Below are 54,012 nucleotides of genomic sequence, written 5' to 3' on the forward strand. Positions count from 1 at the left end.
CACGGTGAAGTCGATCGCCGATTCCATCGCCGTCATGTACCGCGGCGAGGTGGTGCGCTATGGGCCGAAATCGGAAGTGCTGAAACCTCCCTTCGACGCCTACACCGACCTGCTGCTCTCGTCGGTGCCGAAAATGGAGATCGGCTGGCTGGAAAAGGCCATCGGCGGACGCAGGATGGCCAGCGCGGGGAATTGAGGGAACAAAATAGGTGCGTCCTTCGAAGCTAGCCTTTCAGGCGAGCACCTCAGGATGAGGACCGTTGCGTTCCTTCGCACCCCTCTCTGGCCTGCCGGCCATCTCCCCCGCAAGGAGGGGAGATCATGGCTTCATCGGCCCGGGCGGCCACCACAAAGATTGCAAGCCGGGCCCTGCTGGTTCGCAGGATGGGCGCAAACGGCGGCGTGACTAATCTCCTCCCTTGCGGGGGAGATGGCCGGCAGGCCGGAGGGGGGGTGCGAAGGCGCGCTAACCTCTAACTGTCACCAAACCCACTCGCCACGCCCCAGCACAGCCACAGCATCGACGATACGCGTGAAGCTTTCGCGGGCGCGGCCAACGCTGTGGCGGGCGCGGAGATAGCCGTGCACAAGCCCAGCCTCCTCGAACCAGAACGCCTTGCCGCCGGCGGCGACGATGCGCTCGCCATAGGCCTCGCCGTCCGACGACAGCGGGTCGCATTCGGCAGTAATGACGACAGTCGGTGGCAGGTTGGCGAAATCGCCATCGGCCAGCGGCGACAGCGTGATGTCACCGGTGCGGTCTTCCCCGCCGGTGCGGATATCCTGGTAGAAATCGAGGTCGCGCATGGTCAGCATCGGTGCCTCGGTGTGCCTGACATAGGAACCGCGGCTGCGGTCGCCGCCAAGGCCGGGATAGATCAACAACTGCCCGACCGGATGGCGCTTGTGGCCGCGCGTCGCATGGCTGATGGCAGCCGCGATGTTGCCGCCGGCGCTGTCGCCAGCGAGCACGATGGGCTGCACGTAGGTAGCGATCGCCCATTCGAAGGCGGCCATGGCGTCGTCGAATGCCGCCGGATGTCGGCGCTCGGGCGCCAGCCTGTAGTCGACCGACACGACCTCGTAGCCGGTTCGGCCGCAGAGCTCGGCGCAGACATCGTCATGGCTGTCGAGCCCGCCGAGGATGAAGCCGCCGCCGTGGAAATAAAGCACGACCGCTTCCGCCGCGTTGCCGACCAGGCGATAGATGCGGACGGGCACGTCGCACCCCGGAGCAGCGATAGCCGTCGTCTCGGCCGACACGCCCTCCGGGTAACCGGCGAAGAACTCCCGGCACATGCGGTCGTAGATCTCGCGCTGTTGGACGATCGTGTAGTCAACGGTATCGGGCGGATAGTACGATTTCGTCCGCTCGATGAACGCCCAGGTCTCGGCGTCGATGAGCTTTGTATAGTCGGTCATTGGAGCAGGCCTTGGGAATTGCCGCGCCCTACGTTGCCCCCCTCTGGCCTGCCGGCCATCTCCCCCAAGAGAGGGGAGATCACCTGTCGTCCCGACTTTCGCCAACCGCCAACGTTACAAGAGGTGGGCCGCCGGCGAAGCGCTTGATCTCTCCCCTCGTGGGGGAGATGGCCGGCAGGCCAGAGGGGGGCGAGACGGAACGTAATCACCTCCACGGAGCCTACTTCCCCTTCCACACCGGGTCCCGCTTCTCCGCGAACGCCTTGAAGCCCTCAAGATTGTCCTCCGAGGCGTAGAGCTCGTCCACCGTTGGGAATTGCCGCTTGGTGATGCGGTTCATCGTCTCCTGGAAACCCATCACCTCGGCCGCGCGCGCCACCTCCTTGATGGCGGCGAAGACCAGCGGCGGGCCGCCGGCGAGCAGCCGGGCGATCTCCCAGACGCGGCCTTCGAGCTTGTCGGCCGGCATTACCTCGTTGACCAGCCCCCAGCGATGCGCCTCGGCGACATCCATCCAGCGGCCGGTGAGCAGGAGGTCCATCGCCACGTGATAGGGAATGCGCTTGGGCAGCTTGATGGTCGCGGCGTCCGCCAGCGTGCCGGCCTTGATTTCGGGCAGCGCGAAGCTCGAATGCTCCGAGGCGTAGATCAGGTCGCAGGACAGCGCCAATTCGAAGCCGCCACCCACCGCCATGCCGTTGACGCAGGCAATGACCGGCTTGTTGAGGTCGCGTAGCTCCTGCAACCCGCCGAATCCGCCGACGCCATAGTCGCCATCGACCGCATCGCCGCTTGCCGCAGCCTTCAGGTCCCAGCCGGCCGAGAAGAATTTTTCCCCCGCCGTCTTCACTATGGCGATGCGCAGGCCGTCATCGTCGCGGAAGGCCTTGAACGTCTGCCCGAGCAGCCGGGACGTGGCGAGGTCGATGGCGTTGGCCTTGGGCCGGTCGAGCGTGACCTCGAGGATCACACCCTCCCTGCGGGTCTTGATGACGTCGGACATTGCGCTTTCTCCATTGCCCCTCACCCTTACCCTCTCCCCGTGGAAAACGGGGAGAGGGGGGCGTCGGCGTCGTGATTTTCCTCCTTCTCCCCGTCATTACGGGGAGAAGGTCCGGTAGGGGATGAGGGGCTGTTTAAGGCCAACACCAGCAGCGCATCGGCGATCCAGGCACCCTGCCCTTCGCCACAGACGATCAGCGGATTGATGTCGAGTTCCTCGATACGGTCGGCATGATCGGACACAAAACCGGCAATGGCCATTATTGCATCCACGGCCGCACCGACGTCCGCCCTGGCACGGCCACGATAGCCGTCGAGCAGCGGGTACATCTTCAACCCCTTCAGCGCAGCCTCGACCTCGCCGCGCGAGGCAGGGAGCAGCAGCGTGGCGCTGTCCTTGATGAGTTCGACCAGCACGCCGCCGGTGCCGATGGTCATGACAGGGCCGAACAGCGGATCGCGGGTGACGCCGACGATCAACTCGGCCACGCCGCCTGAGACCATCTTCTCGACATAGAGGCCGGTGCCGAGCGGCAAAAGGGCTGAAGCAGCCGCGCCGACCTCCTCGGCATTCTTCAAACTTAACCTGACGGCACCGAGTTCGCTCTTGTGGGCAACGCCCAGAGCCTTGAGCGCGACGGAATAGCCCAGCGCTTCCGCCGCCGCGATGGCCTCGGCGACGCTCGCCGCACGACGGCCGGCTGGCGCGGCAAGGCCAGCGTCGCGCAGCAAGGACTTGGCAGCGGCTTCGTCGAGCTGGGTATCCTCCCCCCTCGAGGGGGAGGTGCCCGCGAAGCGGGCGGAGGGGGTAACCTCAGAAGGCACCGCCGACGCATCGTGCACGACCCCATCCCGATCGGCTCCGCCGATCGACCCTCCCCTCAAGGGGGAGGGATCGCGCCGCCACGCCTCGCCAATCGTCGCTGCAGCCTCCGCCGCGTCCATCGCCTCGGCAATCCCCTGCAACGGCACGATGCCGCGCGAAAACAGGTCTGCGGCGTGGTCCTCGGTCAGGTTCTCCGACATCGACGCCACCACGGCACCTCGCGCGCCATTGGTCTTCAGCGCTACCTCGAAGGCCCGCACGGTCGGCCACCAGTCGGCGTCCGAGCAGCGGTCGTTGCGCGGGAAGTCGAGCACCAGCATGTTGAGGTCGAAACCGCCTGACGCCATCGCCGTGAAGGTGGCCGTCATCGCCGGTTCGTCGTTCCAAATGAAGGTGTGGTAGTCGAGCGGATTGGCGACCGCCACGAAGGCGCCGAGCGTCGATTTTATCCTCGTATAGTGCTCAGGCGTGAGCGCCGGGAAACGCAGCCGCCGGCCCTCGGCGCTGTCGGCCATGACCGACGCCTCGCCGCCCGAACAGCTCATCGAAGACAGCGTGAAGCCGGGCAGCGGGCCGACCGCGTGCAGCAGCTTCAGCGTTTCGAGCAACGACGGGATGGTGTCGACGCGAGCGATGCCCAGCCGCTTGAGGAAGGCATCCGAAGCGGCGTCCGACCCGGCGAGCGACGCCGTGTGCGAGATCGTCGCCTTGCGCGCCTGTTCGGAGCGGCCGACCTTCATGGCGACGATCGGCTTGCCCAGTTCGCGCGCCCGCGCCGCCAGCCGCTCGAAACCGTCTACGGTGTCGAAGCCTTCGATGTGCAGGCCAAGGCACGACACGCGCTCATCCTCGATCAGGCCCAGCGCCATTTGGGAAAGGCCGATCTGCGCCTGGTTGCCGGCGGTCATCAGGAAGGCGACCGGCAGGCCGCGCTTCTGCATGGTCAGGTTGCAGGCGATGTTGGAGGACTGCGTGATGATGGCAACGCCGCGAGTGCCCGGCGCCAGCCTCTGGCCGCCGTGCTGGTCGGGCCACAGAAGCGCTCCGTCGGCATAATTGATAAGGCCGTAGCAGTTGGGGCCGATGACCGGCATCTGGCCCGCAACTGTGACGAGTTCTCCCTGCAGCCGTTCGCCGTCGGCATCGTCGCTGCCAGCTTCGAGGAAGCCGGAGGCAAAGCAGATCGCCCCGCCGGCGCCGCGCTCGGCAAGTTGAGCAATCACCTCGATAGTCAGGAAGCGGTTGACGCCGACGAAGGCTGCGTCTGGGGCTGCGGGCAGCTCTGCGACCGAACGGAAAGTCCTGATGCCCTCGACCTTGTCCTTGGTCGGGTGCACCGGCCAGATGTCGCCGGCAAAGCCCATCTTCAGGCACTGCTTGACCACGGCCGCGGCCTGCGAGCCGCCGAACACCGCAATCGACCTAGGCCGCAGCAGGCGTTCGAGGCGCCCTTTACCCTCCCCCTTGTGGAGAGGGTCGACGCGCAGCGTCGAGGTGGGGGTGTCAGAAGTCGAGCAAGACATTGTTTCACCCCCACCCGGCCCTGCGGGCCACCCTCCCCACAAGGGGGAGGGTCGAACAAGAAACCAGATCGCTCATCCGCCCACCGCCCTGAGCAGCGCGCGCGAAATGATGTGGCGCTGGATTTCCGACGTGCCTTCCCAGATGCGTTCGACGCGCGCGTCGCGCCAGATGCGCTCCAGCGGCAGGTCGTCCATCAGGCCCATGCCGCCATGGATCTGGATCGCCTCGTCGGCGACGAAGGCGAGCATTTCCGTGGCCTTGAGTTTGGCCATCGCCATGTCCTGGTCGGTGACCGTGCCCTGGTCGTATTTCCAGCCGGCCTCCATCACCATCAGCTCGGCTGCCTTGAGCTCGGTCGCCATGTCGGCCAGCTTGAACGACACGCCCTGGAACTTGCCGATCTGCTGGCCGAATTGCTCGCGCTGGGCGGCGTATTCGACGGCATGGTTGAGCGCGCGCTCGGCGCGGCCGAGGCAGGTGGCACCCACCTGAAGGCGCGTCGCACCCAGCCAGCTGTTGGCGACTTCGAAACCCTTGTGCACCTCGCCGAGCACTTGAGCTGCCGGCAGGCGACAATCGTCGAACTCCAGCACCGAATTGGTGTAGCCGCGATGCGAGACGTTGCGGTAGCCGTCGCGTACGGTGAACCCAGGCGTGCCCTTGTCGACGAAAAACGCAGTGATCTTCTTGCGCTTGCCGCGCGGCGACTCCTCTTCGCCGGAGGCCATGAAGACGATGGCGAAGTCGGCGATGTCGGCATGGGAGATGAAGTGCTTGGTGCCGTTCAGCACCCAGTCGCTGCCGTCCTGGACAGCACTGGCCTTCATGCCGCGCAGGTCGGAACCGGCGCCAGGCTCGGTCATCGCCAAACAGTCCGATTTCTCGCCGCGAATGCAGGGGAAGAGATACTTCTCGCGCTGCTCCGCCGTGCCGGCGAGCAGGATGTTGGACGGGCGCGCCACGCAGGTCCAGTGCAGCGCGTAGTTGGCGCGGCCGAGCTCCTTTTCGTAGAGCAGCCAGGTCAGCGTATCGAGCCCGGCACCGCCGACATCAGCCGGCATGTTGGCGGCATAGAGCCCGGCGGCAATCGCCTTTGCCTTGATCTCCTCGACCAGCTCGCGCCGGAGATGGCCGGTGCGCTCGACCTCGCCCTCGTGCGGATAGAGCTCGTTCTCGACGAACGCGCGGGTGGTGTCGACGATGAGCTGCTGTTCCTCGGACAGACCGAAATGCATCGTCTCAGCCCTTCTTCTTGGCAGCTGCCTTCTTCACCGGCTTGCTCGCCTTGGCCTTTTCGGCAGCCTTGGAGACCTTGGGCTTGGCCTGGGCGGCGAGCTGCTTGGTGTAGTCCTTGTAGAGCGCGCCGGCGCCCCAGCCCTTGCCCTTGTTCTGCTTGGACAGCGCATCCATGATCGCGACGAGATTGTCGTCGCGGATCTTTTCCAGCTCGCGGATCGACCATTTGTCGGACTGCTCGTCGGACTGGGTGGCGATCAGGTCGACCAGCTCGTCGTTGAACTCCGGCACGTCCATCAGCTTGGTCCACGGCCATTTCAGGCACGGCCCGAACTGCGCCATGAAGTGGCGCATGCCGGCCTCGCCACCGGCGACCCGATAGACCTGGAACATACCCATCTGGGCCCAGCGCAGGCCGAAGCCATAGCGCATGATGTCGTCCAGTTCCTCCACCGAGCAGATGCCGTCCTTGATCAGCCACAGCGCCTCGCGCCAGGCCGCTTCCAGCAGGCGGTCGCCGACGAAGGCCTCGATCTCCTTGCGGATGACGACAGGCTTCATGCCGATGGAAGAATAGATCTCCTTGGCGACCTCGATCGCCTCGGGGAAGGTCTGTGCGCCGCCGACGATCTCGACGATGGGCAGGAGATAGACCGGGTTGAACGGATGGCCGACCACCAGCCGCTCCGGATGCTTCTTCATCGCCACCTGCATGTCCGATGGCTTGATGCCGGAGGTCGACGAACCGATGATCGCATTGGCCGGCGCATGCATGTCGATCTCGGCCAGCACCTTGTGCTTGAGGTCGAGCCGCTCCGGCACGCTTTCCTGGATGAAGTCGGCGTCCGCCACCGCTTCCGCAATGGTCTTGGCGTAGGTCAGCTTGCCTTCCTTGGGCAGGCCGCCTGGCAGCATCTGCTTGTAGGCACGGCGCGCGCCCTTCATCACCTCGCCGACCTTGCGTGAGGCCTCCGGGTCGGGGTCGAAGATCGACACGTCGATGCCATTGAGCAGCAGCCGCGCCACCCAGCCGGCGCCGATAACCCCGCCGCCAATGGCGGCTGCTTTCGAGATTGTGCTCATGAAAATGCCCCTCCCGGCAGATTTGTCAGCGATCAGGCCGCCAGCGGCGCGCGCTTGACGAGGTTCAGTTTCTTGCGCACCTCTTCCGGCCCGATAACTCGCGCGCCCAAGGTCTCGACGACGGTGACCGCCTTCTCGACCAGCTGCGCGTTGGTGGCGAGAACGCCCTTGTCGAGCCAGAGATTGTCCTCGAGGCCGACGCGCACATTGCCGCCGGCCAGCACAGCCGCCGCCGCATAGGCCATCTGGTTGCGGCCGAGCGAGAAGGCCGAGAAGGTCCAGCTCTTCGGCACGTTGTTGACCATCGCCATGAAGGTGTTGAGGTCGTCAGGCGCGCCCCACGGCACGCCCATGCACAGTTGCACCAGCGCGTCGGGCGCAAGCACGCCCTCCTCGACCAGTTGCTTGGCGAACCAGAGGTGGCCGGTGTCGAATGCCTCGATCTCGGGCTTCACGCCCATCGCCGTCATCATGCCGCCCATGGCGCGCAGCATGCCCGGCGTGTTGGTCATGACATAGTCGGCCTCGGCGAAGTTCATCGTGCCGCAGTCGAGCGTGCAGATCTCCGGCAGGCACTGGCGCACATGCTCGACGCGGTTGGTGGCGCCGCCCATGTCGGTGCCGGCTTCCTTCAGCGGCAACGGGCTTTCGACGCCGCCGAACACCATGTCGCCGCCCATGCCGGCGGTCAGGTTCAGCACCACGTCGACATTGGCCTCGCGAATGCGCTCGGTCACCTCGCGGTAGAGATGGATGTCGCGACGCGGCTTGCCGGTGTCGGGATCGCGGACGTGGCAGTGGACGATCGCCGCTCCCGCCTTGGCCGCCTCGATGGCCGAGTCGGCGATCTGCTTGGGCGAACGCGGCACCAGGTGGCTGCGATCCTGCGTGCCGCCGGACCCGGTCACGGCACAGGTAATGAAAACCTCGCGGTTCATCTCGAGCGGCATCGCATTCCTCCCTTACGAAACTTGACGGATCATCGCGCCGCTTGCGTGAACTTGTTTTGCGTTTTACGAAATTCAAATGGCCAAAAGCGAAAAGCCGACAATCTTTCGCGAGGAGCGCTCACCGCTCAAGGTGACGATGCTTGTCTTCTCCGGCGCGTCCATCATGTGCGTCGCCTCGGCCGTCGATCCGCTGCGCGCCGCCAACCGCGTCTCGGGCGAAACCCTGTTCGACTACCGGCTGGTCTCGAGCACCGGCGAGCCCGCGATCACCACCTGCGGCCTGCCGGTGGCGGTCTCGGGCGCCTTCGACCCGGACGAGGCCTGCGACGTGCTGATGGTCATCGCCGGCTTCGGCACACAGGGCTATGCGACGTCGAAGCTGCTCGGCGGGATCAGGCGCTGCGCCCGCCAGGCGCGCGCCGCAGGCGGGATCGAGGCCGGCACCTGGCTCGTCGCCCGCGCCGGGCTGCTGGAAGGCCGTGCCGCCACCACCCATTGGGAAGACATGGAGGATTTTGCCGCCGCCTTCCCCGATGTCGAGGTCCGCCCTGACCGCTACATCATCGACGGGCCGGTCTTCACCTCGGGCGGTGCGGCGCCCACCTTCGACCTGATGCTGCATCTGGTGCGCTCGCGGCTCGGCATGGCCACCGCGCTCGATGTCGCAAGCGTCTTCATCTACGACCAGTCGCGCGCCGCCACCGACGCCCAGCCGCTGGTTTCGCTCGGCCGGCTCGACGGCTACGACCCGCGCCTTGCCCAGGCGATCCGGCTGATGGAGGCGCATGTCGACCAACCGCTGACGATTGCCGCGATTGCAAAGCGTGCCGGCGTCACGGCGCGGACGCTCGAAAGCATCTTCCGCGCCTCGATCGGAGAGACGCCCGGCGCCTACTATCTCAGGCTGAGATTGAACGCCGCGAGACGGCTGGTTGTCGACACCCGCGTCAGCATGGCCGAGGTGGCGGAGCGGACCGGCTTTTCCTCGGCCGCTGCATTCTCGCGCAGTTTCTCGCATGCCTTCGGCACGCCGCCGGTGCGGATGCGCAAGGGCTGAGATTGCGCCTTGCGGGAGACCAGCTCAAGGCAGAATACCCCCACCCTCAATCCCTCCCCAAAGGGGGAGGGAAGCTTTGCGTCGCGCCATACGATCCGATCGCGGGAAAATCTCGCTTGGCATGGTAGTGCCGATCCCCCTCCCCCTTGTGGGGAGGGGTTAGGGGTGGGGGTGATGTCTCAGCCTCGCCTGCAAAGAATCCACTCAACCGCTGCAGCGAGGTCATCAACGACGGCGCTCGGGTGCGGCGCGTGGCGGCTCTCGTCACCGGCACGATACTTGCCGGTCCGCACCAGCAGGGCCGATCCGATGCCCGCCTTCAGGGCCCCGGCGACATCGCTTTCGGCGTCGTCGCCAACCATGACCGCCTGTCCCGGCAGGCAGTCCAACCCGGCAAGTGCGGCGTGGAAGAAGTCGCGCGCGGGCTTGCCCAGCACCGTCGCCTGCTTGCCGGCGGCGAATTCGAGTGCTGCGACGAAGGCACCGGCATCAAGGCTGAGGCCGCCGTCGGCGTCCTTGAAGGTGCGGTTGACCGCAAGCGCGAGAAATTCGGCACCGTCGATGAGTTGCCGGAAGGCGGCGTTCATCGCCGCATAGGTGAAGGCCTCGGCGGCATCGCCGACCACCACCGCCTTCCTCTCGCCGAACATGTGTCCGGCGAATTCGGGCACGAGGTCGGGATGCACGAGCAGCTGCGGCGCGCAGCCTTCGCGTGCAAGCCATTCGACGGCCGCGCGGGCAGGCGTCAGCAATTCATCGTCGCCGACTTCGATGCCGAGGGCGGCGAGTTGCCTGACGATGGCTGCACGTGGCGAACGCGTGGTGTTGCTGACGAAGCGGATAGCAAGGTCTTCGCCATGCAGCCGGCGAATGGCTTCGATTGCACCGGGTATCGCCGCGTCGCCGTCATAGACGACGCCCGAAAGGTCCAGAAGCACCGCGCGTATCATCGGCGAAGGATGGCGAAGCATCCTCCGTTCGTCAAACCGTCAGCAATCAGGCGGCACAGCTTTCGCTGCCGATGCGCGAGCGCATGTTTTCGGCGAGCACGGCTTCGAGGCGCAGCGCCACTGCCCGGCTCCATTCGTCCGACAGCTGCGTCTCCCCGACAGGAGGCAGCGCCATCAGCCGGTCGACGATGGAATTGGTGTGCGAGCGGTCGAGCAATGCCTCGATCTCCGGCTCGTTCGTATTTGCGATGAAAGTCTTTTGTTCCCGTCTCATGACGCCGTAACTCACTGATTCGACGGGCGTCTTGAGGGCGAGAAAGAGGCAATTCAGCGGCAAGGGGGAAAGCGACTCCCCCTCGCCTGATGGTTGTCCGGTTCAGACATAGCGGTTGACGACGTTCTCCAGATATTCCTGCCGGCCCGACTTCGGCTGCGGCTCGATGCCATCGGCGGCGACGCGCGCGGCGATCTGCTCGAGGCTGCGCTCGCCAGAAAGCATCGCCTTGGCTTCAGTCGAGTTCCAGCCGGCGTAACGCGCGTCGAGCGGGGCGGACAGTGCCTTGTCCTCGATCATCTTCGCAGCAGCCTTGAGGCCGCGGGCGCAGGCGTCCATGCCGCCGACATGGGCAACCAGCAGGTCTTCGGGGTCGAGCGACTGGCGGCGCAGCTTGGCGTCGAAATTGGTGCCGCCCGTCTTGAAACCGCCGCCCAGCAGCACCTGGTAGTAGGCCAGCGCCATCTCGGGCACGTTGTTGGGGAACTGGTCGGTATCCCAGCCCGACTGGTAGTCGTTGCGGTTCATGTCGATGGAGCCAAAGATGCCGAGCGCATTGGCGGTCGCCAGCTCATGCTCGAAGGAATGGCCGGCCAGGATTGCGTGGCCCTGCTCGATGTTGACCTTTACCTCCTTCTCCAGCCCGTACTTCCTGAGGAAGCCGTAGACGGTGGCGACATCGTAGTCGTACTGGTGCTTGGTCGGCTCCTGCGGCTTCGGCTCGATCAGAATGGTGCCGGTGAAACCTATCTTGTGCTTGTAGTCGACGACGAGGTTGAGGAAGCGGCCGAGCTGGTCGAGCTCGCGGCCCATGTCGGTGTTGAGCAGCGTCTCATAGCCTTCGCGGCCGCCCCACAGCACGTAGTTCTCACCCTTGAGCCGCTTGGTGACGTCGATGCAGTGCTTCACCGTCGCGGCTGCATAGGCAAAGACATCCGGGTCGGGGTTGGTGGCGGCACCCGACATGAAGCGGCGGTTGGAAAACAGGTTTGCCGTGCCCCAGAGCAGCTTGACGCCGGTCTTGGCCATCTTGCCTTCGAAATGGTCGGCGATCTCATCGAGACGCTTGGCACTCTCGGCAAAGGTCGCACCCTCGGGCCGCACGTCGGCATCGTGGAAGCAATAGTAGGGAACGCCGAGCAGCGAAAACAGCTCGAAGGCGACGTCGGCCTTCAGCTTGGCATGCTCCATGGTCTCGCCGAACCAGGGCCGCTCGAAGGTCTGGCCGCCGAACGGATCGCCGCCCGGCCAGGCGAATGTGTGCCAGTAGGCGACCGCGAAGCGCAGGTGGTCTTCCAGCCGCTTGCCCAGCACCACCTCGTCGGCATTGTAGTGCCGGTAGGCCAGCGGGTTGGTGCTGTCGGGGCCTTCGTAGCGGACGGGCTTGATGTCGCCGAAATAGCCGGTGCTCATGGGAGAACTCCTTTCAGTGAGTACGCATGACCGTCCCGGATCGGGCGGCCGCAAAGATTCCGAATTCGATTACCTCAGGCGTAATTGGTTCCAGTCGGCACTGCTGCGACAAGGGTCGCGTTATCAAAGACAAACCCGACGGAGAGCAGAGATGACCGACGACAACGCCATCGCCGAAGCCTACATCGCCGCCTGGAACGAGACCGACGCCGACGCCCGCAAGGCGAAGATCGAGGCCGCCTTCACTTCCGGCGTGACCTATCGCGACCCCATCATGCAGGGCGACGGCCATGGCGGCATCGACGCGCTGATCGCTGGCGTGCACGGCCAGTTCCCCGGCTTCCGCTTCAAGCTGAAAGGCAAGGCCGACGGCTTCGGCGACCATATCCGCTTTTCCTGGAGCCTTGGTCCCGATGGTGCGGAGGCCGTGATCGAAGGCTCCGACTTCGCCACCCTCGAGAACGGCCGCCTGAGCGGCATCACCGGCTTCCTCGACAAGGTGCCCGGCTGATCTGGCTCGGGCGCTCACATCGCCCCCCGGATCGCCGGATAGAGTTTGCGATAGCGCTGGTAGGCCTCGTCATAGGCGCCTGCCAGTGTGGCCACCGGCTCGATGGTTTCGGCTGTCGCAGGCGGCGTGCAGACCTGATGCGGGTCGGCGCCTTCGGCGGCGATGAGGCCGAGGCGCGCAGCACCAAAAGCAGCGCCGAAATCACCGTCGGCAGGAATGTCGACCGGCAGGCCGAGCGCGGTGGCGATCGACTTCAGCCAGTAGCGCGAGCGCGAGCCACCGCCGATGGCCGTCACGCGTGTCAGCGAGGTTCCGGCATTGGCCAGAGCTTCAAGGCTGTCGCGGAAGGCAAAGGCCACACCCTCGAGCACGGCCTGGGTCAGACCGGCGCGGTCGATCTCATGGGCAAGGCCCGTGAAGGAGCCGCGGATCGCCGCGTCGTTGTGCGGGGTCCGTTCGCCCGAGAGATAGGGCAGGAAGCTGACGCCGGTGGGCGCGCGCAGATCGTCGCCGAGTTCGCGGGTCAGTTCGGCCGCATCCTTGCCCGTGATGTTGCTCAGCCAGTTGAGCGAATCCGTCGCCGACAAGATGACGCCCATCTGGTGCCAGGCGTTGGGCAGCGCATGGCAGAACGTGTGCACCGCACTTTCCGGATTGGGCAGGTAGGCGCCGTTGGCGGCAAACAGCACGCCCGAGGTGCCGAGCGACACGAAGGCCGCGCCCGGCCTGACCGTGCCCATGCCGCAGGCGGAAGCCGCGTTGTCGCCCGCGCCGCCGGAAATCGTCACCGCCTGCCCCATGCCCCATTTCGAAGCCAGTTCTCCGCGCAGCATCCCGGCTAGATCAGTACCCTCGACCAACGACGGCATGTGTTCGGTGCCGAGGCCGGTGGCGGCCAAAAGCTCCGGCGACCACCGTCGCGACGCGACATCAAGCCAGGACGTGCCGGCCGAGTCGGACATTTCGGAGATGTATTCGCCGGCCAGCCAGAGCCGCAGATAGTCCTTGGGCAACAGCACCTTCGCCACCCGGGCGAAGACGTCAGGCTCGTTGGCCTTCACCCAGGCGAGCTTGGGTGCGGTGAAGCCGGGGAAAACGATGTTGCCGATAATCTTGCGAAAACGCGGGTCGGCGTCGAGCCTAGCTGCCTCGGCAAAGCTGCGCGTGTCGTTCCACAGGATGCAGGGACGAAGCACTTTGCCCGAGGCGTCGAGCAGCGTCGCACCATGCATCTGCCCGGACAGGCCGATGCCGCGCACGGCAGCGATTTCCCCTGGATGTGCCGCCTTGAGCTCGGCGATCGCCTCTTCGGTGGCGCGAATCCAGTCGGCCGGATCCTGTTCGGACCAGCCGTGGTGCGGCCGCGACACGTCGAGCGAACCGTGGCCGGAGCCGATGATCTTCTGGTCGGCGTCCATCAGCAGCGCCTTCACGCCTGACGTACCGAGATCGAGCCCGAGATACATGCCATTCCTCCCGAATGAGAGCCGCGGACGCCTTTGGCGCCCATCCTCTCACGTCATTGGCCAGCCTTCATCGCCAACAGGCAGAAACGGCCAGGCCATCGTCCCGTTCCTCCGACGGACGCTGCTTATTAGCAAACATTCCAGGGTCGGGTCGACATTTATTTCGGAACTCGCAAAAAATAATCGGACGTTCGACCCAGCGGCTCTGTAAGCAGCGTCGAAGGTCGACGGACTGATTGCCAACTCTGGGCTCAAAAGCTCGGGAAGGCGGACGAGGCACTGCCTCTGGTGCAGCCGATCGCAAGGTGGTCTTATCAGGCCGAGGAGACGTTGAATGGTTGTGAAAACACTCGTCATAGCCCCCGAATACGTCAGCTTTTACGTTGCCGGCAGGCGCGAGGTCACACCGCCGATTGACCTAGACTATGGGCGTATTGCGGCAACACGTGAATGCATCACCGTTCCATCTCTCTATTCGAACGACGGGGATACCACGGTAGTTGTCGGGCCACTCTCGGAATTGAACCAGACGTTAACGCCGGACCACGACGGTTTACTCGACACCCCTCACCGGCTGCTGATGCTGTCGGATGCCCTAATTGACATCGCAGACATCCCGGTTAGCAGCACAAGGACGCACATCCGTATCTGGGTCAACCATCCAACACAGCCTGACCACGTCGTGATCGGCTGGGCGGACGGCTAGATGTGGCATGCCTGATCGTCAGCCGTGCGCCAGAAGCGCCGCGCGCTGGACGAACAGGCCCGACAGCGGGCTCGTCGGGCGCGCGTGGTTGCGGGCGGCGGCGAGCTTCACCGCCAGCGCCTCGTCGCCATCGCGCAGGGCCGCTTCGATCAGCGTCAGTTCGATCACGTCGCGCTGGGCATGGCTGCCGCCGAAGCGGTGGGCGATGGCCCTGACCGGCCCAAGCAGCCGCACCGTCTCGCCATAGCGCCCTTCCCCGAAGGCCTTGATCGCCAGCGTGACGGGGTGGCCGACGTCGCGCGTGAAAGCGGCGTTGTCGTCGTCGCGGGCGATCGCCTCGCGCTGGGCGTCGAGCATCGCCTTGGCCGGCGCTTCGAGACCGGCGCCAACGAAGGCCATCATCGCATGTGCGTCGTTGAAGGCGTAGTTGCCGGCCGCAGCCTTGGGCGCCCAGTTAGCCGCAAGGCTCGCCCAGCGGTCGCCGACATCGACGCCGCCGAGATGAAGCCGCCACAATATCGCTGAGGCATCGACCATGTTGAGCGCCAGCTTCGACTGCGCGCTGTAGATCGGCCCGTCATAAAGCGCCAGCACCTCGTCGGTCTCGCCGAGGTCGTAGTGAAACAGCGCCAGGTGCCACCAGTTGTGAACCTGGAGAAAACTCTCCTTTATCCAGGCGTCCGAGTTGCCGCGCATCCAGGCGATGCCGTCGCGCTGGCGGCTCTGCATCTCCATCACATGCGCCACCGCGTGCTGCGCCCAGCCGTCGCGCGGTTCAATCTCGACAGCTTGGCGGCCCAGCGCCTCGGCGTTGGAATAGTCGCCCATCTCCTCGAAGCCGAAGGCCTGCATGCCGAGAATGGCGTGATAGCCCGGCATGCCCGTGCTCCACGCTGGCATCGCCAGCGCAATGCGGTCGCGCAGCATCGGCGCATTGCCGGTGAAGAAGTCGATCTGGTGTCCGGCCTGCAGCGCCAGCGCATCGGCGGGATGCTCCGCCGTCAGATCGGCGAGGATATGCCCGGCCTCGTGCCAATGGCCCGCTGCGAGACAGCCGAGGGCTGCGACATGCGCCTTCTCACGGGCCGTTGCAGCGAGCACGGCGGCGGCAACATGGCAGTCCCGCGCGACCGCCATCGCCTCGCGCTCGGTGGCGAGGCCGTAGAGCCAGCCCTTCAGCACATGCGCCATGACGAAATCGGGCGCAGCAGCGATCGCCTTGTCGGCCGAGCCGACCGGATCGCCAACGAAGCGCTGGAGTTCGCTCACCCCGCGCTCGTAATGCGCGGCGGAAGCCTCGTCCGCGCCTGAAAGCGCAAGCCCGAGCCGGTCCTTCACCACGGCCGAAGTCCTCAGTGCCCCGAACGGGTTGCCGCCGCGGCAAGACCGGCGCCGACAAGCAAAGTGCCGCCGGTGCGGTTGAAGATGCGGATCGCGCGAGGATTGGACACAACACTGCGGGCGCGCGCGGCGACCAGCGCGTAGCCGAAGGCATTGGCGAAGGCCAGCGTCAGGAACGTCACCTCGAAGATCAGCATCTGGGTCCAGAAATCGCCGCTGCGGTCGATGAACTGCGGCAGGAAGGCGACGAAGAAGGTGATGCTCTTGGGGTTCAGCGCCGTGACGATCCAGGCATGCGCCATCATCTTGGCGGCCGACGCCGCATCCGTGCGCGGCTTGGCCTCGAGCGACCCGCCGGCGCGGAACAGCTTTATGCCGAGATAGATGAGATAGGCAGCACCGATCCACTTGAGGATGGTGAAGACCGTGGCCGATGCCGCCAGCAGCGCGCCGATGCCGAGCATCGACAGCGTCATCGCGGTGAAATCGCCGAGTGCCACGCCCACCGCCATCGGCAGTGCGGTGCGCCAGCCCTGGCCGAGCGCATAGGACACCACAAGCAGGATGGTCGGCCCCGGAATGACGAGCAGCACCGCAGACGCGGCGGCAAAGGCGGCCCAGTTTTCGAACGACATGAAAAGCTCCCTGATCAACAATGGGATCAAGCTCCGCCGCTGCGCGGTTGTAAAGCCCTTGAGGCAACACACGCGGCATTCATGCTTTCTCAACCATGAATGATGAAAATGCCACCTATCCAGCCGGGGTTCGCCCCGGTGCCTGGCCGCCCCCGCGTTTAGAGTGGAATTGTACCGTGTCGAAATCGCCTGCTTCGCCGGTCTCCGGCCCAACCGATCATGCCCCGAAACTGGCCTCGCGCCGCAACGTGCTTTTTGGCCTCGGCGCCGCCGGGCTGCTGGCCGGCTGCAGTCGAAGGATGGAGATGGACCTCGCCTCGATCCAGATCGACGACTACACCACCGGTTCGATCCGGCCCAGCATCAGCGTTGACAAGCAGGTAACCCGCCCCGAGCTGATGTACGCCTCCTTCACCGACGAAGGCTACCAGTTGCCGGAGATCCCCTTCGCCAAGGTCGATCCTAAATTCCGCCGCCAGATCGTCGTCGACCCGACCGGCGAAGCACCCGGCACCATCGTCGTGCGGCTGCAGGAACGTCATCTCTATCTCGTCCAGCCGGGTGGCGATGCCATCCGCTATGGCGTCGGCATCGGCCGCGACGGCTTCCTCTGGAACGGGCGCGCCAACATCCAGTACGGCAAGAAATGGCCGCGCTGGACCCCTCCGGCGGAAATGATCGCCCGCAAGCCGGAACTCGAGAAATGGCGCGGCGGCCAGCCCGGCGGCCTCGACAATCCGCTCGGCGCACGCGCCCTCTACATCTTCAAGGACGGCCAGGACACCGGCTACCGCGTCCATGGCTCGCCGGAATGGTGGACCATCGGCCAGGCGATGTCGTCGGGCTGCGTCCGCATGATCAACCAGGACGTCATCGACCTCTTCAGCCGCGTCAACGGCAAGACGCCGATCGTCGTCAGCTAGGCTGCGGATAGCTTTAGAACCGACTGAATCTCCCATTGCGTCCGGTCGCCAGAAGGGCGAATGTGCCGGAAATCAGCACTGGGAGGACAGCGTCCATGCCTTCGACATTCGTCATCGCGCAAGGCGGTGGACCAACCGCCGTCATCAACCAGACGATGGCCGGCGCCGTGCTCGAAATCCGCCGGCGCCATCCCAAGGCGCGCGTCCTGGGCTCGCGCCACGGCGTGCGCGGCATCCGCGACGGCGACTATGTCGACCTGACCGATATCCCCGAGGAGCAGCTTCTACGCATTGCTGCGACCCCCGGCGCCGCCCTTGGCAGCACCCGCGACAAGCCTGATGCAGCCTATTGCGATGTCATCCTCGAAGGCCTCAAGAAAGCCGACGCCCGCGCCTTCATCTATATCGGCGGCAACGACACCGCCGGCACCCAGCAGATCCTGACCGACGCGGCGCAGGGCAGCATCGCCTTCGTCCATGCACCCAAGACCATCGACAACGACCTCGAGGAGAACGACCACACGCCGGGCTTCATCTCGGCGGCCGAGTTCGTTGCCGGCGCCTTCCTCAGCGTCGATCTCGATTTCCGCGCTTTGCCCGGCATCTATGTCGGCATCGTCATGGGCCGCCATGCCGGCTTCCTGACAGCGGCAGCCGCAGCGTGGCGCGACGAGGACACCGACGGCCCGCACCTGATCTACGTGCCCGAACGCGCGTTTTCGGTGCCGCGCTTCATCGATGAGGTGAAGGCGACGCTGGCCCGCCATCGCCGCTGCGTCGTTGCGGTTTCCGAGGGCGTCAGCACCGCCGACGGCAAGGCGCTGGTGGAAAGCATCGTGCCCGCCGACAAGCTCGAACGCGACGCCCATGGCAACATCAAGCTTTCGGGCAGCGACCTGAGCCGTGCCTTCGAGAACGCCCTTGCCGAAGGCCTGCCGGGCAAGCGCGCCCGCGTCGACGCGCTCGGCTACATGCCGCGCGGCTACATCGGCGCCGTCAACGCCGTCGACGCGCAGGAAGCCTTCGACGCCGGCGTCTTCGCCATCGATGCGGCAGACAAGGGCGGCGGCTCGGTGGCGCTGAAATACGAAGGCGGCAAGACCGTGCTGAAGCTGGTGCCGCTGGCCAACGTCGCCGGCAAGACCCGCCACATGCCGGACGACTTCATGCTGCCCGACGTCAACCAACTCTCCGAAAAGGGGCTGGAGTATCTGCGCCGGCTGGTGCCTGGCAGGTTCAAGATCGGCAGGCCATTCGTTTGAACCGACGCTTGGGCTGGTTCTCGAAAAGCATCGTCGACGCAACCACGACGATGCTGACGGAACCGTTCGTCACCGACTATTGCCGCGCCAATATGTGGCTGGTGCGTGGCCGCGACATCGACATGCTGGTCGACACCGGCATGGGCATCTGCCCGCTCGGGCCCGAGATCGAAACGACACCCGGCAAGCCCCTGCTCGTGGTCGCCACCCATGTCCATCTCGACCATGTCGGCTCGCTGCATGAATTCGCCTGGCGCGCCGGCCCCCGCATCGAGGCGCCGTTCTTCGAGACCATGCCCGACACGGCGACCTACGCCCACATGTTCCGCAATTTTCCAGGCGACGTATCGGAACTGCCCTGGCCCGGTTGGCGGTCCGCCGACTACGCTGTCAGGCCCGCCCCGCTGCACCGCCTGCTCGACGAGGGCGACGTGATCGATCTCGGCGACCGCCGCTTCACGGTGCTGCACCTGCCCGGCCATTCGCCGGGATCCATCGGCCTGTTCGACGAACATGACGGCACCTTGTTTTCGGGCGATGCCATCCATGGCGGGCTGCTGGTCGACGACATGCCGGATTCCGACCGCGCCGACTACTGCGACACCATGCGCCGCCTCATCGGCCTACCGGTGCGCGTCGCCCATGGCGGCCACGCCGACAGCATCGACGGGTCCAGGATGCGCGAGATCGCCGAGGATTATCTGAGACGGAACGGCGGCTAAGAGCGTCGCTCAGCGCTCGCCCCCCTCACCGCTCGGGCTTCGCCCGAGCCACCTCTCCCCCACTCCGTGGGGGCGAGGAACCTAGTCCTGCGAGTTCGCACTCTAGCGGCGGCAAGGCGGAGCCTGCGCGATTGGCGTTTCCTCGCCCCCACGAAGTGGGGGAGAGGAAACGCGGCGAAGCCGTGACGGTGAGGGGGAGTCTCTTGGCTAAACGCTGGAGATCAGTCCAGCCCCTCCTCGAACCCGCTGATCGCCTTGACCTCAAGGAAATCCTCGAGCCCCCACTTGCCGCCCTCGCGGCCGAGGCCCGACTGCTTGTAGCCGCCGAACGGGCTGCCATAGGGACGGCTGGTGCCGTTGATCTGTACCATGCCGGCGCGGAGCTTGCGCGCCACGCGCTGGGCGCGCGCCTTGTCGCCCGTCTGGACATAGGCCGACAGCCCGTAGGGCGTGTCGTTGGCAATGGCGATCGCTTCTTCTTCCGTCTCGAACGGGATCATCGCCACCACCGGCCCGAAGATCTCCTCGCGGGCGATGCGCATGTCGTTGTTGGCGTCGGCAAAGACCGTCGGTCGCACGAAGTAACCGCGGTTGAACCCTTCGGGCCGGCCGAGCCCGCCGGCAACGACGCGCGCACCCTCCTTGATGCCGGCGTCGATCATGCCCTGCACCTTGTCGAACTGGACGTCGGACGACAGCGGGCCGATATGGTCCCCGTCCTCGGCCGGATTGCCGATCTTCACCGTGGCCGCATATTTCGCCGCGATGTCGACGGCCTTGTCATAGACCGGGCGCTGCACCAGCATGCGCGACGGTGCGTTGCAGGACTGGCCGGTGTTTTCGAAGCAATGCGCCAGCCCGCGCGTCACCGCGTCGGTGAGGTCGGCATCGTCGAAGACGATGTTGGGCGACTTGCCGCCGAGTTCCAGCGTCACGCGCTTGACCGTCTCGGAAGCAGCCTTGGTCACCGCCACGCCGGCGCGCGTCGAGCCGGTGAACGACATCATGTCGATGCCGGGATGGCGCGACATCGCCTCGCCGACGGTCGGGCCGTCGCCATTGACCATGTTGAACACGCCGGCCGGGAAGCCCGCTTCCTCCATCATCTCCGCAAAGACGATCGACGACATCGGCGCGATCTCCGACGGCTTCAACACCACCGTGCAACCGGCGGCCAGCGCCGGCACCACCTTCAGCGCCACCTGGTTCATCGGCCAGTTCCACGGCGTGATCAGCCCGCACACGCCGATCGGCTCGCGCACGATGCGCTCCTGCGGATTGGCCGCGTTGAGCGGCTCTTCGAATTCGAAGCGCTTCAGCACCTCGATGAAGCTCTTGATGTGCCCCGCGCCACTGGAGGCCTGCGACTCGAGCGCCAGCTTGATCGGCGCGCCCATCTCCCAGGAAATCGCCTGGGCCATGTCGCGCACGCGCCTGTTATAGGCGGTGAGCAACTTTTCGAGCAGCGCGAGACGCTGTTCGCGGCTGGTCGCACTCCATGCCGGGAAAGCACGCTGTGCTGCTTCCACCGCCTTGTCGACATCGGCGGGCGACCCCAGCGAAATCACCGCAAAGGCCTGCTCGTCGGCCGGGTTGATGACCTCGAGCTCCTTCGCAACCGCGGGCGCGACCCATTTTCCGTCGATGAAGAAATTCGTCTTGCGCAGCATGGCAGGCTCCTTGGTACATGACCCGAAAAACGGGACTTTGCAGTGTTGGCAGACTTCTAGAACGGCGCGCGGCACGTTCATGTCCTGATTCCGACCGCATTTGTAGGCTGGCTGTCCCCGTGCGGGAAGGCTTGGGTCACTGCTTGACCGCTCGTGCCACAATGTCAGTAGGTTTTGGTAATGTGGCCGGACATGGGTGGATCGCACGCCACGTTGTTTTATAAGGCTCGTCCATCGAGGCCACCATTATGTCCATCACAGGTTCGCGTCGCCAGGCGGCGATCGCCTTCATCTTCGTCACCGCCGTGCTCGACATCGTGGCGATGGGCATCATCATCCCGGTACTGCCCTCACTGATCGAGGAGTTCGCCGGCTCCAACGCCGACGCCGGCTGGATCAATGGCGTCTTCATCGCGCTCTGGGCCTTCATGCAGTTCGTCTGCTCGCCGATCATCGGCTCGCTGTCGGATCGTTACGGCCGCCGCCCCGTCATCCTGCTGTCGACCGTCGGCCTCGCCGCCGACTACGTGCTAATGGCGCTGGCGCCGAACCTGTGGTGGCTGGCGCTTGGCCGCATCGTCGCCGGCATCACCTCGTCGAGCTTCACCACCGTCTTCGCCTACATGGCAGACATCACCCCGCCCGAGGGCCGCGCCCGCGCCTATGGCCTGATCGGTGCTGCCTTCAGCGCAGGTTTCGTTGCCGGGCCGCTGATGGGCGGTTTCCTCGGCGAGATCTCGCCGCGCGCGCCGTTCTGGGTGGCGGCGGCGATGAGCGGACTTGCCTTCCTCTATGGCGCCTTCGTCTTGCCAGAATCGCTGCCGCGCGAAAAGCGCATGGCCTTTTCCTGGCGCCGCGCCAATCCGTTCGGCGCGATGATGCTGCTGCGTTCGCACCCGGAACTGACCGGTCTCGCCGCGGTGACCTTCCTGCTGCATTTCGCCCATCATGTCTTCTCGGCGGTGTTCGTGCTCTATGCCGCCTACCGGTACGGCTGGCATGCCTGGGAAGTGGGCCTGCTGCTGGCGATGGTCGGCGTGCTCGACATGATCGTGCAGGGGCTGATCGTCGGCCCGGTGGTCAAGCGCTTCGGCGACCGCACAACGATGGTGTTCGGCCTGTTTGCCGGCGCCTTCGGCATCGCCTGCATGGGCTGGGCGCCGACCGGCTTCTGGTTCACGCTGGCGATCATCCCCAACGCCTTGTGGGGCCTCGCCATGCCGACGACGCAGTCGCTGATGACCCAGCGTGTTTCCGAGTTCGAGCAGGGCCAGTTGCAGGGCGCCAATATGAGCGTGGCCAGCATCGCCGGCGTCGCCTCGCCGCTGTTCTTCGGCGCGGTATATGCCTGGACGCTGAGCGAAGATACGCCGATGCCCTACCCCGGCCTCGCCTTCTACCTCGCCGCAGTCGTGCTGCTGTCGGCGGCATTGCTCGGCTGGGCGGTCGCCCGCAAGGCCGACCGCGCCGACGCGGCGGAAGAGACGGTCTGAGAGTGCATTGGCCTGCCGCCTGGCCTCAGCGCGCCGGCGAGACCTTCACCGAAACGATCTCGAACGGCACCGCGCCATAGGTGGCAACGGTCTGCTCGTGCTCCCACTCGCGGAACTGACGCGACGGACGCGCCGCGAGCGTCAACGCGCCAAGGGCTGGGTCGGGCTGGATGACACCGCGAAACCGCAATGTCAGCCGGCCTCCCGACTTGCCGAGCTTGCGATAGCGCAGTCGCGCGAAATGCCGTTCGCCGCCATTGAGCTCCATCTCGATGCGCCGGCGCACCGGCGGCACGTCCATGCGCACGACGATTTCGATCTCCGCCTGCGCGCCACCGCCAATCGTCGGCGGCATCGGCACCGGCTGCGACAGCGTCGGGACGCCTGCCCCGGCATCGCCCGTCTCGGCGGCGCGACGGCCATGCCACTGGACGTCAGGCAGTTCACGCTCGCGAAGCGCCCGCTTCTTGCGCATCCGCAACTGCTTGGCTACCCCGCGCGAAAGCCACGTCAGCCCCTTGAAATCGGTTCGCGGCTTGGCCTGGAGCAGCGAGCCGATGCGGGATGCTCCGGCGCGGTCGGCCAGCGCGACAATCCGTTCCAGCGCGCCGGAAGGCACCGGCGCGGACATTTCCGCTGCGAGATAGGTCAGCGCCACCGCTGCCGGCACCGCCAGGCGGCGCCGGTCGACGATTTCGCAGAACACCTCCCAATCGAACGCGCCGGCGCCGATCGCTGTCGCACTGTCGACCAGCCAGTCGCTGTGGACATGGGCATCGAGACCGCCATGGCCGATCGCCAACGCGACACGGTCGGCAGCCGAAGGCACCAGCACGCCAAGGCCGGAAAAGGTCGCCGGCAAGGCGCGCTGCCAGATCGCCTCATCGTCAGCCGCATCGGCCTGCGACCAGTCATAGGCGACCTGGTGCAGGTCGATGTCGCCATAACTGCCCTTGAAGAAATTCATCGAGCGCACGGCGCCCAGCCGCGGCTTGAGATATTGCGGACTGACGCCTGTCGACACATGCCAGTCGCCATGCCGCAGCACATCGAAGGCAACTGCCATGTGCTGCGGCCGCACCAATATGTCGATGTCGTGGGCGACGCGGCCACGCTGCGCCGCCGGATCGACCGCGATGCGGCTGGCGCCCTTGAGCAGCATGATCGGCGCACCGCCGTCGATGATGCCCTTCAGCGCAGGCTCGGCTTGGCGCATGGCGAGCCGCGACTTGGTCCACAGCATCTTCTGCAGCCCGGCAAGACGTGGATAGGCGGGATGCGCGGCCAGCGCCTTGCCGAAACGGTCGGCGATGGCTGCAAGCAGCCGATGCTCGCGAAACTCGACAGCGTCGATGTCGTTGGCATCGAGCCAGCGCAGCGCTTGGGCCTGCGCTGCCTGCTGGTCCGGCAGCAGCACGGCCTTGAGCAACTGGTCGAGCCCGTTGGTCGGCCATGCCCAGCCATAACAGGGGAAGCGCCGGCTGATGCGGCGGGATGCGGATGCCATCAGCCCTGCCCGGAGTTCTTGAGCTTGCGCCGCAGCATGGCCATCCTCGCCACTTCGAGATAGCCGCGGTCGCGCTCGGGATCGCGGCCATAGGACATGCTGCCCGGCAGTATCCGCCGCAGCGAAAGCACCTCGTCGATCATGCCGAACTGATGGCCGTCCTCGCGGGCGCGGCCCAACCAGTCGATCATCTCGCCACGGTTGCCTGGTGGGTCGATCACTGGCCCGACGGCGAGCGCCACATCGCGGCGAACCAGCATCGTGGTGCGCGACCAGCCGGGAACGACCTGGCCAGTGCCGGTATCGGCTTCGCCATGCCTGAACGTCCGCCAGAGCGTGAAGACGGCGGCCAGTTGCGGCATCTCCTCCAGCCTGCGGAACTGCCGCTCGATCTTTTCGGGCAGCCACAGGTCGTCGGCATCCACCGTGGCGATGTGGGGATGCGATGTCAGCGCAAAACCTCTGGTCGTTGCGCTGCCCGGACCGGCATTGTCCTGCCTGACATAGCGGATGCCGACGCCCGACTGCCGGGTGGCGGCCTCGGTCTCGTCCGTCGAGCCGTCGTCGACGACGATGATCTCGGCCGGAGCGAGGCTCTGCGCCGCAACCGAGCGCAGCGTCTCGGCGATGGTCCGGGCCGCATTGTAAGCGGGAATGACGACGCTGTACTTGGCCACCTAGCGCCCCCTGCCCAATCCACGCTCGTCGACCTTGATCAGATCCTGAAAGCTGCCGAGCGACGGGTCGCGGCGGCGACGCACGATGGACTTGTGGCAAGCGCGCAGGAACTGGCGCCGCACCTCCGCTCGGTTGGCCATCAGGCTGTCCGGATGCTGGCGATAGTAAAGCGCGATCGTGTCTGGAAAGACATGGCGAGCGTGCTGCTCGAACACGCGAAACAGGAAATCGGTATCCTCCGACTGAGCCAGTTCTTCGTCAAAAGGCCCGATCCGATCGACCAGGCCCCTCGCGTAGATTCCTGCCGAAAGATGTATCCCGCGAAAGACACGTTCGTCACAACCTTCGGCGGGCTCCAGGGCCTCTTCGTCGACCAGGTCGACCATGCGCATGTAGGAATAGGTCAGTTCGAGAACCGGGTCGGCCTTGAAATATGCGAGGTCGGCAGCGAAACGGCCGGCTGGCGAAATGTCGTCGGAATCGAGGAAGGAAACGAACTCGGTGTCATCACAGAGCTGCCGCAAGCCCGCGTTTCGCGCCTTGGTCACACCGGCGTTCGGTTGTGAAAACAGGCGGATCGGCGCCCCGTCCCCGATGAAGGCGCGGATGACGTCCGCAGTACCGTCCGTCGAGCCGTCGTCGATGACGATGATGTCGAGGTCCGCGGCATCGCGCTGGCGCAACACCGAGCGAAGCGCCGAGCCGACATATCTCTCGCGATTGTAGACAGGCACGACGATGCCCAGCTTCATGGCTTTCCCCCATCCAGGAACGCAGCGATCGTCTCCGCGATTTCCTCGCCGCGCCTGCCCAACGCCAAGCGGAAGCACGGCAGGCGTCGTGTCAGCTCACCGAAGAACCGGAAGCCGCTCTCCCGTTCGCCCGGCATCTGCGCGATCCCCGAGGGCGCCAGCGCCATCAGCGCGTCCCTGCGCGAGATCGGCGTGATTGCGCTTTTTGCCTCGCTCGAGATCCGCGGCACCATCAGGGCGACGATGTCGAGTTTTTCGGCCACGCCGCCCGGGGACAGGTCCTGGACCCTGAACTGGTATTTGCCTTGCCAGTTGAGCGGGCCCGGGTCGGGCAGCCGACTGGCAAGTCCCAGCCGGTCGAAACCCGTATGGTCCTGCTTCAGCGTGGTGAACAGCGGACGCGCCACCGAACGATCGCCGTCGAACTCGACCAGCACATAGTCGTCACCGACGCTTTCCAGCCCCGCAAGCAAACCGGCCGCAACCGTACCGGACTTGCCCGCCCCGCCTGCCCCGGCCACAAGCACGCCCCTGCCGCCAGCGCCGAGCGTTCCGGCATGGGTCAGCCGCATGCCGCGCGCCGCATATTCCCAGTGGAGAAAACACCGCAACGGCGCACCGAACTCCCATGGCGGGCAGCCGTCGGCGGAAAGCATGAGTTGGACGCCCAATCGCTTCTCGACGTCGTAGAACTGCCAGTAGCGCAGGTCGTGGAAATAGTGTCCGCGCAACCCATCGGCCTCGAGCCTCTCAGAGAACGCTTGCGGGTTGAACAACGCCTCGCCCCACTGGGCCGGCGTCGGCACCGAGCCTATTCCGGGATGCGCGAGGAAGATGCGAGCCGGCCGCCGGCGTCCGGCATCGTTCGCCGTTGCCATGCCATGGCCGAGCGCCGCCGCCAGCTCGCCATGATCGGAGTACACGTCGATCGACAACCCCGGCAGCTCGACGCGGCTTTGCAGGGGAAAGTTCCCGGCGCCGGCCTCGCATGCGGCCAGAACCTCGCGCGCATAGTCGGCAAGGCCATCAAGGGTTACCCGTTGCATCTGTGCCCAATGAGTTGACTGGAGAGAAAAAGTACGACTGCCGGCAGCCGCACCTACTGCCTGACCGCCGGCCAGCCGGCGGGCTCGTCGACATCGTGGATCGGGTCGACCATGACCAGGTCTGCAAGCTCGTCGTGCATGTCGATCTTGAGGCCGTCACGTGCCGCAGCCAGGCGCGCAGCCAGCTCGGGCGAAAGGGCCGTGGGCGCAACCTCAGCCGCGGGCGAAAGCAGCCCATATTCGCCGAGCCTGGCGATGAAGGCATCGAGATCGTCTGCTGCGATCACGCCGCTGCCGCAATCCCGGCCAACGAGGCTTGCCGGCGAAACATGCGCAATCAGCGCCTCCCACACACAGCTGCCGCTGTCCGAGAAGCCGAAATACCGGCCGCTGGCGAGATCGAGAACGACCGCATCGCCATCGAACGTCTCATAGACGATGTCGCTGCCCGAGACCGCGTAAATCGACGAAAACCCCATTACCCACACCTACCCCTAGGTTACCTCTGAGATGCAGTGCTTATCAAGCAAGCGCTTATATAAGCAACCTGCATCCAGGTGGCGCCGTATATCCGGTTGCATCCATTGGCGCAATACTCGCCTCTAGATTGTTATTGGTAGTATTTTTTAGTGCCTGCGGAGCAGACGTTCCGAAGGCGTTGATGGCACAGCGTCTCTTTGCGGGATTGTTCGACCGCGTTCAACCCAATACGCGCTGCCGCTCAGTTTCGCTCGACCGGCTTCGAGCGCATGCGCGAGACCGTTTCGCGCTCGGCACGCTTGCAGCGCATTGGCGGCAGGCCGCGATCCATCAGGGCCATGTCCTCCAGCACCATGTCGCCCATGCGCTTGAAGGCGATGTCCAGCGCACCGGCACGGTGGGCGGAACGCAGGAACCCGGGCAGGGACCGAACGGGATGGTCCTTCGCCGGCGGCTCCTCGGGAAAGACATCGCTGGCAGCCAGGATATGGCCGCTTCGGACAGCATCCATCAGCGCGTCGAAATCGACAACTCCAGCACGGCTGAGCAGGATCAGCGCCGCCCCCTTACGCATGCTGGCAAACGATCTTGCATCGAGAAAGCCCTGATTCTCGCTTGTCACCGAGGCGACGACAAAGACGAAGTCGCTGCCCAAGAGCACCTCGTGGAGCGACGCCGGCTCTACACCGTTCTCCCTGAGTACCGATGGCGGCAGCCACGGGTCGAAGGCCCTGACGCGGGCGCGAAAGCCTTGGAGCAGTCGGTTCAGCGCCTTGCCGAGATCGCCGAAGCCTATGAAGCCGATGTCGGCGCCGGAAAGCAGCCGCGCCGAAGCGTTGCCCTCGGCGCCCCAAAGCTCACGGCCCTCGCGGAAGGCGAGGTCGGCGTCGGTGATGCCGCGGGCAAGGTCCAGCGCCAGCCCTAGTCCGATCTCGGCCACCGGCTCGGCGAAGACCTGGCTGGTCGTCACCACATGCACGCCACGCGCGAACAGGTGCTCGTAGGGCATGTTGTCGAGCAGGTTGCCCTCGACGTTGAATATGCAGCGCAGCGACGCCATCGCCGCGACAGTGTCCGGCGACAGCGCCGGCTGTCCGATCAAATAGCGCACGCGTCCGAGCACATCGGAAGCAATCCCGGCGATGCCCTCGGGCTCGACTTCCAGTACCTCATTCTCATCGCGTAGCCTCGCCAGCGCCTCGGGCACAAAGATCAGCTCCAGCGTGCGCGGCGCCGGCGAACTCAGCACCAGTGGCTTGCGTGGCTTGACCATATCCGCCCCCGATGTCCTGCCGTCGTCAGCCGTGGTCGAGGCCCAGCGCCTCGATCAGGTGCTCGCCGGTGATCACCCGCTCGACCTCCTCGATGGTCGATTTCTTCGGATCGATGTTGTCGGCAACGATCTTGCCGCCGCGCATGACAACGATGCGGTCGACCACCTGGAAGACGTGGTGGATGTTGTGGGCGATGAAGATGCAGGAATGGCCGGTATCGCGCACCTCGCGCACGAAGCGCAGTACGCCTTGCGTCTCGGCGACGCCGAGATTGTTAGTCGGCTCGTCGAGGATGATCAGGTTGCTTTCGAAGTGCATGGCGCGTGCGATGGCGACCGCCTGGCGTTCGCCGCCCGACAGCGCCCCGATGGGCGTGGTCGGCGGGATGTCCTTGGTGATGCCGACGCGCTTGAGCAAGGTCCGCGCCACCTCGTTCATCGCATCGTGGTCGAGCCTGTTGAACAGGCGCGCGCCTTTGACCGGCTCGCGCCCGAGGAACAGGTTGCGGGCGATCGACAGTTGCGGCACCAGCGCCGAGTCCTGGTAGATGGTCTCGATGCCGTTGGCTATGGCGTCGGTGGTGCTCTTCATCTGCACCTCCTTGCCCTTGACGTAGATCTGGCCGCTGGTCATCGGCACCGCGCCAGACAGCACCTTGATCAGCGTCGACTTGCCGGCGCCGTTGTCGCCGAGCAGGCCGACGACCTCATGGGTATTGACCGTGAGCGAGACGTCCCGGAGCGCATGGATGCGCCCATAGTACTTGTTGATGTTCTGCATCCGGACGAGTTCTTGGATCATCGCTCAGGTACCCGCATTGTGTCGGCGTTCGAGCCAGGAGTGCAGCGCCATCATGGCGAGGATGATCGCGCCGATGAAGATGTTGTAGGCGAGGCCGGGCACGCCGACCATGACGATGCCGTTGCGCATGATGCGCAGGATGAAGATGCCGATCACGGTGCCGATGATGGTGCCACGCCCCCCGGTCAGCACCGTGCCGCCGATGACCACCATGGCGATCACTTCCAGTTCATAGCTCGTGCCGCTGTTGGGGTTGGCAGCCGAGGTGCGAATCGAGCTGATGATGCCGGCAAAGGCCGCCATCGCCGACGAGGTCATGAACAGCAACACCTTGGTACGCCGGACATTGACGCCGCGCGCCCGCGCCGCGTTGGGATTGCCGCCCGAGGCCTGAATCCAGTTGCCCGCCTTGGTCTGGGTCAGCACGTAATGGGCGAGGAAGGCAAACAGCACGAACCACAGCAGGGACATGTAGACGCGGAAGCCGCCGACGTAGAACTCGCCGACCAGGACTTGCGCCAGCCACTGGTCCTCGGCGTTCCAGGTGCGCTGCGGGAAACCGTCGGTGATGTAGAGCGCCGAGCCGCGCGCGATCAGAAGCATGCCTAGCGTCACCAGGAAGGACGGGATGGCGAGCCGGGTGACGAACCAGCCGTTGACGAAGCCGATCAGCATGGCAAGGCCGATGGCGATCAGGAAGGCCACGGGCAGCGGCGCAAGGCCGGTGTTGAACACCGTCCACATCACCACCGCCGACAGGCCGAACACCGAGCCGACGGACAGGTCGAATTCGCCCGAAGTCATCAGCAGCGTCATGGCCAGCGCGATAAGGCCGAGCTCGACGGTGAAGGCGAGCGTGTTGGAGATGTTCAGCGGCGACAGGAAGTCCGGATTGATCGACCAGAAGATCGCGATTTCCAGGATGAGCAGGACCAATGGCCCGAATTCAGGCTTCGCGATGAAGCGCTGCACAAATGATCGATTGTCCATGACTGATCCGTGAAAAGACGTTGGTCGTCAGGTGGAATGGCCTCGCCGCCGCGGTTATGGATGCGAGCACCCGGTAAGCGACAGCGACCGAACCTGCAGCTGGCCGTTGCGTCGAATATGAAACGGCGCCGGCGGAGATTCTCCGGCCCGGAGTGTCCGGACCGGAGGCTTTGGCAGGCTTATTTGCCGGCCAGGATGTCGTCGTAGAGCTGCGCCCGGTCCTTCTCGTAGAGTGAGCCGACGATGATGTCGAAGCCGGGCGGGATCTTGCTGGCAGCCATCGCCGCCATCGACAGCGCCATGTAGCTGGTCGCCTGCGGATCCTGCCACTGGGCGGCGTTCACATAGCCTTCCAGCACTTCCTGGGTGGTGTCGCGCGAGTTGCCCCAGCCGACAACCGGGATCTCGCCCGGCTTGACGCCGGCCTGGTCGAAGACGCGCTTGATCGAGCCGGTGACGAGGTCGCCGAGACCGATGATCGCCTTAACCTTGGCCTTGTTGGCGGTCAGGTAATCGGCCATGCGGGTGATGATCTCCGCCTGGTCGAGCGTGGCGTCGGTGACTTCCCAGGTGATGTTCAGCGGCTTGAAGACGCTTGAGATGCCCTCTTCTTCCTGCACGCCATAGGTGGCGCCGGGAACCTCGACCGGCATCCAGACGAAATCGCCTTCCTTCACCAGCTTCTTGTCGACCAGGTACTGCGCCCAGCCCTTGCCGAAGGCGACGTTGTTGCCGCCGACATAGGCGTTGAAGTTGGCGGTCGGATCTGGCGTGTTCATGTTGATGATCGGAATGCCCGCGGCGCGGGCCTCCTCGGCCACCTTGACCAGGCTGCCCGGATCCGGGCTCGAGGTCACGATACCGGATGCCTTGGCCGCGATGGCGGCGCGAATGGCTTCCTGGTGCGCCGGCACGTCGCCATTGTGGAACGACGTGTTGACGGTGTTGCCGGTGTCGTCGGCCCATTGCTTGGCGCCAGCCAGGAAATAGGTCCACACCGGATCGGCCGGCGAGCCATGCGACACCCAGTAATACGTCTTCTTGGCCTGCGCATAGGCGGTCGTGGCCATCCCGAGGCTGGTCGCCACCAGCGCCGCCGAGATGACGGCTATTGTCCTTTTCAGCACGGTTTTCTCCTCCTCATCCGGGCGGGATGCCCCCGCTCCGCTTTTCAATCCGACGTATGCAGAGCAACGCCCGGCAACCGGACGCGCGCGCTATCGTCGATGGATTGGCCCTCCAGCCACCGTGCAATTCCTCCCGCACGGTGAATGCTCAAAATGATGCTTTTTCAGGATCATTTTGATGCTCGAAAAGTGGCGTAACGGCAGATACGAGTCAAGCGCGAATCCCGCCAGACCAGCGAATTGGCGACCCAGCTTGGGAAACTCAGGTTGCAGCCAGGGGAAGCGGCGCACAGATGCGCAGACACGCCTCATTTTGAGGCATGATCATCACCGAAGAAGCACGAATGGTGAGCCGCAGCTCAGCCGGCGAAGAAGCCGCCATCGAATGGCAGCGACAGGCGCGCGCCGCTGCGGTCGACAAGGGTCAGCTCATCGCCCGACACCTCGATGTCGGTGACTTCGCTCCAACCGACCGGTGCTGGAACTGCACCAAAGGCATAGCGAACGACCTTGCGCCCGCCGCCAAGCTCGATGTCGGTGGCGACGCCGTCCGGCATATGCTCGCCGGGCTGCAGATGGATGCCGGTTGCCGCTTCCTCGATGCCGAGCACCGCGATGTGGCGGCTGTTCCAGGGCGCATAGCGGCGCCCGCCATTGCTCATCCACAGCACCGTCTGCGGTAAGACGCTGGCATCCTTCAGCGCAAAGAACAGGAACCCGTCCTCGGCGGCCAGAGCAGCCGACCAGCCGATGCGGCGTCCCGGCTGCTCCGACAGCACCACGATGTCCTCGTGCCCATGGTCGAACGGATAGCGGCCGAGATCCGCCATCGCCCCATCGTCGCGACGGACGGCGGAAAGATCAGTGAAGGATTGCGGATAAGAAAGGATCGAGCGCCCCCGCGCCGGATCCGTTTCCGGCGGCCACGCCATCGTCCGTCCGCCGGACTTGGGTGAAAAGCTCAGCCGCGCACCGCCGGGCACACGCACCATGGCATGATGCGCCACCGGCAGCCTGCCGGCCCCGCCCTCGAAGACATGGGCCTGGTAGACCACCGGCTCGCCGGGCCGCAGGGCAATCGCCTTTTCAAGCCGCGCGCCCGAGACTTGCTGCGCGAGCCTGTAGACCGAGCTGACGCCACCGCCGGCCGTGGCCGATTGCTCGCCACCTTCCCAGTCGCCATTGGCCGACCAGCCATGGATCGGCACGCCGGGCTCGCTTCGCGCGAACGGCGCACAGAAGAAATCGCCGGCCAGCCGCTGCTCCACAGGAGCCACGCCGTCGGGCAGCGTCTCGCCGCTGTCCAGCCACGGCGCGCGATGCAGCGGCCGGATCGTCTGGCCGCCAGATTCGATCGCCAGATCGTCGATCACCCCGCCCTCGCGGTTGAAGCGCAACGAGATGCCGTCGGCCGAGATCACATCCATCTGGAAAGTCCTATGGCCCTGAGATTACGCAATATCCGGCGACTTGCTCAGACCTCGCTCGGAATATTTTCCCGGAACACCGACTGGATTCGGATGGTCGTCGTCGGAATGTTCGGCTCGTCGCGCACCGCGCGCACCAGCCGGTCAATCGCCTCGCGCGCCTCGACCTGGGCATTCTGGTCTATCGCCGCGTCCATGACCCCACTCAGCAGATAGTGCCGGGTCTGGTCGGTCAAGTCGTGACCGATGAAGATCACCGACTTGTCACGCCCCGTTTCCGTCAGCGCCCGCGCCACGCCGTCCTGGCCGGCGCCGATGCAATAGATGGCAAGCAGATCGTCGTGCTCCTCGAGCAGCGCCCGCACCTCGTCATGCGCCCTGTCGGGGTCCTCGTGCACCTCGCGCACGGCAACCACGTCGAGCCTGGGGAAACTCTCCGACAGCACGTGGCGGAAGCCCATCTCGCGTTCCTCATGGCCGCGATAGGCAAGCGCGCCGGCAAGCAGCGCCACCTTGCCCGCGGCGCCCGGCAGGAAGCGGCCGATCAGATAGCCGGCCAAGCGGCCCGCCGCCCGGTTGTCGATGCCGACGTAATTCATGCGCCCGACATGACTGATATCGGACACCAGCGTCAGCACGGGAACGCTTGACGCAATCAGCCGCCGCACCGCCTCGCGCACCGACGGGCTGTCCAGCCCGATCAGCCCGACGCCCTGGCAATTGGCCCGCAGACCGCCGAGCGCGGCCGCCGTCTGCTCCGGGTCGACGCCGGCCACCCGATGGATGACGACATCGACATCGCCGCGCAGCTCCGCGCGGCGCTCGATCTGGCTGACCAGATCTGCCATGAAGGCGTTGCTGCCGCCGGGCAGCACGAAATCGAGGCAAACCGTGCCCGATGCCGACGGCGCCGGCTCGCCAGCCAGGTTGGCGGCAATCGCCAGCACATGCTTGCGGGTGTGATCCTGCACCCCGGCACGGTTGTTCATCACCCGGTCGACCGTCGCCTTCGAGACGCCGGCCAGCCTCGCGATTTCATCCATCTTCGGTCGCGAACTGGCCACGGAACCCCTCTCCGGCATTGCAACAGCCGCAAACTATGGCGGCCATTTCGGCCGGTCAACGTCAACCTGATATCAAAATGATGCTTTTTTAGTGGAAGCGCGGGTTTCCCACTGGTTCCAATCTGCATTTGCCTCGGCCAAGGCTTGACGCAGCGCAATTTCTGCCGATAGCATCAAAATGAAACATCATTATGATGCTTCTGATTTTGAAATGCTGCCGACCATGACACCGACACCCAGAGACTACAGCCTGATCGGCCGCGACGCGGCGCTCGCCGAGGCCAACGGCATCGCCGCCGCCGAATGGTACTCCTGCCCTATCCCGCGCAAGCAGCTGAAGGAGCTGATGAAGCGCAGCGACGGCCCCGCCCTGCGCGACACCGCCATCTGGGTAGCAGCGCTTGTCCTGTCCGCCGCCGGCGGCATCCATTTCTGGGGCAGCTGGTGGGCCGTCCCCTTCTTCCTGGTCTATGGCGTGCTCTACGGCTCGTCGAGCGACAGCCGCTGGCATGAAGCCGGCCACGGCACCGCCTTCAAGACCCGCTGGATGAACGACGTGCTCTATTACGTCGCCAGCTTCATGATCCTGCGCGAGCCGACCGTCTGGCGCTGGAGCCACACCCGCCATCACACGGACACCATCATCGTCGGCCGCGACCCCGAGATCGCCGTGCCGCGCCCGCCTGATGTCGTCGCCCTGCTGCTCAACATCTTCGCCCTGAAGAGCAGCCTGATGACGCTGAAGTCGCTGTTCATCCATGCCTCCGGCCGCCTCAAGCCGGACGAGGCCACCTTCATTCCGGAAATGGAGCGCTGGAAAGTCTATCTGGTGGCGCGCATCTATCTCGCGATCTTCGCCGCCGTGATTGTGGCCTGCGTCTGGATGGGCAGCATCCTGCCCGCCATGCTGGTCGGACTGCCCAGCCTCTACGGCGGCTTCATGACCATCTATTTCGGCCTAACCCAGCATGCCGGCCTCGCCGAGGACGTGCTCGACCACCGGCTCAACACCCGCACCATCTACATGAACCCGCTGTTCCGCTTCCTCTACTGGAACATGAACTACCATGTGGAGCACCACATGTTCCCAATGGTGCCCTATCACGCGCTGCCCAGGCTGCATGAGGCCATCAAGGACGATTGCCCCGAGCCTTACCCCAGCACCATCGCCGCCTATCGCGAGATCATCCCGACCATCCTGCGCCAGGTGCGCGAGCCCGCCTTCCACGTCATCAGGCGCCTACCCGACGGCAAGACGCCGGTGCCCTACAACCACGGCGCCATCATCAATCCGGCCGAATAGGCCGTCGGAGACCCATCATGCCGGAACAGTGGATCAACGCCTGCGACACAGACGATATCGACCAGGACGACGTGATCCGCTTCGATCACGACGGCCGCACCTTTGCCCTCTACCGCACCGAGGACGATCGCTTTTTCGCCACCGACGGCCTGTGCACCCATGAGAAAGTGCATCTCTCCGGCGGGCTGGTGATGGGCAACATCATCGAATGCCCCAAGCACAACGGCCGCTTCGACTTCACCACGGGCAAGGCCAAGGGCGCCCCCGTCTGCGTCGACATCGCCACCTATCCGGTCAAGGTTGAGGACGGCCGCGTGCTGATCCAGATCGCCTGACCTTTCAAGCAAGCCCGAACGCCAGCCAAGAGATGAAAATGCAGTCTTCCCAGCCCACCGTCGCCGACCTGCTCGCGCTCAAGGGCAAGCGCCAGCTCACCAAGCTCAGGGTCGAATCGCTCGACGAGGCAGCTGCCGCCAATGCCGCCGGCATCGACATGCTGTCGGTGCCGCCGGAGGTGCTGTCGCTTGAAGGCTTCCGTGCCGTCTGCCCCACTCCCTTCGTCGTCGGCGGCCTCGAGCCCGGTGCCTACATCACCGAGGAGGACTATCTCCGCGTCGCCTTCCGCTTGCTCAAGCTCGGCGCCAACGCCGTCTATTGCGGCGCCAGCCTGAAGATCATCCGCCGCCTGCGTGACGAGGGCATCCCCGTCGTCGGCCATGTCGGGCTGATCCCGTCGCGCCGCACCTGGACCGGCGGCTTCAAGGCTGTCGGCAAGACCGGTGATTCGGCGATAATGGTCTGGCAGCAGACAAAAGCGCTGGAAGAGGCCGGGGCCTTTGCCGCCGAGATCGAGGTCGTGCCGCCCGCGGTTGCCGAGGCGATCTCAAAACGCACCAGCCTGCTGATGATCTCGATGGGTGCAGGCGCCGGCTGCGACGCGCAATACCTGTTCGCCACTGACGTGCTCGGCGAGCACGACGGCCACTATCCCAGGCATTCCAAGGTCTATCGCGACTTTCATTCACAGTATCAGCGCCTGCAGCAGGAGCGCATCGCCGCTTTCCGCGAATATGCAGCCGATGTTTCGAGCGGCGCCTACCCCGCTGCCAGCCACCTTGTCCGCATGGACGCGGCAGAGCAGGATCGTTTCCTGGCCGAGATGGAAAAGATGCCGTTGGTCTAGGGCAGATCGGGAAGGACCGCGGAACGACGAGGAGGACAAAATGGCCAGATGGCGTGTTGCCGGCATCAATTTCGATCACATGCATATGGGCGACCTGCTGCGTGAGGTGCATCAGCATCCCGATGCCGAGATCGTCGGCATCTACGACAGGCAGCCCGAGCGCATGGCTGCCGCGATCGCCAACTTTTCCATCCCGGCGAACCGCGTTTTCACCGACCTGGACGCCTGCCTCGAGGCGACAAAGCCGGATCTCGCGATCATCTGTGCGGCAACGGCCGAGCACGCCGACCATGTCGAGCGCGTCGCCCGCCACAAGGTGCATGTGCTGGTCGAAAAGCCCTTCGCGTCATCGCTGGCCGATGCCGACCGCATGATCGCGGCGATGAAGCCGACCGGGCGCCAGATGGCGATCAACTGGCCGCTCGCCTGGTATCCCAGCCACAACACGGCGAAGCACCTGATTGATGACGGCGCCATCGGCGAGGTCATCGAAGTCCATTACTACGATGGCAACCGCGGACCGCTCTACCACCTCGCCGACAAGGTCGAGGTCACGCCGGAAGAAGTCGAGGCGGCCAAGTCGCAGTCCTGGTGGTACAAGAAGGCTTCCGGCGGCGGCAGCCTGCGCGACTATCTCGGCTACGGCGTCACGCTGGCCACCTGGTTCCGCAACGGCGACAAGCCGGTCGAGGTCACTTCGGTCGTGGACCAGGTCCCCGGCATCGAAGTCGACCAGCATTCCATCACCGTCTGCCGCTATGCCAGTGGCCTCTCCAGGTTCGAGACGCGCTGGGGCACCTTTACCGACCCATGGACGCTGCAGCCGCAGCCGAAATGCGGCTTCGTCATCGTCGGCAGGGACGGCACCATTTCCAGCTACGACTACGAGCCGCATGTCACGGTGCAGACCCGCACGCGGCCCGAGGCGCACCAGATCCCGGTCGACGTGCTCCCCGTCGGTCGTCGCGCGCCGATCGAATATGTGCTGGATTGCCTGGCGAAGGATCAGCCGATCTCGGGCCCGCTCTCCCCGACCCTGTCGCGCATCGGCCAGCAGATCACCGACAGTGCTGCCCTTTCGGCCGAACTCAAGCGCACCGTCGAGTTGCTGCCATGAGCGGGACACCAAGCGAAGACGCCTATGCGCTAAAGGCCGCCGAAACCAGGCTGGTCGCGGCCCCCGACCTCGCCTATCGCCCGCCCCGGCCGAGGACCTATGCGCCGCGTATCGCGCTCGTCGGCGCCGGCGGCATTTCCTTCGCCCATCTCGATGCCTATCGCAAAGCCGGTTTCGACGTAGCCGTCATCTGCAACCGCACGCTGGCCAAGGCCGCCGAACGTCGCGACGAGTTCTTTCCCAATGCGGCGATCACCGACGACCTTGCCGCAGTTCTCGTCCGCGACGACATCGAGGTCCTGGACATCACCACCCATCCGGCCGAGCGCGAAGGCATGATCGAGCGGGCGCTTCTCGCCGGCAAGCATGTGCTGTCGCAGAAACCCTATGTGCTCGACCTCGACACCGGCGAACGCCTTGCCGACCTTGCGGAGCGACAGGGCGTGAAGCTCGCCGTCAACCAGAATGGCCGCTGGGCGCCACATCTCGCCTGGATGCGCGAGGCGGTTCGCACCGGCCTGATCGGCGACCTCGTCTCCTGCCACGTCTCGATCCACTGGAACCACGGCTGGATCAAGGGCACGCCCTTCGAAGCGATCGACGATCTCGTGCTCTATGATTTCGGCGTGCATTGGTTCGACTTCCTGGTGAGCCTGATCGGCGACCGCGCCACCTCTGTCTATGCGACCCGCGCCCGCGCCGCCGGACAGGAGGCACGGCCTCCGCTTCTTGCACAGGCGCTGGTCGAATTCGACGGTGGGCAGGCTTCTCTGGGCTTCGACGGGGCGACGCCCTTCGGCCCGCAGGACCGCACCTACATCGCCGGCACTGGAGGCAGCCTGTCGAGCACCGGCCCCGACCTCGGCATTCAGGCGGTGGAATTGACGACCATGGCCGGTACGGCACGGCCCGCGCTCGCAGGCAGCTGGTTCAACGACGGCTTTGCCGGCACGATGGGGGAGCTTCTGTCGGCCATCGAAGACGGCCGCGAGCCGCTCAACGGCGCCCGGGCCAATCTGCGGAGCCTTGGGCTGACCTTCGCCGCGATCGCCTCGACGCATCGCGGCACACCGGTCGTGCCCAGCGCCGTTCGCAGCTTGGAGGAGGCGAAACGTTCTCCGGGCTGAGCCCGGACCAACGCCTCGTTCCAAGGTTTCAATCGACCCGCAAGACCGTCTGTCGCGTATTTAGACAGGCCCAGCCAACACACGAAGCGGCGCTCCACCCAACCACGCGCCGATATTCTCGAGCGCGTCCCCATAGTAGACGCGGTAGTTGTTTTCAGACACATAGCCAATATGGGGCGTCGTGATCAGCCGATCTGATCGACGGAGCGCGTGATCAGCAGGCAACGGCTCGGCATCGAACACATCGAGTGCCGCCCCCCCGATGGTCCCGGCATCGAGTGCATCGACCAGTGCCTCGGTATCTATGAGGCCACCGCGCGAGGTATTGATCAGCAAAGCTGTGGGTTTCATTTTTCGCAGCTCATTGGCACCGATCATATGCCTTGTGGTCTCGGAGAGGACCATATGCAGGCTGACGACATCGGCGGTTTCCAGCAGATGCTCCAGAGACGGGGCCAGGGTGACCCCGGCATCGAGACAACGGGCGTTGGTCAGGTTGGGACTCCAAGCCAATGGCTCCAGCTGGAAGGCCTTCGCATAGCGCGCAATCACTTGTCCGATGCGGCCCAGCCCGACAATGCCGATGGTCTTGCCTGCGAGATCGACCCCAACCGTACCCTGCCAATGGCCATTGGTCCGTATCGCCTGATGTTCCTGCGGAATGTGCCTGGCCAGCGCCAGAAGCAGACCCCAGGTGAGTTCGGGCGTCGGCGTGGAAATGCTGCGAGTGCCGCAAACCGTGATGCCCTGTCGCGCCGCAGCCGCCAAGTCGATTGCGGCATTGACCATGCCCGTCGTGATCAGCAACTTCAGCCGCGGCAGCTTCGACAAAAGGCCTGCATCGAAACGCGTCCGCTCGCGCATCGCAACAATGATGTCGGCATCGGCGATCGTCGCCAGCGTATTGACGCTATCCATCGGAAGATGACTAAAAGTCAGCTCGACCTTGCCCTGAAGACTGTCCCAGTCCGCGCATTTTCTCGCTGCATCCTGATAATCGTCAAGCACGACGCAATTCAACATAGGACCACCCGGAATGAGCTATTAGTCATGCGTCAGCGGGCACGGGCCGCGACGACTTCGATCTCGACCTTGAATTCCTCGCGGGTAAATCCGCTGACGATCATCAGGGTCGATGCGGGTGCCGGGTCGGGAAAAAGCCGATCCCTCACCGACATGTACGGTTTCATGTAGGCCCTGTCGGTGACGAAGGCGTTGATCCGCACGACGTCCGCCAGGGACATTCCGCCTTCGGCGAGAATGACGCGGATGTTGTCGAAGCAGCGTTCTGCCTGCTCGGCGACATCAGGCGAGATTTCGCCATCGGACGATATCCCCAATTGCCCTGAACAGAAGATCAGTTCGCAATCGGCAGCCACCGCGACGCCATGGCTATAGGCCGCGAGTGGGGGCTGGATCGATTGAGGCAAAAGGTGCCTCAACGCGCTTTTGGTGTCATTCATCTCATGCCTCAAATCACTGGATGCGAAGCCGCATCTCCCTGTCTCTCGAACGAAGGGGACGTGCGAGCGACCTGTTTCGACTGCTGGTTTCAGGAAATCCCGCGGCTCAGTTGGCAGCCTGCTCGGCCATCACTTCCTGCGCCACGCGAAAGCACTCGAGCGCCCGTGGAACGCCGCAGTAGATGGCAACCACATGAATGGCCGCCCTGACCTGTTCCTTCGTCACGCCGTTCGCATTCATTGCGGCACGGCAGTGAATCTTCCACTCGTGCATCTGCCCAAGAGCACCGATCATTGCGAGGTTCATCAGGCTTCGGGTTCTTACTTCGATGGCGTCATCGCTCCAGCCGAAGCCCCATGCCCAGGCAGTCATCGCTTCCTGAAAGGGCCGCGTGAACTCATCGGCTTCGGTGAGGTTGGCAGCGACATAATCTTCGCCGAGTGTCGCACGTCGCTTCGCCACGCCGCGTTCGAACAGCTTGTTGTCCACGTTTTCTACCTTGATATGTTGATGGCGTTCGTTCGCGCGGCGCAGCGTCGGCGATAAACGTCAGACTTCGCTTTTCACGCTGGCTGGATCCAGGCCGCAGCCACGGAGCACAAAAGTCGTCACCTCGGCAACGATGCGCTCGCGGTCCAGGGGTTGCCCCTCCTTGACCCCCATGATCGCGCGAACTTGCGATTCATAGTCGGCGTAATATTGCGTCAGCGCCCAAAGATGAAACATGAACAGGATGGGGTCGAGGGGCTGAATAAGGCCGGTGCTGATCCAGCGCTCGACGACGAGCGCAGCCTTGCGGCGCCGCGCCGTCCACTGTTTCCACAGCGGCGCCATGAATGTGCCGCCACTCAGGACGTCATTTGTCAGAAGCCGGGATTCCTGGGGAAAATCGAGCGCGAAGTCGAGCTTGCTGCGGATAAGCGCCGAGATCGCCTCGACGGGATCGGCGTGCTTGCCCGCAAGCGTGATGCCCTTGCCCCATCGGGTGATGGCGCGGCGCATCACCTCGGCATAAAGCGCTTCCTTGCTGTCGATGTAATAGTGGAGATGCTGCTTGGAGATGCCGGCGCGCTCGGCGATCCCCTGGGTCGACGCTCCCTTCGGCCCATGGAGCGAGAATTCCACGATGGCCGCATCATAGATTGCGTCGAGCACCTGCTTGCGCTTGGCAGCGGAGTACGGCGTGCGTGGTGCATCAGCTGTTTTCATGGATCACAATTCGATGCGAAGAGTGGAGCTGAACGCACGGCTGCAGCACAGGGCAAGTTTGTTCTTACGCTCACGCGGGCTCAGGCAGAAGTCACGGTGATCGGGCTCGCCATCTGAATAGTTAGTCACGCAGGTACCACATACACCTTCCTCGCACGAGGTCGGAACATCAATACCGTGGACGCGCAAGACATCCAAGATGCTCTTGTCGGAGGGCACCACTAATTCTTTGCCGGATTGCGCAAGAATTACCGCAAATTGCCGGATCTCGCCTTCCGCCACGTCTTCTCTGTTGGCCGCGAAATGTTCGACATGCACCTGGTCGGAAGGCCAGTGTGCAGCATGCGACCGCACTGCCTTCATGAAGCCGTCCGGACCGCAGAGATAGAGATGCCGACCATCTGCAGTTCCACCCAGCAATTGGGCAAGGTCGATCTTCTCAGGCTCGTCAGCGGCGTCGAAATGCAGCCGCATGTGCGCCGCAAGTTCGGGACGCCCCAGGCGTTCGGCAAAAGGCAGAAAAGCCCGTCCACGCGCGAACAACGCAAGATCGAAGTCGATGCCCCTTGCAAGCAGGGTTTCCGCCATGGCCATCAGCGGCGTCATGCCGATGCCACCGCCGACAAGCAGAACACGAGCCGAGCCCGGTTCCAACGCGAAATGATTGCGCGGGGTGCTGATCTCGACCCGATCACCAGCTTTGACGCTGTCATGCATCGCCGCTGAACCGCCTCGCCCGTTCGGTTCCCGTTTGACGGCGATCACATACCGCCCGGTCTCGGTCGGATCGTTGCAGAGCGAATATTGCCGAACGTACCCTCCCGGCGCATAGACGTCGACATGCGCTCCCGCATCGAATGCAGGCAGACAATAGCCGTCGGCTGCCCGCAGGTCGAAGCTGCGAATGTCTTGCGTCTCGTCGATGATCTCTTGGACCACGACCTGGAGCCGGGAAGGAGTTGTCATTCTATCCTCGTACTAGGCACTTGCATGCTTGCAGGCGTTATTTGGTCTCAAGTTGCTTCCGCACCTCGAGCCCGACGCCCTTGTTGACGAACTGATCCGTGACGGCGGTCTTGAGGTCGATCTCGCCAGGCTTGTAGAGCCCGACTTCCACCATCTCGTCGTGAAAACCGGCAAGGCGCTTGAGATCGATGGCTCCGAGGCCCTTGTCTACGGCGTCGCCCGTATCGGCGAGGCCTCGCCGTTGGATTTCCGCGACCTCCGCCTCAAGCTTCTCTTCAGTCATCTCCGGATTGTCTTCGCGGATCAGGGCATAGGCTTGCTTGCGGTCGCCGTAGAGGTAGTTGTTCCATCCAATGATCGAGGCATCGACGAAGCGCTGCACCAGGTCCGGGTTGTCCTGGATGAGTTCACTGCGCGTCTCGATGATGTTCGAGTAGGCAGTCCAGCCGTAGTCGGCGAGCATGAATACGTCGGGCTTGAACGTGTCGACGTAAAGCGCTTCCGCGGTGGCATAGGCTTGCTGCACCGAATCCGGCTTGGTCAGGAACGGCGCCAGCGTGTAGTTGTATGGCTTCACCTGGTCGTCGCTGAAGCCGAACTTCAGCTTTAGCCATGGCCACCAGGTGAACTGCGCCGGCTTGCCGATGAACACCATCGGAGCCGCCTTCATGTCGCCGAGTTCCTTGTACCGGCCCGGATGTGCCATCAGTGCCTGCGGGTCCTTCTGGAAGAAGGCTGCCACGATCGTGGTGGGTATCTTTGCCCGGTTGTTTTCCAACGCATTCTGAGGCGACGGAGACAACAGGAAGTCGACCTTGCCGGCCGGCAACAGCGCGCGGGTGTTGACCTGCGGCCCCCCCTGCACGATCTCGACGTCGAGGCCGTACTTCTTGTAGGTGCCGTCGGCAATCGCCTGGTAGAACCCACCCTGACTGCCCTGAGCCTTCCAGTTGGTGGCGAAGCCGACCTTGTCTTGCGCATGGGCCGCCATGCCCGATCCGATCAGACCTCCAGCCAGAGCGGCTAGAGCCAAGCCCATACGCTTGAGTTTAGTTTCAATCATCCCATTCATGGTGTTTTCCTCCCAAGTAGCTGTAGCCGATTGTGACCGTCACTCCCGCCCGACAATCGTGGCCGACTTTCCTCTGTTCAAAAGATCCAGCGGATCGGCGACGCCCTTCATGGCTATCTGTTCCTGATCCGCGACCCGGCCACACTCCTCAAGCGTGAAGGCATGGGCATTGCGAACCAGGCAGCCGTCGGCGGCAAATTCCTGCGCCAGTTCCGCAAGCCGCTCCTGCGAGCTGTAACGGACGAGCGGCAAGCAAGAGACCCGCGGGGCGCCCCCTACCCTGGTGAATTCATGGTGCATCAGGACCTCGTCGCCGTAGCGTGCCATCTGGCGCGTCACGAGCTCCGGATCGAATGGCTGCGCCATCACAAATTGCAGGTAGGTCCAGCCTCTATCCTTCTTGAGCACTTGCAACGTCGTGTGATTGAACGCGCATTCGTGCATCGGAGGCAGTTCCGCATGCTCAAGTTCATCCTCGTCCATGGCGAGAGTGATTTCACCACCGAACGAAGCGGCGAGTGCACGAAACGCTTCAAGATGACTCCGATTGACGACTCCGAACATCGCATGGCGGGCCGCATCGAAATGGGACCCGAGCGACTCGTAATACGGAGCGAAACGCCCCTCCACCGCACTCAACTGGAAAACATCCAGATCTGGGGTGGCGTGGACGACGTTTCCGAACCGGAGCACATCCTCATAGCTCGCAAACTGGGTAATGCAGTGTATCCAGTCTTCCGCAGCCACCAGCCCGAGTTCGAATTCCAGCAGGATGCCGTTTGTTCCCCATGCGTGGAGAATCGCATCCACCTCGTCGCCGGCGAGCGTGATGATACGTGGCTCCTCCTCGACCGTGAGCACCCGTACGGAGCGGACGAAGTGCGATTCCTGAATGATCCCGTGCCGTATCGACCCGATGCCGGCGAGGCCGCCGGCAATGAAGCCGCCGATCGTCGCGATGCGTTGCGTCGACGGAAACATCATGAGTTGCTGGCCGTGTTGCTCCACCGCTTCCTGGATAACCGAGATGCGGCAACCGGCCTGGACGCGGACATAGCCGTCGCCAACCTCGATGATGCGGTCGAGCTTCGTCATGTCGATGACCGCACCGCCGGCCAGCGGCACGCTCTGGCCGTAGTTGCCGGTGCCGCCGCCGCGCAGCGTAAGCGGTACCTGATGGCGGGCCGCCGCAGCGGCGATCGCCACGATCTCTGCTTCATCGCGAGGCTGCAGCACGACGTCGGCGCGACAGTCCTTCAGACGGGCGTCCAGGATCGGTGAGTACCAGTAGAAGTCACGAGATTTGAGCCTGAGCTGCTGCGGGTCCGTGGACTGGGTGATGCCAGGGAGATCGGCCTGCAGCGCCTTGAGGTCAAAGGATGCTTGGGTATGTATCATCAGAATTTCCCCGACCTAGCTTTCGCTCTTGATTTCGCTCTCGTGCCAGTAGCCGAGGAGCCGTTTCGACAGCCAGATGTTGATCATGAAGATCGCCATGCCGCACATCGAGACGAGCACCAGGGACGAGAACATGCGTGGAATCTCGTTTCGGAAGCTCGCTTCCAGAATGCGGGAGGCGAGGCCGGTATCGCGACCGGAGGCACCGGCAACGAACTCGGCAACGACCGCGCCGATCAACGCCAGCCCGCCTGCAATCTTGAGACCCGCCATGAAGAAGGGCAGAGCCGAAGGGGCAAGCAGGTAGCGGAACGTCTGCCAGGGCGTGGCCCGGTAGAGCCGGAACAAGGCCTTGAGATTGTGATCCGCGCTCCGCAGGCCGATCACGGTGTTCGACAACATGGGAAAGAAGGCGACGATCCAGGCGCAGATCAGCAGCGCAGCAAAGGTGCTGTCCACGTAAATCATGATCAGCGGCGCGATGGCGATGATCGGCGTCACTTGCAGCATGATGGCGAAGGGAAAGAAGCTAAGTTCAATCAGCGGCGAAAGGGCAAAGACGGTGCCGATCAACGCTCCACTTAGGACGGCAAGAGCCAGAGCCATCAACGTCAGCCTCAGCGTGAACCAAAGCGAGGACTCAAGGGAGGAAAAATTCTCCACCAGGGTCTGAAGAATAAGGGATGGCGCCGGCAGGATGTACGGTGGCACGGCCTGCTGCCACACGTAAAACTCCCAGGCCGCCAACCAGGCGAACATGGTTGCCAAGGGCAATGCGAGCCGCAAGAATCGCTCGCCGTTGCCGGTCACAGCCGCTTGCACGGCACGGGGCTTTTGGCTTTCAGTGGTCGACATCGTTTCCATCCAGCGTGCTCCTCAGCGCCTTGCTCACTTGCTTGCAGTTCTCGGCGTACTCTGCCGACATTCGAAATTCGTCGTCACGCGGATAGGGAGCCGAGATGGTGATATCGTCGACAACGCGACCGGGACGCGCCGCCATGACGATGATGCGATTGGACAGATAGACGGATTCCCACACGCTGTGCGTGACGAAGATCACCGTCAGATCGTGCTCCGACCAGAGCCTCAGCACGTCGTTGTTGAGCTTGACGCGCGTCATCTCGTCGAGAGCCGCAAACGGCTCGTCCATGAGCAGGACGCGCGGCCGTGTCACCATCGCCCTGGCAATGGAGACGCGCATTTTCATTCCACCCGACAATTCACGCGGGTAAACGGCGGCGAAGTTCGCCAAACCGACCTGCTCAAGGGCTTCCTCGACGAGCGGCTGCGCCGCTTTGCGACTGGTTCCGACAAGCCTCAAAGGCAGATAGACATTGTCGAACACCGTCGCCCAAGGCATCAGCGTCGGCTCCTGGAAAACGAAACCGATGTCATGCACGTGCTTGCTGGCGGCGCCTGACTCCTTGCTCCACTCGATCGAACCCGTCGATGGCGCAGTAAGTCCGGCGATCATGCGCAGGGCCGTGCTCTTGCCGCAGCCCGATGGCCCAAGAAAGCTGATGAACTGCCGCTGGCCGATATCCAATGACAGATCGCGCAAGGCGACGGTCCCGTTGGCGAAGCGCTTGTCGACGCCGCTGATACGGATCAGGCTGTCGGCTTTCGTCATGGTAGGTACAATTCCCATTGCGGTCACCACGCCGGCTCGTTGGTGAGCCATGTGAGGGGCGCCTCATGGATCTCCCGCAGCAGTTCGACGAATCGCTCAGCCACGAACTCAAGCCCCTGCTTGCCCTTGTCGGCAGTTGCTGCGGCAGCATCCCCGCAGGCCCCGCACGGATGCAGATCCTGAATCTGCCAGCCCAGCTTTGTCAGCGGACCGATGGACAAATGCGTATTCGTCTCGGCCAGGCGCTCATGCAGCCCGACGAACCGCTCCGCCTTGCTCATGTCGACGAGGTCCGGACGCAGCGCCAGCATCATCGATGTTTCCTTGTCTCCCGCGTGGATACCGAACCTCGATTCGGCAGCGCTGAAGAGGCCGGACGGCATGCCGAATGCATGCGTGGCGGTCGCCACCGTGAAAAGGCCATGGCGCACACGAAGATCACGCGCAACGATGTCCAGCACAGCGGTTTGCCCGCCATGGCTGTTCAGAAGCACCAGCTTGCGCACGCCCGAGGCCGCAACGCTTTCGCCGATATCCATCAGCACGCGAAGCAGCGTGTCGGCCGAGAGCGTCAGCGTGCCGGGGAAACGGCTGTGCTCATTGCTCTTTCCAACGCGCTGACCGGGAAGAAAGACCACCGGCAGATCGTCCGGCAGCCGCTTGATAGTCTCCGCGACCACGCCCTCGCTGATGGTCGTATCCACGGAAACAGGCAGATGCGGGCCGTGCTGTTCGATTGCCGATACAGGCAAAACAGCGATCAGCTCGTCGCGTTTGAGTTTGGCGAAAGCGGCACTTGTATAGTCGGCCCAATATCGCAGCATCGTGTCCTAACCTCCCAGGTTTCAGGCATCCTTACCATTTGTAAAAATACTTTGCGTTGGTTCAAACCTCGTGTCAAGCCACCTGCCATCACACTGAACAAGGATCTAACCGTCGCCTGATTTTCACCCCGTTTTTGCCCACGGGCCGCAGAAAGCCATGCCCTGCATCACAACCGGCAAAGTGGACGGAGTCTTCGGAACTCACCCATTTCGCCCTGACCGCCCTCCAAACAGGCCCGGCGTGGTCCTCAACGCCCTGCCATGAAACGCCCAATTCGCGGTATTTGCGCTACGAAAGCAGCCAAATCACACCGTTTGACACGGTGCGCCTCCAAGGCGTACTTTCCACATGTAAAAATACTGTACGAAAGATCAGACGTCTGTTTCGAGAGCAACACGCATGCCGGCTGGCATGCCGTGGTACCCAACTTGGTGGAGGCAGGTGCATTGGAGCTTCGTCAGCTGGAATATTTCCTCGCCATTATCGAGGGCGGGTCTCTCTCTAAGGCGGCCACGGTGGTGGGCATAGCCCAACCAGCCCTAAGCAGGCGCATGCGCCAGTTGGAGGAGGAACTCAACGTTCAGCTGTTCTACCGCCATGGGCGCGGCATCCGGCTGACCAGCGAAGGAAAGCAGCTTCAGAGCGTCGTTGCTCCGATCATCCGCGATCTGGAGCAGGTTCGATCTGAGCTCAGGGAAAGTTCCGTCGTGCCTACCGGCAAGATCAGCTTCGGTGTGCCTCCGTCCATAAGTGCCGCCATCGGCGCGGAGATCGTTGCCAAGTTTTCGCGACGGTTTCCCCATGTGAAAGTACACTTGGTCGACGGGCTGTCCGGCTTCATCAATGAATGGCTGACCGCGGGGCGGATCGACATGGCCGTCATCAATCACGCCAGGCGCTCTCCGTACATGCGAATGGACTACCTGATGTCCGTCGATTTGTTTCTCTTCGGTCCGCGCGATGACATCGATGCAATTTCCCCCAATTCCGATGTCTTTCCGACCAGCGATCTGACCAAGCTTCCTCTTCTGCTGGTTGGCCGCCATCACGGCTTGAGACGCGAGTTGGACGGTGCCATGCGCAAGCTTGGCCTCGAGCTCAACGTCAAAGCGGAAGTCGATGCGTTGGTTGCGCTAAAAAACCTCGTGCGCGGCGGCCATGGCTTCACCGTTCTTCCACACGGCCTGATCCTGCCGGAGGTGGGCAACCGCGATTTCGGCTTCCGCCGCCTCGTCGAACCTGGGTTGCGCCAAGACTTCATGATTGCGTTCTCGCTTCAGACACAAACCACACGCGCCATGCGGGAACTGGCCAAGCTGGTTCGCACCGAAGTCAGCCTGGCCTTGAATGACGGCCGGTTGGTAGGTCACGTCGAACAACGCACGACGGCCAGGATTGGCGATTGCGCCGAAAGGCTCCAGGCCGCCCTGTCAGGCGTTCTCTGATCAGGACTGCATTCGTATAACCAGCAGGCATGACTGGCTGGGCGTACGGCGGCCCAGCATTGCGTTCGCGTCCAAGCATGCAGCATGCCCGGCGGCACGAGCCGATAAAGGTCCGCCAGCGTCACAGATCAATCCGCCTCGCGTGTCACGATCTTCCCTTCTGGCCGTCTGTGCAACAGCCCATGGAGGACGGCCCAGCCTGTCTTTGTTTCTGAAGGTAGCGCCGTCGGGCCATGCGACTTAGCCAGCTATACCCAACCAGCATATCTTCTGTTCCCCGCAGGCGCATGGAACCCATTGGGTATCTGCAGCACAGTGGTCCCGACAACAAAAGAATGCACCGCGCATTTGAGGGTCGGCGCGACCAGCCGCGATACATCGCAACCCGACCTTCCCGCCGCACAAGGGCAGGCCCGTCACGACCTCGACGGGACCCCCGATCGGGCAAACCACCAACAGGAGTATATCAAAAACAACGTCAGGCGGGGCCTACGTGACCGTTATCTGCAAGCAACTCTGGGAGGAGAAAAAATGAACGGAATGATAGCAACGAGCCTAAAGCGATTGAGCTGTGCGATGTCGCTGGTGGTTGGTCTGGTTGGGTCGGTCGTGACCGTCCAGGCGCAGGACAAGGTCGCATTCGCGACCAATTGGAAAGCTCAAGGCAGCCATGGCGGCTTCTACCAGGCGGTCGCCGACGGCACTTACAAGAAGTTTGGCCTCGACGTCGAGATCGTCCAGGGCGGGCCGCAGATCAACACCCGCGCTCTGCTGTCCGCAGCAAAAGTCGACTTCCTTTTGTCGGTGCCACAGAATGTTCTGGAGAATTACCGAGCGAACATACCGACGGTCATGGTGGCGGCCCTGCTCCAGAAAGACCCGATAGCGGTGATGGCGCATCCGGGAAAATTCAAGGACATCGCCGATATGCGTCGCGCGCAAACAATCTATGTCGCGCGCCCTGCCCAATTCAGTTGGTGGCCCTGGGCAAAACGTGCGTTTGATCTCAGCGATGATCAGGTGAAGGCATACAACTACACCATGGCGCCGTTCCTCGCCAATCCAGAGTCCGTTCAACAGGCCTATGCCACGTCGGAACCGCTCTACATCGACGCGTTCAAGCCGGACGTGTTCCTGCTCGCAGATTATGGCTGGTCCGCCTACTCCAGCGTCATTGAAACGCGCACCGAACTGGTCGACGACAACCCCGACCTGGTCAGCCGTTTCATCGACGCGACCATGATCGGCTACAGCAATTTCCTCTATGGCGACCGCACTCCAGCCTACGACCTGATTCGAAAAGACAATCCCGAAATGACGGTTGAAAAGCTCGACGCCGAGGTCAACGAGATCCTCCGCCTGGGCCTCATCGACGGCGGCGACGCCGTGGAACGTGGTATCGGCGCTGTCGATCTCAAGCGTTTCTCCAAGTTCTATGACGACATGGTGGAAGTCGGGCTCTACAAGCCCGACGAAATTGACCTCGCCAAGGTCGTCACCGACAAGTTCGTAAACAAGGCTGTCGGCGTCGACATCCGCAAGCGGGCTCAAGGCAACTAGCAGAAGCGGCTCGGGCCATCGCGCGAGCCACCCCGACATGCCAGGCGACTTTCGGCAATGAGCCGAAAGTTGCCGTTGGCTTCGCTCACCACTATCGCCGCTCAGGTAAACTCAAATCGCCGATCCAAAATTGCCGCCAGCGGCCACCGACTCGGGCTTGCGATGCTCACCAAACCAGTTGCGTAAATTTGCGCGCGTCGATCTGTGGGTGCTCTCGCCCCCCACAAGGCTGGCCAATCAAGGCCTTCGCCTCTCCGTTCATGCCTGCACGGAGAAGCCACCATCCACGGTCAGGGATGCGCCCGTCACGAAGTCGGACGCAGAGCTCGCCAGGAACACAACTGGACCGGCGAGTTCTTCCGGCCGACCCCAGCGTTTTGCCGGGGTCCTGTCGATCACATGCTGGGCGAGCCCCGCGACCTCGCTGCGCGCCGAAACCGTCAAGTCGGTATCGATCCATCCGGGCAGGATGGCATTTACCTGGATATTGGAAGATGCCCAGGCGGTAGCCAGGGCCCTGGTGAATTGCACAAGTCCACCCTTGCTCGCCGAATAGGCAACGGAAAACGGCGCTCCGAACACCGCGAGAATTGACGCGATGTTGATGATCTTGCCGCCACCCCTGGCCTTCATGCTGTCAAATACCGCCTGTGACAGGTAAAATGCGCTCGACAGATTGGTGTCGATGACATCCTTCCAGTCTGCCTCGGAATAGTCCTCGGGAGTTTTGCGGATAGCGATCCCGGCGTTGTTGATGAGAATGTCGACGCCCCCGCATTTTTCGACAATGGAAGCGACAAGTTTCCTGCATTCGCTCTCAGAGGTTACATCAGCCTCGAAAAACAGCGCATCAAATCCGTCTGCCTTCAATGCGGCGACCGCGTTCTTTCCCTTGTCCCGGTTGCGTCCGACAAGAACCGGAGTTGCCCCGGCAGCCGCAAGTCCTCGAGCCATCTCAAGCCCAATCCCGCCATTCCCGCCAGTTACGACAGCCACTCGTCCATCAAGTTTGAAAAGGTCCACTCGTTTTTCCTAGGTCTTTGAATTCGTTATGGAAACCCTGCCGCGCGAAGTCGCGCAAAATGGCAACGGGTTGCCAGCCAAGGCTGCTGGCGGATTCACGCCACACTCAGCGCCGCTATTCCGCGCCGGCTGCAAGTTCCCTGGCCCGGGCGCGAAGCATGAACTTCTGCACTTTTCCCGTGCCGGTCTTTGGCAGTTCACCGAAACTGAAGTGACGCGGCGTTTTGTACGGCGCCAATCTTTCTCGGCAATATGCCTTCAACTCTTCGGAATTGACCCCGGCATTCGGCCTCACCTCGATGAATGCATAGGGCGTTTCGCCCCATTTGGGATCGGGCGCGGCGACCACTGCAGCAAGCAGGACGGCCGGATGCTGATGCAGCGCATTCTCGATCTCGATGCTCGAAATGTTTTCGCCGCCAGAAATGATGATGTCTTTCGAGCGGTCCTTGATCTCGATGCTGCCGTCCGAATGACGGACCGCCATGTCTCCCGTATGGAATACGTCGTTGAGGAAGGCTGCGGCGGTCGCCTCGGCATCACGATAATAGCCGGCCATCACGGTGTTGCCCGCCAGCACGATCTCTCCGAGCGTCACGCCATCCGCCGGCACGTCCTTCGCCGCGTCATCAAGGACGCGAACGCGACTGGCCGAAATGTGCCTTACGCCCTGCTTCGACAGTTCGACGGCTTTCGCCGCCGCATCGATCGAGTTCTGGTGTTCGGCGAGCGTCTGCATGGTCACCGGCCCGAAAGATTCAGTAAGACCGTACAGGTGCGTGAGGTCAAAACCCAACGCATCGAGTTCATTGATCAAGGTGCTGGTCGGAGCCGCCCCCCCCATGGCGACATTGACGCGCCGCGCCGGGTCGTGACCTTCTCGCGCCGGGTGATTGAGAAGCATGTAAAGCACGACCGGCGCGCAGGACATGTGCGTGACGCCATGTCTTGCTATCTCGGCAAAGACAACGCCCGGGTCGACCTTGTCGAGGCAGACATGCAGCGCACCGGCCGCCGTGACGGCCCAGGTGTGGCACCACCCGTTGCAATGGAACATCGGCAGCGTCCACAGATAGGCGGAACGCGAATTGAGCCCGAGGGCCAAGACATTGCCGATCGAATTGAGGTAGGCGCCGCGGTGATGGCAAACCACACCCTTCGGGTCGCCCGTGGTTCCTGAGGTGTAGTTCAGGCTGATGGGCTGCCATTCGTCGACGACGGCCGAGTTCTCGAGCGCTATGTCGATGCCGTCGTCGGCGAGAAGGTCGAGCACATCCAGGCTGGCATGCCGTTCGCCATCGTCAGCGAAAACGACGCATTGAACGTTTTTGGCCTTCGCGGCCAGGCTGGCGACGTCACGGCTCGCGGCATCGCTAAGAACCATTCGGCTTTCGGCATGGTTGAGAATGAAGCCGACGGCGTCGGCATCGAGCCGCGTGTTGACGGTGTTGAGAACCGCCCCGATCATCGGCACGGCATAATGCGCGGCAAGCATCTCGGGCCGGTTTCCGGCCATGACGGAGACGACGTCTCCTGCCTGCACGCCTCGCTCTTTCAAGAAACGGCATAGCCGGCCGACCATCCGGGCAAACTCGCGATAAGTCCAACGTCTGTCGCGCCAGGCAACCGCCGGACGCGTCGGAAAAACTTCGACCGATCGCAGCAGGAAATCCACCGGCGTAAGCGCAACGCAGTTCGCCGGGCGCGCCGACAGATGTGGTTCCAGACGCATTGATAATTCTCCCCCTCTTCGGCCGGCGCCTTGGCACGATAGCCAGCGCCACCCCAATCACATCGACAAGACGATTTTTCCGGACACTTCCCGCGCGGCGAGCGCGTTCAAAGCGAGCCCGGCTTCTTCGAGGCAGAACCGCCTCTGAATCGACGGTTTGATCTTCCTGCGGACATAAAGATCAGTCAGTTCGGCGACGGATTCATGATGCCGCTGCGGATCACGCTCCATTGCCGCGCCCCAAAACACGCCCCTCACGTCGCAACCTTTCAGCAGCGGCAGGTTGAGGGGAAGACTTGGCACACCCGCCGCAAAGCCTACGACCAGGTAACGGCCCTGCCAGCCAATCGACCGCATGGCCGGCTCGGCATATTCTCCCCCGACGGCATCGTACACGACCGACGCACCATCCGGGCCGCAGGCAGCCTTGAACAAGCCGGCCAGGCGTTTCTGGCCCTCGCGCCCCAGTTCGCCGCGCGGATAGAGCACGGTCTCATCCGCCCCAAGCAACCGGGCGATCCCCAGCTTCTCTTCGGTTGAGGCAGCCGCGACGACTTTGGCGCCCAGGGCCTTGGCGAGTTCGACCGCCGCCAGCCCCACGCCCCCGCCGGCTCCCAGCACCAGCAGGGTTTCGCCCTGCCCCAGTGCCGAGCGGTCGCGCAAGGCGTGATAGGCCGTGCAGTAGGCCATCAGGAAGGCTGCGGCGTCGTCGTATGACATGCTGTCGGGAATGGGCGAACAACGAGCAGCGTCGACGCAGACATATTCTGCCATGCCGCCCCAGCCGAGCATCGCCATGACCCGGTTGCCGACACAAGGCCAACTCACGGCTTCGCCGACCGCCTCGACAATTCCTGAGACTTCGGCACCCGGAGAGAATGGACGCTCGGGCCTGTATTGATAGCGGTCGTCGATAATCAGCAAATCCGGATAATTGATCCCGACTGCCCGAACCCGGATGCGCACCTGGCCGGGCGCGGGCTCAGGTATAGGCACGCGCCTCAATGCGAGCGTTTCTGGCCCGCCAGCCTTCTCGCTGAGGACCGCCGCCATCGTGTCTTGAGGCTCTGACGCCTGCGTCATGTTGCGAGCGCTCCCAGCCCAACGTAGAGCTCGAGCGCTTCGGGGTTTGCCAGCGCTTCCTGGTTCTTGACGGGTCGGCCATGGACGATGTCGCGGACGGCGAGTTCGGTGATCTTGCCCGACTTGGTGCGCGGGATGTCGGCGACGGCGACGATCTTCGCCGGCACGTGGCGCGGGCTGGCGCCGGTGCGGATTTTGGTGCGGATGCGCTTTTCCAGCTCCGCGTCCAGCGAAACGCCCGGGGCGAGGCGGACGAACAGCAC

53 protein-coding genes (1 of these 53 cut by a window edge) are annotated in these 54,012 nt (G+C 63.9%); 15 read left to right on the forward strand and 38 right to left on the reverse strand.

Going from position 1 to position 54,012, the window contains the following annotated elements; all coding sequences use genetic code 11:
* Positions 1–196 carry the 3' portion of an ABC transporter ATP-binding protein gene (locus GGQ99_RS24235; protein ID WP_183264519.1) on the forward strand. 1,463 nt of this gene lie to the left of the window's left edge, so the window shows 196 of its 1,659 coding nt (coding positions 1,464–1,659); its start codon lies beyond the left edge, outside the window; it ends in the stop codon at positions 194–196.
* 284 nt (positions 197–480) lie between these two features.
* On the opposite strand, the gene GGQ99_RS24240 is transcribed toward GGQ99_RS24235, so the two are convergent.
* The 6 genes from GGQ99_RS24240 to bcoG form a co-directional block, all read right to left on the reverse strand.
* Positions 481–1,422 carry an alpha/beta hydrolase gene (locus GGQ99_RS24240; protein ID WP_183264520.1) on the reverse strand — a complete coding sequence of 314 codons (942 nt, stop codon included), beginning with the start codon at positions 1,420–1,422 and terminating at the stop codon, positions 481–483.
* 220 nt (positions 1,423–1,642) lie between these two features.
* Positions 1,643–2,425: a carnitinyl-CoA dehydratase gene (locus tag GGQ99_RS24245; RefSeq protein WP_183264521.1), complete on the reverse strand. Its 783-nt coding sequence runs from the start codon at positions 2,423–2,425 to the stop codon at positions 1,643–1,645.
* A gap of 26 nt (positions 2,426–2,451) precedes the next feature.
* Positions 2,452–4,773: an acetate--CoA ligase family protein gene (locus GGQ99_RS24250; protein WP_183264522.1), complete on the reverse strand. Its 2,322-nt coding sequence runs from the start codon at positions 4,771–4,773 to the stop codon at positions 2,452–2,454.
* A gap of 72 nt (positions 4,774–4,845) precedes the next feature.
* Positions 4,846–6,009: an acyl-CoA dehydrogenase family protein gene (locus tag GGQ99_RS24255; protein WP_183264523.1), complete on the reverse strand. Its 1,164-nt coding sequence runs from the start codon at positions 6,007–6,009 to the stop codon at positions 4,846–4,848.
* 4 nt (positions 6,010–6,013) lie between these two features.
* The gene (locus GGQ99_RS24260) at positions 6,014–7,093 is read right to left on the reverse strand and encodes a carnitine 3-dehydrogenase (RefSeq protein WP_183264524.1); all 1,080 of its coding nucleotides are present in this window, start codon (positions 7,091–7,093) and stop codon (positions 6,014–6,016) included.
* A 32-nt stretch (positions 7,094–7,125) separates the two neighbouring features.
* Positions 7,126–8,043: a 3-dehydrocarnitine:acetyl-CoA trimethylamine transferase BcoG gene (bcoG, locus tag GGQ99_RS24265; RefSeq protein ID WP_108606973.1), complete on the reverse strand. Its 918-nt coding sequence runs from the start codon at positions 8,041–8,043 to the stop codon at positions 7,126–7,128.
* A gap of 76 nt (positions 8,044–8,119) precedes the next feature.
* On the opposite strand from bcoG, the gene GGQ99_RS24270 reads away from it, so the two are divergent.
* Positions 8,120–9,100, forward strand: coding sequence for a GlxA family transcriptional regulator (locus tag GGQ99_RS24270; RefSeq protein WP_183264525.1), 981 nt, complete (start codon positions 8,120–8,122; stop codon positions 9,098–9,100).
* A 179-nt stretch (positions 9,101–9,279) separates the two neighbouring features.
* On the opposite strand, the gene GGQ99_RS24275 is transcribed toward GGQ99_RS24270, so the two are convergent.
* From GGQ99_RS24275 to xylA, 3 genes are all read right to left on the reverse strand, one after another.
* A complete protein-coding gene (locus GGQ99_RS24275; protein WP_246389725.1) occupies positions 9,280–10,071 on the reverse strand; it encodes a TIGR01458 family HAD-type hydrolase in 792 nt (263 codons plus the stop codon).
* Positions 10,072–10,096: 25 nt separating this feature from the next.
* Positions 10,097–10,324, reverse strand: a complete 228-nt coding sequence (locus GGQ99_RS24280) for a hypothetical protein (RefSeq protein WP_183264526.1) — start codon at positions 10,322–10,324, stop codon at positions 10,097–10,099.
* A gap of 102 nt (positions 10,325–10,426) precedes the next feature.
* Complete coding sequence (xylA, locus tag GGQ99_RS24285) at positions 10,427–11,737, reverse strand: xylose isomerase (protein ID WP_183264527.1); 1,311 nt, start codon at positions 11,735–11,737, stop codon at positions 10,427–10,429.
* 151 nt (positions 11,738–11,888) lie between these two features.
* Between xylA and GGQ99_RS24290 the strand changes: the two genes are divergently transcribed.
* Entirely contained in the window at positions 11,889–12,248 is a 360-nt protein-coding gene (locus GGQ99_RS24290) for a nuclear transport factor 2 family protein (RefSeq protein WP_183264528.1), read from the forward strand.
* A 14-nt stretch (positions 12,249–12,262) separates the two neighbouring features.
* On the opposite strand, the gene xylB is transcribed toward GGQ99_RS24290, so the two are convergent.
* On the reverse strand, positions 12,263–13,714 hold the full coding sequence (gene xylB, locus GGQ99_RS24295; RefSeq protein ID WP_183264529.1) for a xylulokinase: 1,452 nt from the start codon (positions 13,712–13,714) through the stop codon (positions 12,263–12,265).
* Positions 13,715–14,048: 334 nt separating this feature from the next.
* Here xylB and GGQ99_RS24300 point away from each other — a divergent pair, with 334 nt between their 5' ends.
* Positions 14,049–14,420 (forward strand): hypothetical protein, encoded by a 372-nt coding sequence (locus GGQ99_RS24300; RefSeq protein WP_183264530.1) that lies wholly within the window; start codon positions 14,049–14,051, stop codon positions 14,418–14,420.
* An 18-nt stretch (positions 14,421–14,438) separates the two neighbouring features.
* Here the strand turns inward: GGQ99_RS24300 and GGQ99_RS24305 are convergent, their stop codons facing one another.
* The gene (locus GGQ99_RS24305) at positions 14,439–15,758 is read right to left on the reverse strand and encodes a tetratricopeptide repeat protein (RefSeq protein ID WP_183264560.1); all 1,320 of its coding nucleotides are present in this window, start codon (positions 15,756–15,758) and stop codon (positions 14,439–14,441) included.
* 14 nt (positions 15,759–15,772) lie between these two features.
* The gene (locus GGQ99_RS24310) at positions 15,773–16,396 is read right to left on the reverse strand and encodes a LysE family translocator (RefSeq protein ID WP_183264531.1); all 624 of its coding nucleotides are present in this window, start codon (positions 16,394–16,396) and stop codon (positions 15,773–15,775) included.
* 176 nt (positions 16,397–16,572) lie between these two features.
* Between GGQ99_RS24310 and GGQ99_RS24315 the strand changes: the two genes are divergently transcribed.
* The 3 genes from GGQ99_RS24315 (at position 16,573) to GGQ99_RS24325 (ending at position 19,303) form a co-directional block, all read left to right on the forward strand.
* Positions 16,573–17,319 carry a L,D-transpeptidase gene (locus GGQ99_RS24315; protein ID WP_343061776.1) on the forward strand — a complete coding sequence of 249 codons (747 nt, stop codon included), beginning with the start codon at positions 16,573–16,575 and terminating at the stop codon, positions 17,317–17,319.
* Between the two features lie 95 nt (positions 17,320–17,414).
* Positions 17,415–18,581: a diphosphate--fructose-6-phosphate 1-phosphotransferase gene (locus GGQ99_RS24320; protein WP_183264533.1), complete on the forward strand. Its 1,167-nt coding sequence runs from the start codon at positions 17,415–17,417 to the stop codon at positions 18,579–18,581.
* Positions 18,582–18,631: 50 nt separating this feature from the next.
* Positions 18,632–19,303 (forward strand): MBL fold metallo-hydrolase, encoded by a 672-nt coding sequence (locus GGQ99_RS24325; RefSeq protein ID WP_183264561.1) that lies wholly within the window; start codon positions 18,632–18,634, stop codon positions 19,301–19,303.
* Between the two features lie 221 nt (positions 19,304–19,524).
* Here the strand turns inward: GGQ99_RS24325 and GGQ99_RS24330 are convergent, their stop codons facing one another.
* Positions 19,525–20,973 carry an aldehyde dehydrogenase family protein gene (locus GGQ99_RS24330; protein ID WP_183264534.1) on the reverse strand — a complete coding sequence of 483 codons (1,449 nt, stop codon included), beginning with the start codon at positions 20,971–20,973 and terminating at the stop codon, positions 19,525–19,527.
* A gap of 248 nt (positions 20,974–21,221) precedes the next feature.
* Between GGQ99_RS24330 and GGQ99_RS24335 the strand changes: the two genes are divergently transcribed.
* Complete coding sequence (locus GGQ99_RS24335) at positions 21,222–22,466, forward strand: TCR/Tet family MFS transporter (protein WP_183264535.1); 1,245 nt, start codon at positions 21,222–21,224, stop codon at positions 22,464–22,466.
* Positions 22,467–22,491: 25 nt separating this feature from the next.
* Here GGQ99_RS24335 and GGQ99_RS24340 read toward each other — a convergent pair whose 3' ends face one another.
* The 11 genes from GGQ99_RS24340 to GGQ99_RS24390 all read right to left on the reverse strand — a co-directional run bounded on the left by GGQ99_RS24340 (position 22,492) and on the right by GGQ99_RS24390 (position 33,591).
* Positions 22,492–23,973, reverse strand: a complete 1,482-nt coding sequence (locus GGQ99_RS24340; protein WP_183264536.1) for a nucleotidyltransferase family protein — start codon at positions 23,971–23,973, stop codon at positions 22,492–22,494.
* Positions 23,973–24,650: a glycosyltransferase gene (locus tag GGQ99_RS24345; protein ID WP_183264537.1), complete on the reverse strand. Its 678-nt coding sequence runs from the start codon at positions 24,648–24,650 to the stop codon at positions 23,973–23,975. The genes GGQ99_RS24340 and GGQ99_RS24345 overlap by 1 nt, the downstream gene beginning before the upstream one ends.
* Entirely contained in the window at positions 24,651–25,403 is a 753-nt protein-coding gene (locus tag GGQ99_RS24350; RefSeq protein ID WP_183264538.1) for a glycosyltransferase family 2 protein, read from the reverse strand. It lies immediately after the preceding gene.
* Positions 25,400–26,449: a serine kinase gene (locus GGQ99_RS24355; protein WP_183264539.1), complete on the reverse strand. Its 1,050-nt coding sequence runs from the start codon at positions 26,447–26,449 to the stop codon at positions 25,400–25,402. The genes GGQ99_RS24350 and GGQ99_RS24355 overlap by 4 nt, the downstream gene beginning before the upstream one ends.
* Before the next feature lie 53 nt (positions 26,450–26,502).
* Entirely contained in the window at positions 26,503–26,928 is a 426-nt protein-coding gene (locus GGQ99_RS24360; RefSeq protein ID WP_183264540.1) for a PqqD family protein, read from the reverse strand.
* A gap of 242 nt (positions 26,929–27,170) precedes the next feature.
* Positions 27,171–28,202, reverse strand: coding sequence for a hydroxyacid dehydrogenase (locus GGQ99_RS24365; protein WP_183264541.1), 1,032 nt, complete (start codon positions 28,200–28,202; stop codon positions 27,171–27,173).
* Positions 28,203–28,227: 25 nt separating this feature from the next.
* A complete protein-coding gene (locus GGQ99_RS24370) occupies positions 28,228–29,004 on the reverse strand; it encodes an ATP-binding cassette domain-containing protein (protein ID WP_183264542.1) in 777 nt (258 codons plus the stop codon).
* Between the two features lie 3 nt (positions 29,005–29,007).
* The gene (locus GGQ99_RS24375) at positions 29,008–29,994 is read right to left on the reverse strand and encodes an ABC transporter permease (RefSeq protein WP_108606956.1); all 987 of its coding nucleotides are present in this window, start codon (positions 29,992–29,994) and stop codon (positions 29,008–29,010) included.
* A gap of 179 nt (positions 29,995–30,173) precedes the next feature.
* Positions 30,174–31,121 (reverse strand): substrate-binding domain-containing protein, encoded by a 948-nt coding sequence (locus GGQ99_RS24380; protein WP_183264543.1) that lies wholly within the window; start codon positions 31,119–31,121, stop codon positions 30,174–30,176.
* Positions 31,122–31,480: 359 nt separating this feature from the next.
* Positions 31,481–32,548 (reverse strand): hypothetical protein, encoded by a 1,068-nt coding sequence (locus tag GGQ99_RS24385; RefSeq protein WP_183264544.1) that lies wholly within the window; start codon positions 32,546–32,548, stop codon positions 31,481–31,483.
* A 47-nt stretch (positions 32,549–32,595) separates the two neighbouring features.
* Entirely contained in the window at positions 32,596–33,591 is a 996-nt protein-coding gene (locus tag GGQ99_RS24390) for a LacI family DNA-binding transcriptional regulator (RefSeq protein ID WP_183264562.1), read from the reverse strand.
* A gap of 199 nt (positions 33,592–33,790) precedes the next feature.
* On the opposite strand from GGQ99_RS24390, the gene GGQ99_RS24395 reads away from it, so the two are divergent.
* From GGQ99_RS24395 to GGQ99_RS24415, 5 genes are read left to right on the forward strand one after another with little or no spacing between them, the layout of a single operon-like run.
* A complete protein-coding gene (locus tag GGQ99_RS24395) occupies positions 33,791–34,915 on the forward strand; it encodes a fatty acid desaturase family protein (protein ID WP_246389726.1) in 1,125 nt (374 codons plus the stop codon).
* Between the two features lie 17 nt (positions 34,916–34,932).
* Entirely contained in the window at positions 34,933–35,250 is a 318-nt protein-coding gene (locus GGQ99_RS24400; protein ID WP_183264545.1) for a MocE family 2Fe-2S type ferredoxin, read from the forward strand.
* A 38-nt stretch (positions 35,251–35,288) separates the two neighbouring features.
* The gene (locus GGQ99_RS24405) at positions 35,289–36,098 is read left to right on the forward strand and encodes a 3-methyl-2-oxobutanoate hydroxymethyltransferase (protein WP_183264546.1); all 810 of its coding nucleotides are present in this window, start codon (positions 35,289–35,291) and stop codon (positions 36,096–36,098) included.
* Positions 36,099–36,138: 40 nt separating this feature from the next.
* Positions 36,139–37,215, forward strand: a complete 1,077-nt coding sequence (locus GGQ99_RS24410) for a Gfo/Idh/MocA family protein (protein WP_183264547.1) — start codon at positions 36,139–36,141, stop codon at positions 37,213–37,215.
* Positions 37,212–38,342 (forward strand): Gfo/Idh/MocA family protein, encoded by a 1,131-nt coding sequence (locus GGQ99_RS24415; RefSeq protein WP_183264548.1) that lies wholly within the window; start codon positions 37,212–37,214, stop codon positions 38,340–38,342. Before GGQ99_RS24410 ends, GGQ99_RS24415 begins: the two co-directional genes overlap by 4 nt.
* A 60-nt stretch (positions 38,343–38,402) precedes the next feature.
* Here GGQ99_RS24415 and GGQ99_RS24420 read toward each other — a convergent pair whose 3' ends face one another.
* The 10 genes from GGQ99_RS24420 to GGQ99_RS24465 form a co-directional block, all read right to left on the reverse strand.
* Positions 38,403–39,350, reverse strand: coding sequence for a D-2-hydroxyacid dehydrogenase family protein (locus GGQ99_RS24420; RefSeq protein WP_343061777.1), 948 nt, complete (start codon positions 39,348–39,350; stop codon positions 38,403–38,405).
* Between the two features lie 47 nt (positions 39,351–39,397).
* The gene (locus tag GGQ99_RS24425) at positions 39,398–39,805 is read right to left on the reverse strand and encodes a RidA family protein (protein ID WP_183264550.1); all 408 of its coding nucleotides are present in this window, start codon (positions 39,803–39,805) and stop codon (positions 39,398–39,400) included.
* Between the two features lie 106 nt (positions 39,806–39,911).
* The gene (locus tag GGQ99_RS24430; protein WP_183264551.1) at positions 39,912–40,295 is read right to left on the reverse strand and encodes a carboxymuconolactone decarboxylase family protein; all 384 of its coding nucleotides are present in this window, start codon (positions 40,293–40,295) and stop codon (positions 39,912–39,914) included.
* 60 nt (positions 40,296–40,355) lie between these two features.
* Positions 40,356–41,015, reverse strand: a complete 660-nt coding sequence (locus GGQ99_RS24435; RefSeq protein ID WP_183264552.1) for a TetR family transcriptional regulator C-terminal domain-containing protein — start codon at positions 41,013–41,015, stop codon at positions 40,356–40,358.
* A 3-nt stretch (positions 41,016–41,018) separates the two neighbouring features.
* On the reverse strand, positions 41,019–41,981 hold the full coding sequence (locus tag GGQ99_RS24440; protein ID WP_183264553.1) for a PDR/VanB family oxidoreductase: 963 nt from the start codon (positions 41,979–41,981) through the stop codon (positions 41,019–41,021).
* Between the two features lie 37 nt (positions 41,982–42,018).
* A complete protein-coding gene (locus tag GGQ99_RS24445) occupies positions 42,019–43,053 on the reverse strand; it encodes an ABC transporter substrate-binding protein (protein ID WP_246389727.1) in 1,035 nt (344 codons plus the stop codon).
* Between the two features lie 39 nt (positions 43,054–43,092).
* Positions 43,093–44,451 (reverse strand): FAD-binding oxidoreductase, encoded by a 1,359-nt coding sequence (locus GGQ99_RS24450; protein ID WP_183264554.1) that lies wholly within the window; start codon positions 44,449–44,451, stop codon positions 43,093–43,095.
* Positions 44,452–44,466: 15 nt separating this feature from the next.
* The gene (locus tag GGQ99_RS24455) at positions 44,467–45,306 is read right to left on the reverse strand and encodes an ABC transporter permease (RefSeq protein ID WP_108609729.1); all 840 of its coding nucleotides are present in this window, start codon (positions 45,304–45,306) and stop codon (positions 44,467–44,469) included.
* On the reverse strand, positions 45,293–46,099 hold the full coding sequence (locus GGQ99_RS24460) for an ABC transporter ATP-binding protein (protein WP_108606944.1): 807 nt from the start codon (positions 46,097–46,099) through the stop codon (positions 45,293–45,295). The genes GGQ99_RS24455 and GGQ99_RS24460 overlap by 14 nt, the downstream gene beginning before the upstream one ends.
* A gap of 5 nt (positions 46,100–46,104) precedes the next feature.
* Entirely contained in the window at positions 46,105–46,905 is an 801-nt protein-coding gene (locus GGQ99_RS24465) for a creatininase family protein (protein ID WP_108606943.1), read from the reverse strand.
* A 447-nt stretch (positions 46,906–47,352) separates the two neighbouring features.
* Between GGQ99_RS24465 and GGQ99_RS24470 the strand changes: the two genes are divergently transcribed.
* Both GGQ99_RS24470 and GGQ99_RS24475 read left to right on the forward strand, forming a co-directional pair.
* Positions 47,353–48,351, forward strand: coding sequence for a LysR family transcriptional regulator (locus GGQ99_RS24470; RefSeq protein WP_183264555.1), 999 nt, complete (start codon positions 47,353–47,355; stop codon positions 48,349–48,351).
* Between the two features lie 297 nt (positions 48,352–48,648).
* Positions 48,649–49,911: an ABC transporter substrate-binding protein gene (locus GGQ99_RS24475; protein ID WP_246389729.1), complete on the forward strand. Its 1,263-nt coding sequence runs from the start codon at positions 48,649–48,651 to the stop codon at positions 49,909–49,911.
* A gap of 258 nt (positions 49,912–50,169) precedes the next feature.
* On the opposite strand, the gene GGQ99_RS24480 is transcribed toward GGQ99_RS24475, so the two are convergent.
* The 4 genes from GGQ99_RS24480 to GGQ99_RS24495 form a co-directional block, all read right to left on the reverse strand.
* A complete protein-coding gene (locus GGQ99_RS24480) occupies positions 50,170–50,934 on the reverse strand; it encodes an SDR family NAD(P)-dependent oxidoreductase (RefSeq protein WP_183264556.1) in 765 nt (254 codons plus the stop codon).
* A 115-nt stretch (positions 50,935–51,049) separates the two neighbouring features.
* Positions 51,050–52,666, reverse strand: coding sequence for an AMP-binding protein (locus tag GGQ99_RS24485; RefSeq protein WP_183264557.1), 1,617 nt, complete (start codon positions 52,664–52,666; stop codon positions 51,050–51,052).
* A 57-nt stretch (positions 52,667–52,723) separates the two neighbouring features.
* Positions 52,724–53,749: an NADPH:quinone oxidoreductase family protein gene (locus GGQ99_RS24490; protein WP_246389730.1), complete on the reverse strand. Its 1,026-nt coding sequence runs from the start codon at positions 53,747–53,749 to the stop codon at positions 52,724–52,726.
* On the reverse strand, positions 53,746–54,012 hold a 267-nt coding region (locus GGQ99_RS24495; protein ID WP_425486858.1), incomplete at its 5' end, for an AMP-binding enzyme. The genes GGQ99_RS24495 and GGQ99_RS24490, both read right to left, overlap by 4 nt.

The sequence above is a fragment of the Aminobacter niigataensis genome (genome assembly GCF_014200015.1).
Classification (GTDB): Bacteria; Pseudomonadota; Alphaproteobacteria; order Rhizobiales; family Rhizobiaceae; genus Aminobacter; species Aminobacter niigataensis.

What these genes read in the sequence shown, in the direction of transcription:
- GGQ99_RS24310 (WP_183264531.1), bottom strand. Translation starts at nt 16,396, where the DNA reads ATGTCGTTCGAAAACTGGGCCGCCTTTGCCGCCGCGTCTGCGGTGCTG.
- xylA (WP_183264527.1), bottom strand. Translation starts at nt 11,737, where the DNA reads ATGAGCACCGGCTATTTCGGCGACATCAAGCCCGTCCGCTACGAAGGC.
- GGQ99_RS24320 (WP_183264533.1), top strand. Translation starts at nt 17,415, where the DNA reads ATGCCTTCGACATTCGTCATCGCGCAAGGCGGTGGACCAACCGCCGTC.
- GGQ99_RS24405 (WP_183264546.1), top strand. Translation starts at nt 35,289, where the DNA reads ATGCAGTCTTCCCAGCCCACCGTCGCCGACCTGCTCGCGCTCAAGGGC.
- GGQ99_RS24465 (WP_108606943.1), bottom strand. Translation starts at nt 46,905, where the DNA reads ATGCTGCGATATTGGGCCGACTATACAAGTGCCGCTTTCGCCAAACTC.
- GGQ99_RS24385 (WP_183264544.1), bottom strand. Translation starts at nt 32,548, where the DNA reads ATGGATGTGATCTCGGCCGACGGCATCTCGTTGCGCTTCAACCGCGAG.
- GGQ99_RS24270 (WP_183264525.1), top strand. Translation starts at nt 8,120, where the DNA reads ATGGCCAAAAGCGAAAAGCCGACAATCTTTCGCGAGGAGCGCTCACCG.
- GGQ99_RS24280 (WP_183264526.1), bottom strand. Translation starts at nt 10,324, where the DNA reads ATGAGACGGGAACAAAAGACTTTCATCGCAAATACGAACGAGCCGGAG.
- GGQ99_RS24260 (WP_183264524.1), bottom strand. Translation starts at nt 7,093, where the DNA reads ATGAGCACAATCTCGAAAGCAGCCGCCATTGGCGGCGGGGTTATCGGC.
- GGQ99_RS24245 (WP_183264521.1), bottom strand. Translation starts at nt 2,425, where the DNA reads ATGTCCGACGTCATCAAGACCCGCAGGGAGGGTGTGATCCTCGAGGTC.
- GGQ99_RS24350 (WP_183264538.1), bottom strand. Translation starts at nt 25,403, where the DNA reads ATGAAGCTGGGCATCGTCGTGCCTGTCTACAATCGCGAGAGATATGTC.
- GGQ99_RS24360 (WP_183264540.1), bottom strand. Translation starts at nt 26,928, where the DNA reads ATGGGGTTTTCGTCGATTTACGCGGTCTCGGGCAGCGACATCGTCTAT.
- bcoG (WP_108606973.1), bottom strand. Translation starts at nt 8,043, where the DNA reads ATGCCGCTCGAGATGAACCGCGAGGTTTTCATTACCTGTGCCGTGACC.
- GGQ99_RS24325 (WP_183264561.1), top strand. Translation starts at nt 18,632, where the DNA reads ATGCTGACGGAACCGTTCGTCACCGACTATTGCCGCGCCAATATGTGG.
- GGQ99_RS24300 (WP_183264530.1), top strand. Translation starts at nt 14,049, where the DNA reads ATGGTTGTGAAAACACTCGTCATAGCCCCCGAATACGTCAGCTTTTAC.
- GGQ99_RS24460 (WP_108606944.1), bottom strand. Translation starts at nt 46,099, where the DNA reads ATGGGAATTGTACCTACCATGACGAAAGCCGACAGCCTGATCCGTATC.
- GGQ99_RS24330 (WP_183264534.1), bottom strand. Translation starts at nt 20,973, where the DNA reads ATGCTGCGCAAGACGAATTTCTTCATCGACGGAAAATGGGTCGCGCCC.
- GGQ99_RS24290 (WP_183264528.1), top strand. Translation starts at nt 11,889, where the DNA reads ATGACCGACGACAACGCCATCGCCGAAGCCTACATCGCCGCCTGGAAC.
- GGQ99_RS24355 (WP_183264539.1), bottom strand. Translation starts at nt 26,449, where the DNA reads ATGCAACGGGTAACCCTTGATGGCCTTGCCGACTATGCGCGCGAGGTT.
- GGQ99_RS24445 (WP_246389727.1), bottom strand. Translation starts at nt 43,053, where the DNA reads ATGAATGGGATGATTGAAACTAAACTCAAGCGTATGGGCTTGGCTCTA.
- GGQ99_RS24435 (WP_183264552.1), bottom strand. Translation starts at nt 41,015, where the DNA reads ATGAAAACAGCTGATGCACCACGCACGCCGTACTCCGCTGCCAAGCGC.
- GGQ99_RS24340 (WP_183264536.1), bottom strand. Translation starts at nt 23,973, where the DNA reads ATGGCATCCGCATCCCGCCGCATCAGCCGGCGCTTCCCCTGTTATGGC.
- GGQ99_RS24450 (WP_183264554.1), bottom strand. Translation starts at nt 44,451, where the DNA reads ATGATACATACCCAAGCATCCTTTGACCTCAAGGCGCTGCAGGCCGAT.
- GGQ99_RS24255 (WP_183264523.1), bottom strand. Translation starts at nt 6,009, where the DNA reads ATGCATTTCGGTCTGTCCGAGGAACAGCAGCTCATCGTCGACACCACC.
- GGQ99_RS24490 (WP_246389730.1), bottom strand. Translation starts at nt 53,749, where the DNA reads ATGACGCAGGCGTCAGAGCCTCAAGACACGATGGCGGCGGTCCTCAGC.
- GGQ99_RS24390 (WP_183264562.1), bottom strand. Translation starts at nt 33,591, where the DNA reads ATGGATGAAATCGCGAGGCTGGCCGGCGTCTCGAAGGCGACGGTCGAC.
- GGQ99_RS24400 (WP_183264545.1), top strand. Translation starts at nt 34,933, where the DNA reads ATGCCGGAACAGTGGATCAACGCCTGCGACACAGACGATATCGACCAG.
- GGQ99_RS24275 (WP_246389725.1), bottom strand. Translation starts at nt 10,071, where the DNA reads ATGCTTCGCCATCCTTCGCCGATGATACGCGCGGTGCTTCTGGACCTT.
- GGQ99_RS24455 (WP_108609729.1), bottom strand. Translation starts at nt 45,306, where the DNA reads ATGTCGACCACTGAAAGCCAAAAGCCCCGTGCCGTGCAAGCGGCTGTG.
- GGQ99_RS24240 (WP_183264520.1), bottom strand. Translation starts at nt 1,422, where the DNA reads ATGACCGACTATACAAAGCTCATCGACGCCGAGACCTGGGCGTTCATC.
- GGQ99_RS24425 (WP_183264550.1), bottom strand. Translation starts at nt 39,805, where the DNA reads ATGAATGACACCAAAAGCGCGTTGAGGCACCTTTTGCCTCAATCGATC.
- GGQ99_RS24410 (WP_183264547.1), top strand. Translation starts at nt 36,139, where the DNA reads ATGGCCAGATGGCGTGTTGCCGGCATCAATTTCGATCACATGCATATG.
- GGQ99_RS24370 (WP_183264542.1), bottom strand. Translation starts at nt 29,004, where the DNA reads ATGATCCAAGAACTCGTCCGGATGCAGAACATCAACAAGTACTATGGG.
- xylB (WP_183264529.1), bottom strand. Translation starts at nt 13,714, where the DNA reads ATGTATCTCGGGCTCGATCTCGGTACGTCAGGCGTGAAGGCGCTGCTG.
- GGQ99_RS24250 (WP_183264522.1), bottom strand. Translation starts at nt 4,773, where the DNA reads ATGTCTTGCTCGACTTCTGACACCCCCACCTCGACGCTGCGCGTCGAC.
- GGQ99_RS24440 (WP_183264553.1), bottom strand. Translation starts at nt 41,981, where the DNA reads ATGACAACTCCTTCCCGGCTCCAGGTCGTGGTCCAAGAGATCATCGAC.
- GGQ99_RS24335 (WP_183264535.1), top strand. Translation starts at nt 21,222, where the DNA reads ATGTCCATCACAGGTTCGCGTCGCCAGGCGGCGATCGCCTTCATCTTC.
- GGQ99_RS24485 (WP_183264557.1), bottom strand. Translation starts at nt 52,666, where the DNA reads ATGCGTCTGGAACCACATCTGTCGGCGCGCCCGGCGAACTGCGTTGCG.
- GGQ99_RS24395 (WP_246389726.1), top strand. Translation starts at nt 33,791, where the DNA reads ATGAAACATCATTATGATGCTTCTGATTTTGAAATGCTGCCGACCATG.
- GGQ99_RS24375 (WP_108606956.1), bottom strand. Translation starts at nt 29,994, where the DNA reads ATGGACAATCGATCATTTGTGCAGCGCTTCATCGCGAAGCCTGAATTC.
- GGQ99_RS24365 (WP_183264541.1), bottom strand. Translation starts at nt 28,202, where the DNA reads ATGGTCAAGCCACGCAAGCCACTGGTGCTGAGTTCGCCGGCGCCGCGC.
- GGQ99_RS24415 (WP_183264548.1), top strand. Translation starts at nt 37,212, where the DNA reads ATGAGCGGGACACCAAGCGAAGACGCCTATGCGCTAAAGGCCGCCGAA.